This window comes from Ochrobactrum sp. SFR4, assembly GCF_019730395.1.
GTDB lineage: Bacteria > Pseudomonadota > Alphaproteobacteria > Rhizobiales > Rhizobiaceae > Pseudochrobactrum.
In genome coordinates this window covers 1-57671 of sequence record NZ_JAAPBB010000013.1, presented here as the reverse complement: position 1 = coordinate 57671, position 57671 = coordinate 1, and the positions used below count along the sequence as shown (strand labels likewise).

At 50.1% G+C, this 57671-nt stretch carries 51 protein-coding genes and 1 tRNA gene (1 of these 52 running past the window's edge); 24 read left to right on the top strand and 28 right to left on the bottom strand.

From position 1 onward, the window contains the following. Positions 1 to 713: the 5' portion of a LysR family transcriptional regulator gene (locus HBA93_RS14505; RefSeq protein WP_221723716.1), read on the bottom strand. The gene continues 184 nt to the left of window position 1, outside the view; only the first 713 of its 897 coding nucleotides appear in the window; the start codon lies at positions 711 to 713; its stop codon lies beyond the left edge, outside the window. Positions 714 to 851: 138 nt separating this feature from the next. Between HBA93_RS14505 and HBA93_RS14500 the strand changes: the two genes are divergently transcribed. Both HBA93_RS14500 and HBA93_RS14495 read left to right on the top strand, forming a co-directional pair. Then, positions 852 to 1625, top strand: coding sequence for an SDR family oxidoreductase (locus HBA93_RS14500; protein ID WP_221723715.1), 774 nt, complete (start codon positions 852 to 854; stop codon positions 1623 to 1625). Between the two features lie 280 nt (positions 1626 to 1905). Further along, entirely contained in the window at positions 1906 to 2253 is a 348-nt protein-coding gene (locus tag HBA93_RS14495; protein ID WP_121993442.1) for an RcnB family protein, read from the top strand. A gap of 256 nt (positions 2254 to 2509) precedes the next feature. Here the strand turns inward: HBA93_RS14495 and HBA93_RS24545 are convergent, their stop codons facing one another. Further along, positions 2510 to 4096 (bottom strand): sensor domain-containing diguanylate cyclase, encoded by a 1587-nt coding sequence (locus HBA93_RS24545; protein WP_221723714.1) that lies wholly within the window; start codon positions 4094 to 4096, stop codon positions 2510 to 2512. Between the two features lie 417 nt (positions 4097 to 4513). Continuing rightward, positions 4514 to 5116: a hypothetical protein gene (locus tag HBA93_RS14485; RefSeq protein ID WP_221723713.1), complete on the bottom strand. Its 603-nt coding sequence runs from the start codon at positions 5114 to 5116 to the stop codon at positions 4514 to 4516. Between the two features lie 167 nt (positions 5117 to 5283). Between HBA93_RS14485 and HBA93_RS14480 the strand changes: the two genes are divergently transcribed. Both HBA93_RS14480 and HBA93_RS14475 read left to right on the top strand, forming a co-directional pair. Continuing rightward, positions 5284 to 5499, top strand: coding sequence for a DUF4287 domain-containing protein (locus HBA93_RS14480; RefSeq protein WP_221723712.1), 216 nt, complete (start codon positions 5284 to 5286; stop codon positions 5497 to 5499). 463 nt (positions 5500 to 5962) lie between these two features. Further along, a complete protein-coding gene (locus HBA93_RS14475; protein WP_221723711.1) occupies positions 5963 to 6214 on the top strand; it encodes a hypothetical protein in 252 nt (83 codons plus the stop codon). Positions 6215 to 6509: 295 nt separating this feature from the next. On the opposite strand, the gene HBA93_RS14470 is transcribed toward HBA93_RS14475, so the two are convergent. From HBA93_RS14470 to HBA93_RS14460, 3 genes are all read right to left on the bottom strand, one after another. Beyond that, positions 6510 to 6665 (bottom strand): hypothetical protein, encoded by a 156-nt coding sequence (locus HBA93_RS14470; protein ID WP_163026087.1) that lies wholly within the window; start codon positions 6663 to 6665, stop codon positions 6510 to 6512. Between the two features lie 241 nt (positions 6666 to 6906). Then, positions 6907 to 7431, bottom strand: coding sequence for a P-loop NTPase family protein (locus HBA93_RS14465; RefSeq protein WP_122092566.1), 525 nt, complete (start codon positions 7429 to 7431; stop codon positions 6907 to 6909). A gap of 607 nt (positions 7432 to 8038) precedes the next feature. Further along, a tRNA-Thr gene (locus HBA93_RS14460) sits at positions 8039 to 8114 on the bottom strand. A gap of 141 nt (positions 8115 to 8255) precedes the next feature. Between HBA93_RS14460 and HBA93_RS14455 the strand changes: the two genes are divergently transcribed. After that, positions 8256 to 9029 carry an NAD kinase gene (locus tag HBA93_RS14455; RefSeq protein ID WP_121993437.1) on the top strand — a complete coding sequence of 258 codons (774 nt, stop codon included), beginning with the start codon at positions 8256 to 8258 and terminating at the stop codon, positions 9027 to 9029. A 333-nt stretch (positions 9030 to 9362) separates the two neighbouring features. Further along, the gene (locus HBA93_RS14450; RefSeq protein WP_221723710.1) at positions 9363 to 10898 is read left to right on the top strand and encodes a DEAD/DEAH box helicase; all 1536 of its coding nucleotides are present in this window, start codon (positions 9363 to 9365) and stop codon (positions 10896 to 10898) included. A gap of 56 nt (positions 10899 to 10954) precedes the next feature. Here the strand turns inward: HBA93_RS14450 and sufA are convergent, their stop codons facing one another. After that, the gene (gene sufA / locus HBA93_RS14445) at positions 10955 to 11335 is read right to left on the bottom strand and encodes a Fe-S cluster assembly scaffold SufA (protein ID WP_075654899.1); all 381 of its coding nucleotides are present in this window, start codon (positions 11333 to 11335) and stop codon (positions 10955 to 10957) included. Between the two features lie 309 nt (positions 11336 to 11644). Here sufA and HBA93_RS24765 point away from each other — a divergent pair, with 309 nt between their 5' ends. After that, positions 11645 to 12499 (top strand): hypothetical protein, encoded by an 855-nt coding sequence (locus HBA93_RS24765; protein ID WP_221723709.1) that lies wholly within the window; start codon positions 11645 to 11647, stop codon positions 12497 to 12499. 55 nt (positions 12500 to 12554) lie between these two features. On the opposite strand, the gene HBA93_RS14435 is transcribed toward HBA93_RS24765, so the two are convergent. Beyond that, positions 12555 to 13001: a carboxymuconolactone decarboxylase family protein gene (locus tag HBA93_RS14435; RefSeq protein ID WP_221723708.1), complete on the bottom strand. Its 447-nt coding sequence runs from the start codon at positions 12999 to 13001 to the stop codon at positions 12555 to 12557. An 87-nt stretch (positions 13002 to 13088) separates the two neighbouring features. On the opposite strand from HBA93_RS14435, the gene HBA93_RS14430 reads away from it, so the two are divergent. Continuing rightward, the gene (locus HBA93_RS14430) at positions 13089 to 13583 is read left to right on the top strand and encodes an RrF2 family transcriptional regulator (protein WP_221723707.1); all 495 of its coding nucleotides are present in this window, start codon (positions 13089 to 13091) and stop codon (positions 13581 to 13583) included. A gap of 143 nt (positions 13584 to 13726) precedes the next feature. Here HBA93_RS14430 and HBA93_RS14425 read toward each other — a convergent pair whose 3' ends face one another. The 6 genes from HBA93_RS14425 to HBA93_RS14400 all read right to left on the bottom strand — a co-directional run bounded on the left by HBA93_RS14425 (position 13727) and on the right by HBA93_RS14400 (position 20810). Next, positions 13727 to 14143 carry an SUF system Fe-S cluster assembly protein gene (locus tag HBA93_RS14425; RefSeq protein WP_502910120.1) on the bottom strand — a complete coding sequence of 139 codons (417 nt, stop codon included), beginning with the start codon at positions 14141 to 14143 and terminating at the stop codon, positions 13727 to 13729. Beyond that, positions 14140 to 15384, bottom strand: a complete 1245-nt coding sequence (locus HBA93_RS14420) for a cysteine desulfurase (RefSeq protein ID WP_221723705.1) — start codon at positions 15382 to 15384, stop codon at positions 14140 to 14142. Before HBA93_RS14420 ends, HBA93_RS14425 begins: the two co-directional genes overlap by 4 nt. A gap of 195 nt (positions 15385 to 15579) precedes the next feature. Then, positions 15580 to 16857 carry a Fe-S cluster assembly protein SufD gene (gene sufD, locus HBA93_RS14415; RefSeq protein ID WP_502910119.1) on the bottom strand — a complete coding sequence of 426 codons (1278 nt, stop codon included), beginning with the start codon at positions 16855 to 16857 and terminating at the stop codon, positions 15580 to 15582. An 8-nt stretch (positions 16858 to 16865) separates the two neighbouring features. Next, positions 16866 to 17621, bottom strand: coding sequence for a Fe-S cluster assembly ATPase SufC (gene sufC, locus HBA93_RS14410; protein WP_022711442.1), 756 nt, complete (start codon positions 17619 to 17621; stop codon positions 16866 to 16868). 228 nt (positions 17622 to 17849) lie between these two features. After that, complete coding sequence (sufB, locus tag HBA93_RS14405) at positions 17850 to 19373, bottom strand: Fe-S cluster assembly protein SufB (protein WP_221723703.1); 1524 nt, start codon at positions 19371 to 19373, stop codon at positions 17850 to 17852. A 222-nt stretch (positions 19374 to 19595) separates the two neighbouring features. Beyond that, complete coding sequence (locus HBA93_RS14400; RefSeq protein WP_221723702.1) at positions 19596 to 20810, bottom strand: cysteine desulfurase family protein; 1215 nt, start codon at positions 20808 to 20810, stop codon at positions 19596 to 19598. A 287-nt stretch (positions 20811 to 21097) separates the two neighbouring features. On the opposite strand from HBA93_RS14400, the gene HBA93_RS14395 reads away from it, so the two are divergent. Beyond that, the gene (locus tag HBA93_RS14395; protein ID WP_022711445.1) at positions 21098 to 21772 is read left to right on the top strand and encodes an alpha/beta hydrolase; all 675 of its coding nucleotides are present in this window, start codon (positions 21098 to 21100) and stop codon (positions 21770 to 21772) included. Between the two features lie 46 nt (positions 21773 to 21818). Here HBA93_RS14395 and HBA93_RS14390 read toward each other — a convergent pair whose 3' ends face one another. Then, the gene (locus HBA93_RS14390; RefSeq protein ID WP_221723701.1) at positions 21819 to 22940 is read right to left on the bottom strand and encodes an anhydro-N-acetylmuramic acid kinase; all 1122 of its coding nucleotides are present in this window, start codon (positions 22938 to 22940) and stop codon (positions 21819 to 21821) included. 250 nt (positions 22941 to 23190) lie between these two features. Between HBA93_RS14390 and tyrS the strand changes: the two genes are divergently transcribed. Beyond that, a complete protein-coding gene (gene tyrS, locus HBA93_RS14385) occupies positions 23191 to 24444 on the top strand; it encodes a tyrosine--tRNA ligase (RefSeq protein ID WP_116087502.1) in 1254 nt (417 codons plus the stop codon). 74 nt (positions 24445 to 24518) lie between these two features. Here the strand turns inward: tyrS and HBA93_RS14380 are convergent, their stop codons facing one another. Continuing rightward, a complete protein-coding gene (locus HBA93_RS14380) occupies positions 24519 to 28148 on the bottom strand; it encodes a YhdP family protein (RefSeq protein ID WP_286201947.1) in 3630 nt (1209 codons plus the stop codon). Positions 28149 to 28594: 446 nt separating this feature from the next. Between HBA93_RS14380 and bcp the strand changes: the two genes are divergently transcribed. Then, complete coding sequence (bcp, locus tag HBA93_RS14375) at positions 28595 to 29092, top strand: thioredoxin-dependent thiol peroxidase (RefSeq protein WP_221723700.1); 498 nt, start codon at positions 28595 to 28597, stop codon at positions 29090 to 29092. Between the two features lie 256 nt (positions 29093 to 29348). Next, positions 29349 to 29708, top strand: coding sequence for a hypothetical protein (locus HBA93_RS14370; RefSeq protein WP_121993424.1), 360 nt, complete (start codon positions 29349 to 29351; stop codon positions 29706 to 29708). 66 nt (positions 29709 to 29774) lie between these two features. On the opposite strand, the gene prfB is transcribed toward HBA93_RS14370, so the two are convergent. The 3 genes from prfB to HBA93_RS14355 form a co-directional block, all read right to left on the bottom strand. Next, positions 29775 to 30903 (bottom strand): peptide chain release factor 2 gene (gene prfB / locus HBA93_RS14365; RefSeq protein WP_116087919.1). Its coding sequence is split into 2 segments (ribosomal slippage): positions 29775 to 30833 and positions 30835 to 30903, totalling 1128 coding nucleotides; the frame shifts between segments, so codons are not numbered across the junction. Between the two features lie 134 nt (positions 30904 to 31037). Continuing rightward, positions 31038 to 33506: a penicillin-binding protein 1A gene (locus HBA93_RS14360; RefSeq protein ID WP_121993422.1), complete on the bottom strand. Its 2469-nt coding sequence runs from the start codon at positions 33504 to 33506 to the stop codon at positions 31038 to 31040. 279 nt (positions 33507 to 33785) lie between these two features. Continuing rightward, positions 33786 to 34961: an N-acetylmuramoyl-L-alanine amidase gene (locus HBA93_RS14355; RefSeq protein WP_121993458.1), complete on the bottom strand. Its 1176-nt coding sequence runs from the start codon at positions 34959 to 34961 to the stop codon at positions 33786 to 33788. Between HBA93_RS14355 and HBA93_RS14350 the strand changes: the two genes are divergently transcribed. Together HBA93_RS14350 and HBA93_RS14345 are read left to right on the top strand one after the other, a co-directional pair. Continuing rightward, positions 34943 to 35161, top strand: coding sequence for a hypothetical protein (locus HBA93_RS14350; RefSeq protein WP_221723699.1), 219 nt, complete (start codon positions 34943 to 34945; stop codon positions 35159 to 35161). The two genes, HBA93_RS14355 and HBA93_RS14350, sit on opposite strands and share 19 nt — an antisense overlap. Positions 35162 to 36223: 1062 nt before the next feature. After that, on the top strand, positions 36224 to 39202 hold the full coding sequence (locus tag HBA93_RS14345; RefSeq protein ID WP_221723698.1) for an Rne/Rng family ribonuclease: 2979 nt from the start codon (positions 36224 to 36226) through the stop codon (positions 39200 to 39202). A 171-nt stretch (positions 39203 to 39373) separates the two neighbouring features. Here HBA93_RS14345 and HBA93_RS14340 read toward each other — a convergent pair whose 3' ends face one another. Then, positions 39374 to 40477 (bottom strand): pyridoxal phosphate-dependent aminotransferase, encoded by a 1104-nt coding sequence (locus HBA93_RS14340; RefSeq protein ID WP_286201951.1) that lies wholly within the window; start codon positions 40475 to 40477, stop codon positions 39374 to 39376. 594 nt (positions 40478 to 41071) lie between these two features. On the opposite strand from HBA93_RS14340, the gene HBA93_RS14335 reads away from it, so the two are divergent. The 6 genes from HBA93_RS14335 (at position 41072) to aat (ending at position 46693) form a co-directional block, all read left to right on the top strand. Beyond that, positions 41072 to 42409 (top strand): M48 family metalloprotease, encoded by a 1338-nt coding sequence (locus HBA93_RS14335; RefSeq protein ID WP_121993456.1) that lies wholly within the window; start codon positions 41072 to 41074, stop codon positions 42407 to 42409. A 110-nt stretch (positions 42410 to 42519) separates the two neighbouring features. Further along, positions 42520 to 43293 carry a DsbA family protein gene (locus HBA93_RS14330; RefSeq protein WP_121993420.1) on the top strand — a complete coding sequence of 258 codons (774 nt, stop codon included), beginning with the start codon at positions 42520 to 42522 and terminating at the stop codon, positions 43291 to 43293. Between the two features lie 178 nt (positions 43294 to 43471). Next, positions 43472 to 43921, top strand: coding sequence for a type II 3-dehydroquinate dehydratase (gene aroQ, locus HBA93_RS14325; RefSeq protein WP_221723696.1), 450 nt, complete (start codon positions 43472 to 43474; stop codon positions 43919 to 43921). A 218-nt stretch (positions 43922 to 44139) separates the two neighbouring features. Continuing rightward, positions 44140 to 44613 carry an acetyl-CoA carboxylase biotin carboxyl carrier protein gene (accB, locus tag HBA93_RS14320; RefSeq protein WP_121993418.1) on the top strand — a complete coding sequence of 158 codons (474 nt, stop codon included), beginning with the start codon at positions 44140 to 44142 and terminating at the stop codon, positions 44611 to 44613. A 104-nt stretch (positions 44614 to 44717) separates the two neighbouring features. Beyond that, entirely contained in the window at positions 44718 to 46073 is a 1356-nt protein-coding gene (gene accC, locus HBA93_RS14315) for an acetyl-CoA carboxylase biotin carboxylase subunit (RefSeq protein ID WP_121993417.1), read from the top strand. 5 nt (positions 46074 to 46078) lie between these two features. Continuing rightward, positions 46079 to 46693, top strand: a complete 615-nt coding sequence (aat, locus tag HBA93_RS14310) for a leucyl/phenylalanyl-tRNA--protein transferase (protein WP_121993416.1) — start codon at positions 46079 to 46081, stop codon at positions 46691 to 46693. Positions 46694 to 46706: 13 nt separating this feature from the next. Here aat and HBA93_RS14305 read toward each other — a convergent pair whose 3' ends face one another. The 6 genes from HBA93_RS14305 to tig form a co-directional block, all read right to left on the bottom strand. Then, entirely contained in the window at positions 46707 to 47132 is a 426-nt protein-coding gene (locus tag HBA93_RS14305; protein ID WP_051139045.1) for a DUF2155 domain-containing protein, read from the bottom strand. 222 nt (positions 47133 to 47354) lie between these two features. Next, positions 47355 to 47750 (bottom strand): NADH:ubiquinone oxidoreductase subunit NDUFA12, encoded by a 396-nt coding sequence (locus HBA93_RS14300; RefSeq protein WP_022711464.1) that lies wholly within the window; start codon positions 47748 to 47750, stop codon positions 47355 to 47357. A gap of 215 nt (positions 47751 to 47965) precedes the next feature. Continuing rightward, positions 47966 to 48469 carry a GNAT family N-acetyltransferase gene (locus HBA93_RS14295; protein ID WP_221723695.1) on the bottom strand — a complete coding sequence of 168 codons (504 nt, stop codon included), beginning with the start codon at positions 48467 to 48469 and terminating at the stop codon, positions 47966 to 47968. Next, complete coding sequence (gene gatB / locus HBA93_RS14290) at positions 48469 to 49968, bottom strand: Asp-tRNA(Asn)/Glu-tRNA(Gln) amidotransferase subunit GatB (protein ID WP_221723694.1); 1500 nt, start codon at positions 49966 to 49968, stop codon at positions 48469 to 48471. Before gatB ends, HBA93_RS14295 begins: the two co-directional genes overlap by 1 nt. A 247-nt stretch (positions 49969 to 50215) precedes the next feature. Next, positions 50216 to 50722, bottom strand: a complete 507-nt coding sequence (locus HBA93_RS14285) for a GNAT family N-acetyltransferase (RefSeq protein WP_221723693.1) — start codon at positions 50720 to 50722, stop codon at positions 50216 to 50218. Between the two features lie 66 nt (positions 50723 to 50788). Continuing rightward, positions 50789 to 52204, bottom strand: a complete 1416-nt coding sequence (tig, locus tag HBA93_RS14280; protein WP_121993412.1) for a trigger factor — start codon at positions 52202 to 52204, stop codon at positions 50789 to 50791. 42 nt (positions 52205 to 52246) lie between these two features. Between tig and HBA93_RS14275 the strand changes: the two genes are divergently transcribed. Together HBA93_RS14275 and HBA93_RS14270 are read left to right on the top strand one after the other, a co-directional pair. Further along, a complete protein-coding gene (locus tag HBA93_RS14275) occupies positions 52247 to 52633 on the top strand; it encodes a hypothetical protein (protein WP_163026261.1) in 387 nt (128 codons plus the stop codon). A 247-nt stretch (positions 52634 to 52880) separates the two neighbouring features. Beyond that, positions 52881 to 53378 (top strand): hypothetical protein, encoded by a 498-nt coding sequence (locus HBA93_RS14270; protein ID WP_221723692.1) that lies wholly within the window; start codon positions 52881 to 52883, stop codon positions 53376 to 53378. Positions 53379 to 53449: 71 nt separating this feature from the next. Here HBA93_RS14270 and HBA93_RS14265 read toward each other — a convergent pair whose 3' ends face one another. Continuing rightward, entirely contained in the window at positions 53450 to 53887 is a 438-nt protein-coding gene (locus tag HBA93_RS14265) for a hypothetical protein (protein WP_286201944.1), read from the bottom strand. Between the two features lie 72 nt (positions 53888 to 53959). After that, a complete protein-coding gene (locus HBA93_RS14260; RefSeq protein ID WP_221723691.1) occupies positions 53960 to 55426 on the bottom strand; it encodes a metal-dependent hydrolase family protein in 1467 nt (488 codons plus the stop codon). 462 nt (positions 55427 to 55888) lie between these two features. On the opposite strand from HBA93_RS14260, the gene HBA93_RS14255 reads away from it, so the two are divergent. Continuing rightward, a complete protein-coding gene (locus tag HBA93_RS14255) occupies positions 55889 to 57082 on the top strand; it encodes a tyrosine-type recombinase/integrase (protein ID WP_221723690.1) in 1194 nt (397 codons plus the stop codon). Positions 57083 to 57084: 2 nt separating this feature from the next. Continuing rightward, positions 57085 to 57633, top strand: a complete 549-nt coding sequence (locus tag HBA93_RS14250; RefSeq protein WP_221723689.1) for a hypothetical protein — start codon at positions 57085 to 57087, stop codon at positions 57631 to 57633. Positions 57634 to 57671 lie beyond the last annotated feature (38 nt).

Genomic DNA, 57671 nt, shown 5'->3' with positions numbered 1-57671 from the left:
ATAAGGCCGTGCCCTGCGAGGCAGCAAGCAATATAAGTCTCGGCACTGTTGACAGTAACGCGGCTGCGCATTGGCAAAGTTTGCAAAGCATCACAATCTGTCCACTCCCAAGGTTCAACCCGTCCGGTAGAGGGTGAAGCGTAATTTACAGCCCAGTGTATTTTCAGCTCTTCGACAGTATGCGGTGTACCATGGCGGGCAAGATAATCAGGACTTGCAACATTGATAAGGGGTAACTTACCGATATTGCGCGCGATCAGACCGGAATCGGCAAGAGAACCAACACGCAGCACACAATCCACCCCCTCTCCGATGAGATCTACTGCACGGTCCGTTGCGCCGAGAGTTACATTAATCTCCGGATATTCATTAAGGAAAGCTGGCAGTGCCGGTGCAACAATCAGTCGTCCGATCCTGCCCGGCACATCTATGCGCAAGGTTCCCGCAGGTTTGATCCCCTGCCGAAACAGCCCCTCTGTTTCCTCAACATCGGCAATAACCCTGAGGCAGCGTTCGTAGAAAGCAAGACCATCATGCGTCGGTGAAACTCTTCTGGTCGTACGGTGCAGAAGGCGAGCGCCGACCCTGCCCTCCAACTCGGCTATTGCTGCAGACACCGAAGAGCGGGGCAAACCCAGCAAATCTGCAGCACGAGTGAAACTTGCCGCATCGACTACGCGGGTGAAAATTCGGAACAGATCAATACGGTCCAAGCTTAATTCAACCAATTGTTCGTTATTTCTGACATATGATGGCAGAATATCACTCTTTATAAGAGCATTCCAGACGGTAGATTGCTTGAAAGCAACAGTGGTGTGATGCCGCTGCAGCTTTCAAAGGAGAGCCGATCTATGACAAATCGTACAATCACCGGCAAAACTGTGCTCATCGCCGGCGGAGCAAAAAACCTGGGCGGACTGATCGCCCGCGATTTCGCAAACCAGGGTGCAAAGGCTATTGCTGTCCACTATAACAGCAGCGCTTCAAAGGCCGACGCGGATGCGACTGTCGCTGCCATCAAGGCCGCCGGTGCCGAAGCCGTCGCCTTTCAAGCCGATCTTACCACGGCCGGAGCAGTAGAAGGTCTGTTTGATAAAGCCGTTGCCACCATTGGCAAGCCGGATTTCGCCATTAATACCGTTGGCAAAGTACTTAAAAAACCAATCCTCGATATTTCTGAAACTGAATACGATGAGATGAGTGCGGTAAATGCAAAATCCGCCTTCTTCTTTCTGAAAGAAGCCGGTAAGCACCTGAATGATAATGGTGCAATTGTTACGCTCGTAACCTCGCTGCTCGGAGCATTTACGCCTTTCTACTCCAGCTATGCAGGAACCAAAGCGCCCGTCGAGCATTTTACCCGCGCAGCTTCAAAAGAGTTCGGCGATCGGGGCATTTCCGTGACAGCGATTGGCCCCGGCCCGATGGATACTCCATTTTTCTATGGTCAGGAATCCGAAGATGCACAGGCCTATCATAAGACTGCAGCAGCCCTGTCGAAGTTCTCTAAAACCGGACTGACCGATATTGAAGATATTGTACCCTATATCCGTTTTCTGGTGACTGAAGGCTGGTGGATGACTGGCCAGACAATTCTCGTAAACGGCGGCTACACCACAAAGTAACATGCTGGATGGCGGTGTCTTCGGATCGCCGCCATCCACCGGCATGCCCTGCGCAGCTAAAAAGCGCAGGATCAAATGTGCAATCAAGATAATACCGAGTTATATAATTCCTAGCTCAAGCAACCGGAATTGCGCGCAGATTTCATAGACTTCCGCTAAAAATAATTATGTAGCGGCAGAAGTTACAACATTAAAAATATGTAATCTAATACATTGGTTTCATTCATCTATGGTTCATCCGTCACCCCATAACCTGTGAGCAACAACACAGGAGAGCCGCATGTTTAAGAAATCTATTCTAGTAGCTGTAGCACTTACTTTTGTTGGTGCACCATTAGCCCAAGCTCGTGATTACCAACCGCTTCCAAAAGCTGAACAGCATCGCTATGAACCGGGCCGTCCGGGCTATGGAAAACAGTATAAGAAGCCAAATGATTATCGCTACAATAAACGATGGTCTAAAGGTCAGCGATATGGCGACTGGCGTCGTCAGCAGGAAATTCGTGACTACAAACGTTATGGTCTGCGCAAGCCGGGTCGTGGCCAGCATTGGGTGAAAGTCGACAATCAGTTTCTGCTGATTACGGCGGCAACGGGCTTAATCGCTGCAATGATCATGGCACGATAATACAGGGCAGATTTGCCGGTCAGGGTTCCTGACCGGCCAGATACATGGCACGGCCTGATCGCAAACCATCTTTAAGTGTTTCAATATCCCTCATATAGCCGAGATAAAAACCTCTGAGTTTTACGAAAGCTCAGCCGCATCAATGCGCAATGTTATGTAATTTCCTTGTAAAAAGAAAAAGCCCCGCATCAGCGAGGCTTTTGATGTTTTAATTCACAAATGAAAGCAGCCGTTATCCTCCTGTTTTCAGGATCGGCTATTTTCTGTATTTGGTACGCGATGTTTTTTGACGCAATTTTTTGTCGGCATACATAAGCTGATCAGCCTCTCTGAGTGCAGATTTCAATGAGCTGACGGACGGGTCAACACAGGCAATTCCAAAACTTGCGCCTGAATATTCAAAACTACAGTTTTCAAAGCGATAGATGCCAATCAATAATGGCGCTAACCGGTTACGGATTGCATCAATATTTTCCTCAGGATCATCAGAATTTGGAGGAGAAACTTGCCCGATTACAATAAACTCATCCCCGCCAAAGCGCCCCAACATATCACTCGCACGGAGCCCCTCAGACAAACGCCGGCCTGCTTCAATCAAAAACTTGTCGCCGACATCGTGTCCGTAGGTATCATTTATGGCTTTGAAACTATCCAGATCAATAAAAACAACCAGCACCCACTGACGTGTACGTTTTGCCAGAGTAAACAACCGGTCCAGCTCAACTAAAACAGCGCGTCTGTTTGGAAGATCCGTCAGCACATCATAATTTGCAGCATAAAGTTCGTCCTGACGACGCAACGCCGACTGCCTGACAACCTGAGCAGCCAGCAGAATAAATACAAGGCCAAGCAGACCAACGAAACCCGCCGTCCAAAAATGCTGTCTTTGCATAGGCGCGATTTGCTCAAGCGAAGCTAATGTGAACAGCTGATAATGTGTGCCGCTCAGTGGCCGGCCTATTACCAGATATGGTTTACCGTCAATAGCCCACAGATTTTCATGCATTTGGTGGGAAATGGTGCGCACATCCATTGTCTCCCCCAACTCTTCTTCACCGTCAGGCGGCAAAACAGTGCCCGCGGGCATGAGCTGAGCGACATTTCGCAGCATAAATTCCGGTGACGATGAAGTAATAACGCGCCCTTGACGGTTCACGATGAGTGCTATGTGACGCCCCGTCAAATAGGTGGCAACATCAGGAGCATCAAATTTGACAGTAACTGATCCATGCGACTCATTATTCGCATCATCTATACGACTGGTCACAAAATAAGACGGAGTTTTGTTCAGGCGGGCTATGCCGAATGAAGACCCCTTACCTGTTCGCAATGCATCAATCAGATAGGGTCTGCCCGTATAAATCATGCCTACAATGCTGTCATTCTCGGCCCAGTTACTGGCTGTCACAGTATCATCAGATAAGTTATTCATATAGATACGGGCATAGCGAAGATCCCCCGCCAATCCGTTCATTAAATCACCGACCTTGCGCACTAAAGGATCACGCGTAAGCTGAACTGCCCGCTCCTGACGGGTCAGGTTGGCAAAGCCCGGCGGGTCTGTACGATACCGGACTGCAACGCGGATAACATCAGCATGTCCGGATACCATATTGGCAATGCTGGACATTTCGGTAAATACGCGATCCATTACATGTGCTGTGGTTGTTGACTCATAGTCAGCACTCGCCGCCAGATTATTTAATTGTGATTTTAAAATAGTCTGCGATATCCACCAACCGATACCCGTTACTAAGAGTAGCCAAATCGCAGCTGATACTAACGTTATCTTGCTGAAAGCAGATAACGCGCTCTGACTTTGCGTTTTTTGATGGCGTAGCACTTCGTTCACACCGCCATAATTAAGTGACGGCAGATCACTTTCTTCCCGTAAAACAACGAATATCCCCCTGCTTGATGCGTTATTCAGAAACAGCAGATGCGGATGCCTATTCCGTGAATATAACCGGCGTTATTTATACTATAGCTGGTTCTTAAATACCCAGGCGTCATCAACATAATTTTTCAATTTTTATTAACGCTCATATATTGAATGTTTTTAGGCTCTGTACGTATTTTTATGTAAGTAAATATCTATTATGCGCATAAGTTAATGGTTGTACAAGCACGCTGCTCTTCCGTTCAAAGCCCCTTTCTTTACCGTCATTGCTTTCTCCAATAAAAAGCCTCGCAAAAGCGAGGCTGTAAGTAACACTAAGAAGGTGATTAGGGCATTTTCAGCCTCTTCAGACCAGTATTATCAATTGAGAGTAGCAAAATACCTCAAGGCAAATGTTATCTGATAAATCAAGGCGATCATGGCAAAAAAGGTATGAAACCTGAGATTGCTGGTTATAGCTCCGATTAAACCAAACACCATGAAGAATGCAGCCTGTATAGGATATTCAGGCCCGTATAGCTCGTAATGCCCCCGCCCCTTTAACAGCGTGTCAACAATATCCGCAGCATAGAGAACGATTAACAAGCCAAAGAACCATTTCCTGCGTGAGACAAAATAATCTCTATAACCACTATATTCCTCTATACTGTCGGGAAAGAGCAATGTGCACAGCAAGAAATATAATCCGGCATAGAATAATACAAATAAGTACTTTTCAAATGTCCAGACTTGTATTGAGCGCAACTCAAATTCCAGCCACCAAAAATGAACGACTGATAACAGAATAAATCCGACCCAGGCCAATTGTACCAAATAGATTTTTTGCTTAGCCGGATGCTGAATAAGACGGGCAACGCCGGTTAATACCCGGGAAATACACAGTCCGAGAATTATACCAATAATAATTCTCACATGCGTAAATGCCTCGGCTTGGGGAATATGATTTATTATGGGCTGATCCATCTAAAACCTACTAAAATTGCGCTTTGCAACACACCAATATTACACATATTAAATCTAAAGAAGATAATGAATGGTTTTCTTGAACCAAATAACAAAGAACCCGTCTGGCAATTTTTATTTTATCGCAATCTCAAATAAATAAAATCTAATCATATTAAGGGAACACTATGATTACAGATAAGAATGTAAAAGGCCCTGCTTCTTACTTCCCTTCAATTGAGAAAAAATACGGAAAGCCAATCAATCATTGGCCGGAAATTATCAGTGAAATGAACGGTAAAAAGCACATGGAGATGGTAGCAATACTCAAATCCGATCACGGACTTGGGCATGGCCATGCAAATGCTTTGGTCACCTATCATATGACCTCAGCAGCCAAATAATCCTCATCATCAAGACCGAAAGCAATATGCCGACTTCCCTAAAAATCCCTCTCAAAGCATCATTCGGAGGCTGGAAAGCACTTCCATGGTTCGCATGGGGCAGCAACAGTATTAAACCCGTGCTGACACTCCGCCCTGATATGATAGAGTATCGGTTATTTCGTCTCCGTCAGAAACCATATTCAGCTGTTTCACGTATTGATTACCGCTCAGCATGGCGCACTGAAAACATCGTAATAGAATTTAACGATAGTTTTAGCACGTTTATCGGGAACACAGGTGATCGCGACGTTACCCGCAAAGCTCTCATCTATCTGCAAAATATGGGCTGCCATCTTTCAGAAAGAGCTGCACATTTAATTACCACTGCAGCATAGCTTTATTAAAAAGGGGCAATATGCCTTCGTTACCCCCAAGCTTGCAACATGAGCGGACATCACTGCAATGATTGGGAAATGGACAGTTGATCACAGTTGCCGTGCAAATAGCTGTGAGTGCCAATCAAGAAGACTATGTACGGTACATTATTTTTAGTGGTTCAGCACCTGCCATCTCAGCCTGCAGGGCAGAAAAACTGCTTACACCATATCGCTTAGCGCCTCCCACGACAGAATTGCAAAACACAGGCCACACCGGCGCATTTGCTTTTGCACTCATCCGCGCCGTGATACGCTCACTCTTTCAATATGTGGAGAAGGCACATGAAACCGCATGAATTTCTCGAGTGTCTTGCTTACGTAAACTGGACACCGGAACAACTGGCGGACCTGCTTGGATGCGATATAGGCTTAGTCATGGCATGGGCTACAAGTCGGGAAGTTATTCCACCAACTCTGGCGGCATGGCTTAGGATGCTGGCAAAATGCCACGAGACTACAGGGATACCGACAATCTTGAAACGCAAGACATTTAAACAGATACCTGAATAGCGCACCACCAACCGTTACAGCCCGCTAAATGCGGGCTTTTTACTGTCTGTTTCTGCATAGTTGATGCGATGAGGCGGGCATTTACAGCCCGCTTGCCTCGCTATTCAACTGCGCTTCCTCTCTTTTTCTCTGCGCCTCTTCCTTATCTTTATCGTAATGCCACTTAATGGCGAAGAACATACAAATGCCTAATACGAGAAGCTTGAACGTACCGAAAACTATAGGAACCCAATCCATCTTTTGAATATTTCCATGCTGTTATCCATCGTGGAGAGCACTAGCAGAATAGTTCTGATTAAACAGCTCATTTTTACTTGATCGCACTTTAATAAATTTCTTCACCTCAGCTGCGTTGGTTACGCCTCTGGCAATCAAGATATTTGCCTTCATATGAAAAGCCGGCCCTTATCAGATCATCATATTCACGCAGGTTTTATTCTGCCTTGTTAACGGCCTCCGGCCAGCTTCGCACAAAATACTATGCGACGGACTTCTCAATCCGGGTCATGAAATCAGCTATGGAGCCTTTGTTACTCAGCCGGATAACCGGCACATGAGGAGCCTGCAATAACCGTTCACGCTCGATTTTCGGACGAACATCCCGATCAAAAGTCCAGACATATCGAAGGAAAGCAAAAAATTCCGCATCAATACGCTCTCTACACCCCACAGGCATATCCGCTCGCGGCTTATTCAAAAAGCTTCTGATAGCCACACGCTTCATACATACGGCACGCGCTGTATCCATCCAGATTACAAGGTCGGCTCTCGGCAAACGCAAATCAAAGCTATGTCGGTGATAATTTCCTTCACAAATCCAGCTTGTTCCGGAAATTGCACCCTCAACGCGCTGCCTGAAATCTTCTGGCACAGGTTTTGACCAGTTCGGGCCCCAATAAAGTTTATCAAGGTAGACAACAGGTATAGACAGATATTCCCCCAATATTCGTGAAAATGTTGACTTTCCGCTACCTGCATTGCCCAGGACGACAATCCGCTGCATTGAAATAAATACTCCGTTATCGCGCTAACCGCGACCTGCTACAGACATTTGTGACTTAACTTCAGGATTTCTGCGCCCGGTCAACCTCATGAGACCGCCACATGCCTGCCAAGTGTATGCCTGTCTGGCTACCATACAAATTGCACTTAACATCAATTCTTACGCTTATGCGCCAAATCCATCAGCAGAGTGAAGACAACCCAAAGCCTGATCCCTTATAATTTTCGCCAGCCAACCGGTCATAAACCTTCATTACAAATGAGTTCCCCTGCAAATGAGAGTGGCCGGTCATTTACCAGAGAAAGCTTCGGCAATTGGTTCAAAACCAGATGCACGGCAGCATATTGATAAAGCACACATGGAATCAGAAAACTATCTGCAGCACTGACAGCGAAGGTCAGGCACCTGCTCACGCGCGAATAGCGCAATATGGATGGAACAATATCGCGCAAGCAGAGACATATACCAAGCGAGCCAACAGAAAGAGCCGTGGTATCAAATTGTCTAATCGCGTAAGAGAAGGAATTATGAAACGTTTTTCCACGCCCAATCCCAGAATGAGAGATTAGTTGAAAAAGCACAACAATTACAATGAGAAGATTGTAAGTGGTGCCCCCAGAGAGACTCGAACTCCCGACCCCCTGATTACAAATCAGGTGCTCTACCAACTGAGCTATAAGGGCAACTGACGGCTAGATAGCATATTCTTTTTGTTTGTAAAACGGAAAATCGCTTAGACGCAGAAAAAATAACAATGTTTTGCCTCTTATCCACATTTAGGCTACAAATCCTCATCCAATCATGCAGCTTTTCGGCAGAAACTGATGAAATACCCGTATAAAAATTTCTTTTATATCACCTCAGGCACTCCGGAATCGGTCTCTGCCGCGGAATCATTACGTAAACGCTATGGTGAATCACCTGCGGATGAAGCAGATGCCCTCATTGTACTGGGTGGTGACGGTGTCATGCTGCAGGCTTTGCACGATCATATGAATCACGAGCGCCCTATTTACGGCATGAATCGTGGTTCAGTCGGCTTCCTTATGAATGAGTATCACGAGGAAGACTTACCCAGACGCGTTGCTGCCGCTCATGCCGAAACCATCCGCCCTTTGGAGATGATTGCAGAATCTCTCGAGTCCGGCACCGTCAAAGCGCTGGCTATCAATGAAGTGTCCGTTTTGCGCCAATCCTATCAGGCTGCCAAAATCCGTATCAGCATTGATGATAAGGTGCGGCTGGAAGAACTGATCTGCGACGGACTGATGGTGGCTACCCCTGCCGGATCCACCGCTTATAATCTTTCCGCTCAGGGACCGATCCTGCCACTCGACTCGCCGCTGCTGGCTCTGACCCCCGTCAGCCCTTTCCGGCCGCGCCGCTGGCGCGGTGCGCTGCTGCCAAAATCAGTAACCGTGCGCATGGACATTCTCGAAGTCGATAAACGGCCGGTCAATGCTGTGGCTGATCATACAGAAGTTAAATCCGTCACCTCTGTAACTGTACGTGAAGATACGCAAAACCGTGTCACCCTGCTTTTTGATGAAGAGCATACATGGGATGAACGCATCCTCAATGAGCAGTTCCGTTACTGATTACGCAAGCAAGAAAAATCAGGTCAAAACCATATGCATAATTATACACGGTTCTGCAAAATGCTGATAAAGCAGAGATAAACAGCATTGCACCATAACAATGCAATGCTTCTATTGGCAGATCATACAGTTGTGGACTGCCGGAACATTAATTAAATCAACCTAAATCGAAGCAAAAGCGGCATTTTTGTTGACTTTTTGGCCTGTTCCCCGTAACGGCTTTATTAATTTTAACGCAATGCGCAAACATAAGCGCTTTTCCTGTCCTGTTGTCATGCGGACATTACCGGTCGGGTCCAGTGCGCTTCTTCCAAAAAGAGAGCTACGCCTCCATTGACGACATTTGCAGAACTCGGTCTGTCACCGAAAATACTGGCAGCGGTAGAAGCCGCCGGTTACACCACCCCTACTCCTATTCAGGCTGGCGCCATTCCTCAGGCCTTGGAACGTAAAGACGTTCTCGGTATTGCCCAGACCGGCACCGGTAAAACAGCATCTTTCGTGCTGCCAATGCTGCACCTGCTTGAAAAAGGCCGCGCCCGCGCACGTATGCCACGCACACTTATTCTTGAACCAACCCGTGAGCTCGCAGCACAGGTTGAAGAGAATTTTGTAAAATACGGCGTTAATCACCGCATCAATGTAGCTCTGCTGATCGGCGGCGTTTCCTTTGACGAACAGGAACGCAAGCTGGAACGCGGTGCCGATGTGCTGATCGCTACTCCAGGCCGTCTGCTCGACCATTTTGAGCGCGGTAAACTGCTGTTGACCGGTGTAGAAATTCTGGTTATCGACGAAGCAGACCGTATGCTGGATATGGGCTTCATCCCTGATATCGAACGTATCTGCAAGCTGATCCCTTTCACGCGTCAGACTTTGTTTTTCTCGGCAACCATGCCTGCGGAAATCACCAAGCTGACCGAGCAGTTCCTGCATTCGCCAGCCCGCGTTGAGGTTGCCAAAGCATCAACAACTGCCAAAACTGTGACCCAGCGTCTGGTTAAATCGGCTAAAAAGCCTTGGGATAAGCGTGCAGTGCTGCGTGATCTTATTCAGGCCGAAGGCGATGAGCTGAAAAATGCGATCATTTTCTGCAACCGCAAAATGGATGTGTCAGAACTGTTCCGCTCGCTGGTAAAGCACGGTTTTAATGCCGGTGCGCTCCATGGCGATATGGATCAGCGTGCACGCATGACCATGCTGAGCAATTTTAAAGACGGCAATCTTCAGCTGCTGGTCGCATCCGATGTGGCTGCCCGCGGTCTGGATATTCCGGATGTCAGCCATGTGTTCAACTATGACATTCCGATCCATGCGGAAGATTATGTTCACCGCATCGGCCGCACCGGTCGTGCAGGCCGCTCAGGCAAGGCATTCTCGATCATCACCAGTGCAGATACCAAATATCTTGATGCTATCGAAAAAATGATCGGCGAAAAGGTTGAATGGCTTGATGGCGATCTCTCCACTCTGCCTGCACAGGAAGAGACCGAAGAGACCGGACGTCGCGGTCGTAACAACCGTGGTAAAAACGGCAAAAAGTCCCGCGATAAAGATCACAAGGAAAAACAGACACAGCCACGTGCAGCAGAAGAAAAACCTGTTGAAGCACCTCAGGCCGTGGCTGACATTTCTGCTCTCAACGCGCCGCAGCCAGTTCTGCCGGATAATGTTTCCATCGGAACGGTTGGAACACCGGAGCCGGTTCGCCCTGCTCCGTACAAAAACGGCAATGATGAGCGCCGCCAGAACCACAGTCAGAATGGCCAGCAGAATAAGCGCCATCGTCGTGATTTTGACGATGAGCCGTCACCGCTGGGCTTCGGCGATGATATTCCGGCCTTCATGCTGATACCGATTAATATTTAAAAAAGAAAAACCCGCCAATCGGCGGGTTTTTTATTATCTGTAAGTCAGATTTAAAATCAGGCGGCGCGATGCGCAGCATCCAGTGCTTCCTGAGTAACCGGCGCAAGCTCAACGGACTCACCGCAACCGCAGGCCGATGTCTGGTTCGGGTTGTTGAAAACAAAACCTGTACGCAGGGTTGTCACTTCAAAATCCATCTGTGTGCCCAGCAGGAATAATGCAGCTTCCGGTGCCACGTAGACTTTTGCACCTTCATGCTCGATCAGATCATCTCCGGCTTTGGCTTCTTCAGCCAATGCAATCGTATATTCCATACCGGCGCAGCCGCCCTTTTTCACTCCCACGCGGATACCCAAAGCATCCTCATGAGAGGCCTGAATTTCGCGCACGCGTTCCGCTGCTGCGTCCGTCAGGGTCATGATGGAAAAACGTCCCATAAAATTTCTCACTTGTATCTGTTACATGGTTCAAGGCCATGTAGTTTCAACTTGCAAGGCGAACCTGAAATCCTGCACTAAGCCCCGATTGTCCGGTTTACCTCTGATACTCTATCTAGTCTCACACAGTCCTTACTGCAAGTAAAGCAACGCTCTGATCCTGCATTTAAATCAAGATTTTCTGTTCTTTCAGCGCATAAGGATAAAATGAATAATTTGCAAAACGCGTAAAATTGCCATGATCTGTTTGCAGTCTTTTGCGTATAAAAAGCAACACAGTTTCTTTGCCTCAGCTAAGCGGAGATTTTAATGGGTATTCAGCAAAGCCGTCATAACCCCGCATCGCATCGCCCCGTTGCATTAGCCGTCACACAGGATCGTGCCCAGCAACAACGCCTGACAATCATAAGACTGCTTGGAACCACAATTATCGGTGCAGCTCTGCTCACCGGCAGTGCGATATATGCCAAGGCTGCAGGTACTGCTGAAACCAAAGACAAGGCAACGACCCAGCAGAAGGTAAAACCGGAGGCTTTGAAAAAAGCCGGTGAAGCGGCGACCAAAGATTCTGAGGAAGAAAAGGCTAAGGCCGAAAAAGCCAAAACTGATAAAACAGAATCTGAAAAGCCAAAGGAAGAAGCAGCACCTGCGGATAAACCGGATGCTAAAAAAACCACGGAAACCGCAGACAAGCCTGATACTCCGGCACCGGAAGCCACAAAAGAAGTTGCAGAAGGTCTGCTGCTGCCTGATTATCTGGACGATCGTAGCACGCCGCAAAAACTTCTCGAATCCTATTACAATGCGATTAACCGCAAGGAATATGCCCGCGCCTATAGCTATTATGCAGAAGGCCAGCAAGGCGATGATTTTGAGAAATATGCCAAAGGCTATGCCGGCACTGAATCTGTAAGCATTAAGCTCGGCAACAGCGAGCCTGATCCGGGTGCAGGACAAATCTACTGGTCAGTGCCGATCGCTATTGAATCCAAACTGGCTGAAGGCAAAGCGCAGGTTTATACCGGTTGTTATACGATCAGCATGAGCAACCCTGCCATGCAGGCAATGCCGCCATTCAAGCCAATGGCAATCATGGCTGGCACATTATCGAAATCACCGCTGCCGCTGGAGAAAAGCGTGCCCGAGGAATGCGGCGCCCCGTAATGCCACTTTCCATCACGTATAAAAAAGCCTGTCAGTGATGACAGGCTTTTTTGTTTTATGGCTTACGCGGATGAATAAGCTGCGTGCTGACACCAATCCGGTTCCACAAATTAATCATGCCGACCGCCACAATCAGCTTGGCAATTTCTTCTTCGGAGAACAGTGCCTTCACCCGTTCATAAAGATCATCCGGCACACCCAGCTCCGCAATCCGTGTCAGATTTTCAGTCCACTCCAGCACGGCGCGGTCACGCGCATCAAAGCACGGCGATTCACGCCAGGCGCTCGTCATATACAATGTCTGCATATCCATACCATCTTTATGAGCATCGCGGATGTGCAGGTCTGTGCAATAGGAACAGCCGTTAACCTGTGAAGCACGGATTTTCAAAAGATGAAGCAAACGCGGCTCCAGTCCCGCCGCATCAACCGCTGCGTCCAATGCTTGTATGGACTGATAGAGAGTCGGAGCGACTTTCGCGACATTCATTCTGTTTTTCATCACATATGCCTTGCAATAAGAGTTTGCCTCAGAATCATAGATATAATATATCCATGATTATAAAACAAGAAATCACAAGGTTGTAATATGCGCAGAATGAGCGACGGAGTTGAGGCAGCATTGCATTGCGCACTCGTATTGTCAGGACTACCAGAGGATAAGGTTCTGGCGGGCAAACATCTCGCAGAGCTGCACGGCGTATCAGAAAGCTATCTGCTCAAACATTTGCGTGCCCTCACCGCTGCTGATGTGATTATTGCAGTGCCGGGACCGCGCGGTGGCTATCACCTCGCGCATCCTCCACAGCAAATTACCTTGCTCAATATTGTGGAGGCAATTGACGGCAAAGAACCTGCTTTTATCTGTCGGGAAATCCGCCGCCGCGCACCGGGAAAATCGCAAGATCCCTGTAACTATAAGAGAGATTGTTTTATCAAATCGCGGATGCTGGCCGCTGAACAGCTCTGGCGCGATGCCTTGCGCAGCCAGACTGTTGCCGATCTCATGCAGGACGGCGAACAGCAAATCAGCCCTTCAAGCAAATTGCTCATATCGGATTATCTTAGCTTACATGCCCGCTAGAGCATTTCCAAATTATGATTAATCGATGGATTGGAAATGCTCTGTTTTTTTTGACGCATTATCCTACGCAAAACCGGTTCCCACTTTTGCTGGAAATGCTTTAAATAAAAAACGCTGCGTTTCCGCAGCGTTTTTTATTTAAATTAATACCAGCCCACAGCAACCTGAGCTTCTTCGGACATACGATCCGGCGACCATGGCGGATCAAAAGTCATCGACACTTCCACATGGGAAACGCCTTCCACCGTACCAACAGCATTTTCCACCCAGCCCGGCATTTCGCCCGCAACGGGACAACCAGGCGCAGTCAGCGTCATATCGATTTTGACTGTACGGTCATCCTCAATATCCACTTTATAGATCAGGCCGAGTTCATAAATATCCGCCGGAATTTCCGGATCATAGACAGTCTTCAGCGCGCTGATGATATCATCAGTCAGACGCAGCAATTCATCTTCCGGAATTGCGGAAGCGGAAAACACCTTCGAGGCGCCGCTTTCATTTTCTGAGGCTACGGCCTCTGCAGCCGGTACTTCCGGTTTCGTATCCATATTCGTCATCCAAAAAACTGTCTTGCTTTTTCAAGCGCTGCAACCAGAGCATCCACTTCCGCACGGGTATTATACATACCGAAGGAAGCACGGCAGGTCGATGTCACACCAAAGCGCTGCAACAGCGGCTGAGCGCAATGCGTGCCTGCCCGCACTGCAATACCGGCACGGTCAATCAGTGTTGAAACATCATGGGCATGAATGCCCTGCATTTCAAATGCGATGATCGCGCCTTTATCCGGTGCATTGCCGACAATACGCAGCGAGTTAATTTTCGCCAGAGCTTCATGCGCATAGAGACGCAAATCAGCTTCATGGGCAGAAATCGCCTCACGACCTACGCTCTCTATATAGTCAAGGGCTGCGCCCAATCCAATAGCCTGCACAATTGGCGGGGTTCCGGCCTCAAAACGATGCGGCGGATGATTATAGGTAACATTATCAACTGTCACCTCTTCAATCATTTCACCACCACCCATAAACGGGCGCATCTGCTCCAGCATTTCCATACGTCCATACAGCACGCCAATGCCGGACGGGCCATAGAGCTTATGGCCGGTCATAATATACCAGTCACAGCCGAGATCACGCACATCTACCGGCATATGCACGGCAGCCTGCGAACCATCCACCAGAACCGGAATGCCGCGTGCATGAGCAAGTTCCACGATTTTTTTAATCGGCAGAACCGTACCCGTCACATTGGACATGTGGGTCAGAGCAATCAGCTTAGTTTTTGGCGTAATGCATTTCTCGAATTCATCAAGGTGGAACACACCTTCATCATCCACCGGCGCAAAAACCAGCTTGGCACCCTGACGCTCACGAATGAAATGCCACGGCACAATATTGGAATGATGCTCAAGAATGGAGAGCAGGATTTCATCACCCTCACCGATCTTCGGCATACCATAGCCATAGGCAACTGTATTGATCGCCTCAGTCGCCGATTTGGTAAAGATGATCTCGTCTACAGAACCGGCATTGAGAAAGCTGCGTACTTTTTCACGCGAGCGCTCATAGGCATCGGTTGCGGCATTGGAGAGAAAATGCAGACCGCGATGCACATTGGCATATTCGTTGGAATACGCATGCGTTATCGCATCAATAACCGCCTGCGGTTTCTGTGCCGAAGCCCCATTATCGAGATAGATCAGCGGCTTGCCATAGACTTCACGCGACAGAATCGGGAAATCACGACGGATTGCTTCAACATCATAATTTTTCAGTACAGACGATGATTGCTTCATAACAGAATCCTTAAGCGGCCTTTAAAAGCGGGGTCAAATACCCCGCTTTTTAGTGTCTGCATCAAAAAGCGGTAGGCCGTCGCGAAAATGGTGATTTCGAGAACCGGAGCGCAGCGTACATTTAAGTACGTGAGCACCGGAAGCACAGAAATTGCTATTTGCAGCCAGGCATAGCGCCTTTTGGATCAGACATGCTTATGCGTGCTTTTCGAGCCATGCCTGCAAAATATCTTCAAGCTTTTCAACGAGGGTTTCGTTTTCCAGCTCTTCGATAACTTCTGCGATAAAGGCTTTAACCAGCAGACCGCGGGCTGCATTTTCAGGAACACCGCGCGCCATCAGATAGAAAAGGTGATCCTTTTCAATCTCACGCACAGTTGCACCGTGACCGCAGGCTACGTCATCAGCAAAAATTTCCAGCTCAGGTTTAGCCGCAAATTCCGCATCATCTGACAACAGCAATGTGTTGCAAGCCATTTTCGCGTCAGTTTTCTGAGCGATCTGCGCAACACGGATCATACCCTGAAAAATACCACGTGCTTTGTCTGTCACCACGTTACGCACAACCTCGGTTGAGGTGGTGTTTTCAACGAGATGACCAACATTCATGGTCACGTCAGTCACTGTTTCGCCGCCAAGCAGGTTGAGCGTGCGAAGCTGGAAGTCAGAGCCTTCGCCCTGCACATCCACATTGATTTCCTGACGTACCAGCTTGCCGCCGGCATTCATCACGAACAGGATCAGCTTGGAATTCTCACCAATTGTCACATTGATCTGCGACAGCTGCGTGGAAAGATCCGTATGCTCACGCACGATAACCCAGACGATTTCTGAATTATCAGCAATCGTCACATGGCCGATACTGGTTGCGAAAGTTTCTGCTTCACCGCCGATCTGACGCTCAATAAATGTCGCTTTGACATTGGAGCCGATCTTAACCGGAAAACGCACATGGGACTGACCGGATGGCTGCAAATTCTGCAGCTCAACGGCCTTCTCCAGTTCTGTACCGTCAGCAACGGACAGACCCCAGCCATCGCTGGCATAGGCTGCGTTGATCTGGCCGATTGCATCATCGTCACCACGGGTCTTCAGGGTATGGGCAGCAATGCCCTGTCCCAGAATATCGCGAAGCGCTTCAACACGTACGCCTTCGATCTGCACAGACTTCTGCGCAACACCATTGGCAACGGTCAGCACGGCAGAACCGTCGAGCAGCGGCACAACAGTCTTATGGCTCACATTCGCATCAAACGCTGCAACCGAACGCAACAATGTGCGCAGATCTGTATAGTGCCAGCTTTCAATACGACGGCTAGGCAGGCCGTTGATTTTCAAAGTTTCCAGTGCGTTATCACGGGCGCTCAGAACTTCTGTGTCGCCCGGCAGATCACCGACGCGGGCGGCGAATGCATCAAGCAATGCACTCTCAGCCGGCGTTCTGACCTTCTGAAGATGGACGTTCATATTCATCCCTCTCTTTAAGCAGCTGCGCCGATGATTTCAGCGTAACCGTTTTCTTCCAGATGCAGTGCGAGGCTCTTATCGCCGGATTTGATCACCTGTCCTTTGTAGAGAACATGCACGCTGTCCGGTACGATATATTCCAGCAGACGCTGATAGTGCGTAATCACGATCACTGCACGGTCAGGCGAACGCAGCGCATTCACACCATCGGAAACGATCTTCAGCGCATCGATGTCCAGACCGGAGTCGGTTTCATCAAGCACGCAGAGTGATGGTTCCAGAAGCTGCATCTGCAGAATCTCTGCACGCTTCTTTTCACCGCCGGAGAAACCGACATTGAGCGGACGCTTCAGCATGGCCATATCCATGTTCAGGCCGCCGGCAGCTTCCTTAACGCGACGCAGCAGTTCAGGAATTTTCAGCTCTTCTTCACCGCGTGCCTTACGCTGGGCATTCATCGCAACTTTGAGGAATTCCATTGTGGCAACGCCCGGAATTTCCAGCGGATACTGGAATGCAAGGAAGATACCCTTAGCAGCACGTTCCGCAGGATCCAGTTCCAGAATGCTTTCGCCGTTATACAGAATGTCACCGGAGGTAACTTCGTAGTCCGAACGACCGGCCAGAATGTAAGACAGGGTGGATTTACCCGAACCGTTCGGGCCCATGATTGCAGCCACTTCACCGGCTTTAACGGTGAGGTTCAGACCACGGATGATCTCTGTATCCGTGTCAGCGATTTTGGCGTGCAGATTAATGATCTCAAGCATACTATTATTCCCAATAAATCCAGATTAATCGACCGAGCACAATAAATGCAGCGATAGTGCAAATTCCGCCTATCAGAACCTGCCAAATGAAACTTTTCTCTGCAAAATTATTGTGCAGGAAGTCCATCCACATCGGCGCTATAAATAGTGCTCCCACTGCAATGCCAGCAGTGGAAAATTCAAACTCAACACTGCGTTTACGCAGTATGCGTCTTAGTTTTTGCGACATCAGCCGACACTGCCCTCAAGCGAGATGCCGATAAGCTTCTGAGCTTCCACGGCAAATTCCATTGGCAGCTCCTGAATAACTTCCTTGACGAAGCCGTTGACGATCAAAGCAATCGCCTCTTCTTCCGGAATACCGCGCTGCATCACATAGAACAGCTGGTCTTCAGAGATTTTCGAGGTTGTTGCTTCATGCTCGAACTGCGCAGTCGAGTTTTTCGCTTCGATGTAAGGTACCGTATGCGCACCGCAATCATTGCCGATCAGCAGTGAGTCACACTGGGTGAAGTTACGGGCATTGGTTGCTTTACGATGAGCAGAAACCTGACCGCGATAGGTATTGTTGGAATTACCCGCCGAAATACCCTTGGAGATGATGCGGCTCGACGTGTTCTTGCCGAGATGGATCATCTTGGTACCGCTGTCGATCTGCTGATAACCGTTGGATACCGCAATCGAGTAAAACTCACCACGGGAATCGTCGCCACGCAGAATGCAGGAAGGGTATTTCCATGTGACCGCAGAGCCGGTTTCGACCTGTGTCCATGAAATTTTCGAGCGGTCGCCACGGCAGTCGCCGCGCTTGGTCACGAAGTTATAGATACCGCCTTTGCCTTCCTTATCGCCCGGATACCAGTTCTGGACGGTGGAATATTTGATTTCGGCATCATCAAGCGCGATCAGTTCAACAACAGCTGCATGGAGCTGGTTTTCATCACGCTGCGGTGCTGTACAGCCTTCAAGATAGGACACATAAGAGCCTTCTTCAGCAATAATCAGCGTACGCTCGAACTGGCCAGTATCTTTTTCATTGATACGGAAATAGGTCGACAGTTCCATGGGGCAGCGAACGCCCTTAGGTACATAGACGAATGATCCGTCGGTAAAGACAGCCGAGTTGAGTGTGGCGTAATAATTGTCCGAAACCGGCACAACAGAAGCCAGATATTTCTTCACCAGTTCCGGATATTCGCGGATTGCTTCCGAAATCGAGCAGAAAATCACACCGGCTTTAGCAAGCTCAGCCTTAAAGGTGGTGACAACGGAAACACTGTCGAACACCGCATCAACAGCCACACGGCCTGATGCATAGACATTGTCTGCCGGATTACCGTCAATCTCGCTTGGTTCACCCTGTTTGCGCACACCGGCCAGAATTTCCTGCTCACGCAGCGGAATTCCGAGCTTTTCATAGGTACGCAGCAGTTCCGGATCAACTTCATCCAGAGACTTAGGGCCGGTTTGATTTTTTGGAGCCGCATAATAGCGGATATCCTGAAAATCAATGTCCGGATAATTGACGCGCGCCCATTTTGGCTCTTCCATAGTGAGCCAGCGGCGGTAAGCATCCAGACGCCATTCCAGCATCCATTCCGGCTCTTCTTTTTTAGCAGAAATGAAACGGATAATATCTTCGTTCAGCCCCTTCGGAGCCTTATCCATTTCGATGGTTGTTTCAAAACCATATTTATACTGATCCACGTCAAGCGTGGCGACCTGATCGATCGTTTCCTGCACTGCAGGCATCGCCGTTCTCCATCCTTGTCAGGGTCAAGGCCCGACAGTTAAAAACGTTATGGCAGCAATCATGTTGCTGTCATAAACATATAGTGCGCATTGGGGCGCTATAAAAGTCTGATTGCTGGCCATGTTAAAAACAGGCACTACTCCAGACTTCGAACTCCGGCCGGTTTTGCATCACATTACTGTGCGTAAAACCACAATGGCCATTCAGAAATACCTGCCCTTTCAGGCGGCATTGTTTTCCGATTCGCTCAAAAGCGATGCCTGAACCTGACTGCGAGTCTGATCCCGTCTGGCTACCAGTCTTTCGAAAATCGTCAGAAATGCTTCCGCGTCCTGCATTGTCGCCGACTTTTCTGTCGAGACGCGCAATGCACCGCATTCATCCTCATAGCCCATCGCCGCCAGCACATGGCTTGCGCCAACCTTGCCGGAAGAGCAGGCCGAACCGGCAGAAAGTGCAATACCGCCCAGATCAAAGGCGATCTGCATGGTCTCGGCCTTCATGCCGGGCAAAGAAATAAAACTCGTATTCGGCAGGCGCGGCACGGCATCTCCATGCACCAGCACATCATCTGCCAGTTTGCGCACACCATTCTCAATTGTTGTGCGAATTGTATCCGACCAGCGCGGCAGATTGCTGCCTTCTTGCTGTGCCGCCAGAGCCTCGCGCGCTGCGGCACCAAACCCTGCGATCAATGGCAGTGCTTCAGTACCGGCACGGTGTCCCTTCTCTTGCCCGCCACCGCGCACCAGCGCAGACGGCATAACCAGATCAGAGATAGCTACCACAGCACCAACGCCCTTTGGGCCGCCGATTTTGTGAGAAGAGAGGATAAGATAGTCGGCAGAAGCAGCAGCAATATCAAGCGCGATGCGCCCTGCAGCCTGCACGGCATCGACAATGAAGAAACCGCCCGCAGCTTTTACCAGCGCACCGATTTTTTCCACCGGCTGTATGACGCCGGTCTCATTATTCGCCCACTGTACTGCAACCAGCGGCAGGCCTTTGGATTTGTCATGCGCTTTTAACGCCTGTTCCAGCACATCAAGATCAACAATACCCTGATGATCAACCGGCAGCACAGCCATGTTTTCCGCAGCGAAACGCCCGCCGGACAACATGCAAGGATGCTCAGTTGCTGAAACATAAAGATGTGACAGGCGCAGTTCTGAGCGCCCCATCTTATAAAGCGGCGTCAGCAACGTGTTTGCTGCTTCGGTTGCACCGGAGGTGAAAAACACATGATCCGGCTTGGCATTGCAAAGGGCTGCCACGTCACGTCGCGCGGATTCAACCAGCGCGCGCGCCGCACGACCTTCCTGATGCACAGAGGAAGGATTACCTGCTACATTCAAAGCCGCGACCACAGCCTCACGCGCAGCTTCACTCAGCGGCGCACTGGCATTATAATCGAAATAGATACGCGGCTTTGGCATTGCAGACTCTTTCGCGAAGCACCATATTTGCGTTAAACGCGCAATTATCTTGAAATTTCAAACCAGAGCAGACTATTAAGCTGCATGAGTGTTTTTTTACACCCTCCAGTTTTGAAAGATTCTAAAGTCGGTTGTAAGATTTATGAGCGAAACAGTCAAGGATTTGCTCAGAATTTAAGCCGTAAAGTCGTGATTGGTAACAATCAGGCTTATAAATAACAAATACGACACTTGTGTTGCGAACCGGCCAAATGGTCACGCAACCCGGCGGTTATAGCGGAGTACATATGCCAGAAGTAATCTTTAATGGTCCTGCGGGTCGCCTTGAAGGACGTTATCAGCCTTCAAGCGAGAAGAATGCACCAATCGCCATCATCCTGCACCCGCATCCGCAATTCGGCGGCACCATGAATAACAAGATCGTTTATGATCTGTTTTACATGTTCCAGAGCCGCAATTTCACGACTCTGCGGTTTAACTTCCGCGGAATCGGACGCAGTCAGGGTGAGTTTGATCACGGCGCCGGTGAATTGTCCGATGCGGCAAGCGCACTGGACTGGGTGCAGTCGCTGCATCCTGATTCCAAAACCTGCTGGGTTGCCGGTTATTCCTTCGGTGCGTGGATCGGCATGCAGTTGCTGATGCGTCGCCCTGAGATCGAAGGTTTCATGTCGATTGCGCCACAGCCGAACACCTATGATTTCTCGTTCCTCGCACCTTGCCCTTCATCGGGCCTGATCATTCATGGCGATCAGGACAAGGTTGCACCACCGAAGGATGTGCAGGTTCTGGTTGATAAGCTGAAAACCCAAAAGGGTATCACCATCACGCAGAACACTATGGCCGGTGCCAATCACTTCTTCTCCGGTATGGGTGATGAGCTGATTGCGGAATGTTCGGAATATCTGGATCGCCGCCTGATGGGTGAGCTGACAGAGGTCCGCCAAAAGCGCTTGCGTTGATAGCTACGATAAAAACAAGAGACCGGCGATTAGCCGGTCTTTTTTGTTATGCCTTTACCAACACGCCGCCGCTCACAGGCGTATCGCAGCCGGTTGTTGAAGGATAAGTCAGCGGCAGGCCTTTCAGACTACGCACTGCCAGATAGCCCCACGCTTCAGCTTCCATGGAATCACCATCCAGCCCTGCTGTATCCGCATCAATCACCACTGCACCTTCAGCTTTCGCCAAGGCAGAAAGTTCAGACATTATCGCGGCATTCTTGCGCCCGCCACCACTCACAACATAGCTGCGGGGCTTTTGCGGCAGATGGGATGCCGATTGCAAAATTGATGCCGCCGCGACATAGGCCAATGTACGGGCACCATCCTCCAGTGATACAACACCTATCGAAGGCACGGCAAAATCTCCGCGATCCAGTGAGCGCCGTTGATTACCGGTGAAAAATGCATTGCCCAGATAATACGCGGCAAGTGCCGCATCTGTCTTACCACTCAGAGCCAGTGCACCACCGGCATCAAAGCTACCCTGCCCGTGCAGTTCCATCCACTGGTCGATCAGCATATTGCCGGGTCCGCTATCAAAAGCTGCCAGCCGCCCTGTCTCATCGACATAGGTCAGATTGGAAATCCCGCCAATATTGACGAAAACAACCGGCATATCCGGCTGCTGCTCCAGATTATGTGCCAAGGCCGCATGATAGGCGGGGATCAGAGGCGCGCCCTGCCCGCCATAGCGCATATCCTCAGCGCGCATATCATATACCACATCAATACCGGTTTCCCGTGCCAGCAATGCGCCGTCACCGATCTGCACGGTCAGCGCATCATCAGGGCGATGCAGCACCGTCTGCCCGTGAAAGCCGATTACATCAACATCATCCGCATTCAGACCATTGGCAAACAGAAAATCCTGCACCGATACCGCATGAAGCAATGTCAGATCATGCTCAAGTTTTTCAAGAATACCAATACGCTCATCACGCTGCGTCATGCTTCGGGCATCGACAAGCCCCTGTTTCAAACGGGCGCGGAAAGCATCGGAATAATTTATGCTGCCGGAAGCAATGCGCTCAACCACCTGCTCGCCGTCTGTCCGGATCAGCGCCAGATCAATACCGTCCATGGAAGTGCCGCTCATTAATCCGAGTGCGCGATAGAGTGCAGTCATCTTTGTCTTTCCGTTTCAATATTTCCGGTTTTGTACGGCTGGCAGGTACCCGCAGGTTACATAAACCACACAAACGGCACAAAACGACAGTAATTTGCGATAAAATCGCCTTTTACGGTGTCACACCTTTATTGTGATTTGCCCTGCAATAATGTTAAACGCTGGATTGTGTCAGTCACCGGAATAATATTCACGGCCTGCTCTCTGGGGTCTTCCCCTATCACAATCCTTTGTCAGACAGGAAAAATCAATGTCCGGCTTTAAGTCCGATTTTCTACGCACACTTTCCGAACGTGGCTTTATTCATCAGGTCTCCGATGAATCGGGTCTGGATGAGCTTTTCACCAAGGAAACTGTGACTGCGTATATTGGCTTCGACCCGACAGCATCCAGTCTGCATGCGGGCGGCCTCATTCAGATCATGATGCTGCACTGGATGCAGAAAACCGGCCATCGTCCGGTTGCGCTGATGGGCGGCGGCACCGGTATGGTCGGTGATCCGTCATTTAAAGAAGAAGCCCGCAAGCTGATGACGGTTGAAACCATTGCCGACAATATTGCCGGCATCAAAAAGGTTTTCACCAACTACCTCACTTTCGGCGAAGGCAAAACCGACGCGCTGATGGTCAATAATGCCGACTGGCTGGCAGGTCTCAACTACCTTGAGTTCCTGCGTGATGTCGGCCGTCATTTCTCCGTCAACCGCATGCTGTCCTTTGACTCGGTTAAAACCCGCCTTGATCGCGAACAGTCGCTGTCGTTCCTCGAATTCAACTACATGATCCTTCAGGCTTATGACTTTGTTGAGCTCAGCAAGCGCTACGATATGCGCCTGCAGATGGGCGGCTCCGATCAATGGGGCAATATCATCAATGGTATTGATCTCGGCCATCGCATGGGTACACCACAGCTCTACGCACTGACGTCACCGCTGCTGACCACCTCTTCCGGTGCCAAAATGGGCAAATCGCTCAATGGTGCAGTCTGGCTCAATGCTGACATGCTAAGCGCTTACGACTTCTGGCAGTACTGGCGTAATACCGAAGATGCTGACGTAGAACGCTTCCTCAAGCTCTACACCACCATGCCTATGGATGAGATTGCGCGTCTGGCAGCACTTGGCGGTTCGGAAATCAACGAGACCAAGAAGATTCTGGCCACCGAAATCACTGCCATGCTGCATGGTCGTGAAGCTGCGGAACAGGCTGCGGAAACTGCACGTAAAACTTTTGAAGAAGGTGCAATTTCTGACAATCTGCCAAGCCTGAGCATTGCCAAGGATGAACTGACCGCCGGTCTCGGCATTCAGGCTCTGCTGGTTAAAGCGGGTCTTGCATCGTCTAACGGTGAAGCACGCCGTCATATTCAGGGCGGTGCTGTGCGCATCAATGATGTGGCTGTTCAGGATGAACGCGCCGGTATCTCTGCCGGTGACGTTACCGAAGACGGTATCATCAAACTGTCGCTGGGTAAGAAAAAGCATATTCTGGTACGTCCGGAATAAGCTGTTCTCATCACGAGAAATCAAAAAAGCGCGGAGTAATCCGCGCTTTTTTATTATCAAATTTCAAAACCCGATTAGAATTCGAAGATCGAGCGGAAAATCCCCGGCGCAATCGCAGAAATCGGATTGACGATAATATTCGGCTGCTTGGCATTGCCTGCCAGCTTATAGGTAATCCCGATCAGACCACGGTCGCGGCCATTGCCGAGAATTGCTCCCAGCACCGGCACTTCACCAAACAAACGATTCAGACCATAGGCAGGCATGAATGTACCGGTAACGGACATATTGCCGTTGCGGTCGTAGAGAATGCCCTGAAAAGTAGCACCGATCAGCGGGCCGCGAAGGACGCCGTTCTTCAGCGTCAGATAACCGGAGCCCTTTTCAATCTGCGAATAGCCACGTTCAAAATCGACCCGCGTCACATCAATATTACCGCGCACTGCCTGATTGAGGCTCTTGCCGCCATTGGAACTGCTGGAGACCAGCTTATCCAGACGCGGCTCATTAATGACCGAGAAATCACGGGCATCAATTGCGCCATAAAGCGGCCCCGTGCCCTGCGAGGTCAGATTAACGGTAATTCTGCCGCCGCGCATCTTGTCGTAAAAATCAAAGAAGCGCAGCACCGCTCCGGCATTGGCCGAGCTCAGCGCCACAGAACTGGCGCCTTTCTGGTTGCTGGACGTTGCGCTGACCTGTGCACCATTTCCCGTCACCGCATTCAGCGACACGCCGGAGACTTTTGCCCCTGCGGTTTCATAAGACACGGTAACATTACGCAGGCTCTCATCATAAAAACCCTTCACATCGTCAATCTGTGCATTAACAACAATGCGCGGCATTACCCCGCTTTTGCTTTGGCCGGCTTTCTTGTCGTCCGTATTGCTTGAAACGGCCTGCTGGATCAGTGCCCGTGCATCAAAAGCAGTGCCACGGACATCTGCGCGGAAACCATTGCCTGATTTGCGCACTTCAAGGCTGAGATTATCATTGCGCGTCAGATTGAGTTTGCGGATATTTGCACTCTGTAATTCATTATTCTCAAGTGTCAGATCACCGCTGACATAGAAACCGGTACCGTCAAAGACGAAGTTACGAACCAGTACCGGTCCTTTGCCTTCCTTCGGCAGTTTCATATCCATTGTCAGTTTTGCAGGAATGCCTGTGCCTTTTTTCCAGCCAAGCCATGGCAAATTGACCTGTGTTTTTCCGAGATCAGCGGAGATTTTGCGCATCTCGCCCTGTTCCTCGCCCAGATCCAGCGTCAGCGGGCCTTTAAAAATATCATTCAGCCCCGGATAATAGGTTTCACGCGTTTTATCATCCAGTTCCAGCCGGATATTTTGCTGGCGCTTGATACTCGTATCCGCCAAAGGCTCAACCAGCGCCAGTCTGGCCGGAATATTATTCAGCCGTGCAGTCGCATCGATTTTGGCCACATCATCATTAACGCTCAGATTACCTTTGGCTTGCGTCACGTTCTGGCCGTTAAACGGCTTTTTCAAAGTCACATCGCTGAAAGCCAGATCAGCCTGCCATTTCAGACTATCCTTTGGCGCATCTTTGGTAACCGAAAACGCCACTTTTACTTTCGCATTCACATTGCCGCTGAGATCCTCAGCGCTGAAAGGCAATTTGCGCAAGGCATTGATCGGCTTATAGCCAACAAGCTCTGTTATCGCCTGCGCCTCACCGCTGAGATCCAGATCAAGATCTGCAATCACCGGACGCTGACGCCCCCAAGGCACAAACAATGTTCCGCCATCCACGTTGATCTGACGGTTAACCGGTGTAAAGGCCGTGCCTTTTTCAAGCTTAATGGTTGTATGCGCTCCGCGCACCGCAATCGCGCCTGTGGCATCGCGTACCGGCGGTATCTCACCGATCACGTCAAACCGGGTGCCTTCAACTCTGAAATCAGCCTTGATATCGGATTCCGTTAAATCCGGTGGTAAACCCGGCCCGTTGAAGTGCCCCGCAGGCAGTGCAATATCAATCCGGCCTTCGGTCATCTGACCACCAAACAGGTTTTTCAGCACCCAGTCGCGCGCACCGTCAGCCACATTGAGTGGCCAGAGCTGCTTGGCCTGTGCGACCGGCATACCCGGTATGCGCAGCATAAAAATCATGGCCGGAGAGCCGTGACCAAAGATCATCCGTCCCTGTCCATACAACTCGCCGGAATCTGTTTTGACATTCAGATCATTGAAATCAACGCGACTGACATTCTGCATCAACCGGCCGGCAATCTTCACACCAAATGGCAAAGGCGCTTCAGCAGAATTTTCCGGTGCGCTGATGGCTTCTCGGGATACCAATTCAAAACGGTAAGCCGGTTTTTCCGCAATATCAGCCTCCGTTTGTGCCGTAGCAGATCCTGTGCTTTTCAAAACAGGCAGAGTATCTGTCTGCTGCCCTGCGGCAGGTGTTTCACCATTCGTAATGCGCTCTGCCTGCTCGCGGATTTTCTGCGCTGCACTTTCCGTCTCAGAAACCGGCTCTACACCAAATGCCCCCTCAAGCACCGTGGACAAGCCGCCAAGATTGAGGTCAAGCGCCTTGATTTCAAGCTTTTCACCACCAGCAATATGCTCAAAGGAGAGTGCTATATTGCCTTTGATGCCGCGCTCACGCCCCATATCCACAACAGCATTATCAAGGGTCAGCTTGCCGGAGAGGACTTCCTTTTGCACCTCGGTAGAGGCCTGTCCGGTTAAAGCCAGTGATGCTGTGCTGTTCACATGGAAATAAGCCGGATTGGGCCGGTCATTACCCATTTGCGGCATGACCTCTTCCGGTGAACCAAGACTGACCGGAATATTATCCAGCGTCAGAGAGAAGTTAGAGGCATGTGCGGGATCATCGGAACGGATCATTTCCGCCTGCAATGAGGTACTTTTGCCTTGCCAGACAAATTCGGCATCCAGCGTTACTTTCTGCCCGTTCTGCCTGACCTGCGCATTACGGATCAGTATCTCCTGATCTTTCTCCATCGCGCGAAAAGCAAATGTCACATCATGCAATGCAATTGCTTTTGTACCGCGCATATCCAGCAGCGCCAGTGTCTGATCGATACCGGCAAAGACTTCACGCGACAACTGATCAAAATCGACCAGTCCTCTGTTATTAAACGGTAAACGGATAAAAGGTTTCGGCTTGGCTTCTCCCTCTTGCAGACGGATCAAAGCATCGCCGATTTCAATCTGGGCAACCTGAACAGAGCCGGTCAGCAGTGGCAAAGGTGCCAGCCCCAACCTGACAACACCCAGTTTTTCCACCGAAACATCCTGAATACGGCTATTCAGGGCAACATCACGTGCTTCAATCGCCAGATGCCTGTTTCCGTCCAGAGAAACCTGCGCTTTACTGATCGACACACCGGCATCAGGCCCTAAAATTTCCTGTAGCCGCTGCTGCGCCTCATCACGCAGCATATCGCTGCTGATACCGGAGCGCAGTACAAGAAAACCGATACCGGCCAGCACAATCAATGCAAAACTGACAGAAATAAAAGCACGCCAGCATTTCGCAACAAAGCTTTTGCGCTTTCTGCGCGCAGTTTTGCTGTGTAACCCGGTCTTATAATCAGGGCAGTCTTTCAGCACAGCCTTATTCTCAGGCCCCGCACCGGATGACGGATACTGATCAAGATGCTGTATGTCACGCTTGTTAAAGCGGATTTTTTTGGGCTTTTCTTTCAAAAACTTAAATCACTATCCGGATTGGCTGCACCTGAACTGCATAATTTTCAAAAGAAACTCTGTCATTTCTCATCAATATAAAACAGGTCAGACTGTTGCCACTGATGAATCGTTATTTCAAAACTCTGATTAACTGACAAAATTTCAGAAACAACACATGATTACAAGTCGCGGAAATAAATCAAATCATCTGCCCCCGGGAAAATACCCCGGCTGCTTTGAGATTTTCTATTATCCGGCACAACATTAATCCTCATGCAGAATCATTGTAGAACACATTCTGAACTATTCACATGCTGATACAGTTTGAAGCATGTCTCTCCCCAAATACATGCGGTTTGGGCATATAAACATGCTTTTGAAAACTGATAGAGCGAATGCAGCGGATCAGATGAAACGCAACACGCTCTGTCTCTGCCCCCATAAGGATGAAGAAAGGCGCACTTATGACCAACCCGACAGATAATGTTGCCGCAATTGCTTTGCAGGCAGGTGATCCGGCTCCGGCATTTTCTCTGCCTAAAAACAGTGACGATACGCTTTCATCTGCCGCTCTTCAGGGCAAAGCCTATGTGCTGTATTTTTATCCGAAGGACGATACCAGCGGATGCACCCGCGAGGCAATTGACTTCAGCGCATTGAAACCGGAATTTAATGCCATCAATGTCAGCATTATCGGCGTATCCCCTGACAGCGTGCGCAAGCATGACAAGTTCATCGATAAACATGATCTCACCATCGATCTTCTTGCTGATGAAGAAAAAGCCCTGAGCAATGCCTATGGTGTCTGGGTAGAAAAGAGCATGTATGGCCGCAAATATATGGGCATTGAGCGCTCTACCTTTCTCATCGGTAAAGACGGAAAAATCGCGCAGGTGTGGCGCAAAGTAAAAGTTGCCGGTCACGCAGAGGCTGTGCTTGAAGCCGCACGCAAACTCGGCTGAATATCGAAAATATCCGGCACGGAAACCCTTTATTAACCCTGTTACGGTGTATGATCTGCGCAACAGTCCAGAACAGTTTTACCCGTCCGCACAGTTTGTTATAGTTAAGAAGTGATCCGCTCAGACGGTAATTGCGGGGCAGTAAAGTTCACTCTCACTGCCATATAAAACCCGCAAATCTGTCTGAGATAATATCACAAAGCTGTTTTTCTTTAATGAAAAGCAGAACGAACAGCAGGCATTACGGGATAAGACGATGTCAGTTACAGGTAAGATCATGGCCCGATACGGTTCATATATATCCGCCTCTGTTACACTGCTGCGCTTACCACGCCGCGCGGGGCGTTTTCTGCTCGCCAGCCTGCTTGGTTATAGTGTGAGTGCAGGTGTGCTGATTGCCGGTGCTTTGGCTGCCTCTGTTCTGCCGGCTCAGGCTCCGCTGCCTGACACATCCCTGACCATGCTGAAATCTGAAAAGAGTGTCGCGACCCAGCCGATGCCGCCACTGCCGGATCAGATCTATGATGCCAGATTCCACGAAGGCGCTGTTGATCTGAACACCGCTGCCAGTTTTGCCGGAATTGATCCTTTCATCACCGGCCCTGTGCCTAAATAACAGATCATAAAAAAGCCGCCGGTAAGATCATCTCACCGGCGGCTTTTTTCATTTAATCAACTCAGATCAGTCAATATCCTGTACATCAGCATCCTTGCCGTGTACGCGCTGCGCCAGAGCAGCTTCCATAAACTCATCCAGATCACCATCCAGAACATCGTCCGGGCTTGTGCTTTCAACACCGGTGCGCAGGTCTTTGACCAGCTGATAAGGCTGCATGACATAAGAGCGGATCTGGTGCCCCCAGCCAATATCAGTCTTGGAAGAATTCACCTCATTGGCGGCTTCTTCACGCTTCTTCAGCTCTTCTTCATAAAGACGCGCACGGAGCATCGACCAGGCCTGTTCACGGTTTTTATGCTGCGAACGCTGGGTCTGACACTGCACCACAATACCGGTGGCAATATGCGTAATACGAACCGCCGAATCTGTGGTGTTAACGTGCTGACCACCGGCGCCGGAGGCGCGGTAAGTATCAATACGTACATCGGATTCCGATACTTCGACTTCAATATTGTCGTCGATCACCGGATAGACCCAGATACTGGCAAAGGATGTGTGGCGGCGGGCATTGGAGTCAAATGGCGAAATACGCACCAGACGATGCACACCTGATTCCGTTTTCAGCATACCGTAGCTGTTATGGCCTTTCACGAGGATGGTTGCGGATTTAATACCCGCTTCTTCCCCTGCCTGAACTTCCAGAACTTCCACCTTACGGCCGTCGCGCTCACCCCAGCGCGAATACATGCGCAGCAGAATGGACGCCCAGTCCTGACTTTCCGTACCACCGGCACCGGCATGAACTTCCAGATAAGCATCATTGCCGTCAGCTTCACCGCTGAGCAGCATTTCAATCTGACGCTTGTCGAGTTCCGCCTTGATCTCGCGAATACCGTTTTCCGCATCGGTGATGATGGACTTATCGCCCTCTTCTTCACCCATAGCGATCAGCTCAATATTGTCATCGAGCGAACGGGTCAGCGCCAGAATACTGTTAATGCTGTCATCCAGCTGCTGGCGTTCACGCATCAGCTTCTGTGCTTCCTGCGGATCATTCCACAGTGTAGGGTCTTCAGCGCGGCTGTTCAGATACTCGAGTTTTTTCAGTGACTGATCCCAGTCAAAGATGCCTCCTCAGCAGGCTTATGGCCTGCTTGATTTCATCAACCAAGTTCTCAATCTCGGCACGCATAGCTGCGGCTCCTTTGTCAGTCTTACAAAATTCGTGTCAGCACGGCGCTCTAATAAAAAAGCATACAGGCATGTTTAGAAAGCCTGTATGCTGATTGTGTTTAAGCCTGTCAATATTTCAGGCTCCGGGCAGGCTTAATAAAGACCGCCTGATCCTGAATTAATTGCCTTATTCGCCTGCGGCGATTGCGGTTGCACCGGTGAACCTTCCTGGAAGCTGTCGGCACCAATAACAGAATAGCTGTCAGCAGGACCTGTTCCCGGTTTAAAGGCTTCCATAATCACATCCGGGCCACCCGGCGTTGCACGCATACCGGTACGACGGTTGATCGCAATCATGGTCATGCCTTCAGGCACACGGAAATCAACTTTCGGCGCTCCCTGCATTGCCACAGTCATGAAGTCTTTGAACACCGGCACTGCAAGACCGGAACCTGTACCACCGCGACCAAGCGGTGCCGGCTGGTCCATACCAAGGTAAAGACCAACAACCATATCCGGCGTAAATCCGACAAACCACGCATCTTTTTCGTCATTTGTCGTACCGGTTTTACCGGCAAGCGGACGGTTCAGGCTGAGCAGCATACGCGCAGTACCACGCTGAACAACGCCTTCCATCATAGAAGTAATCTGATAAGCAGTCATCGGATCAAGCACCTGATCACGATCATCAACCAGCTCCGGCTCTTCCTGATTGCTCCATTCTTCAGCATTACAATTCTGGCACTGACGCATGTCATGTTTGAAAATAGTCTTGCCGTAACGATCCTGCACGCGGTCAATCATCGAAGGTGTGATCGAGCGCCCGCCATTCGCCATAATCGAATAACCGGTGACCATGCGCAATACGGTAGTTTCACCAGCACCAAGTGACATGGAAAGCACCGGCATCATCTTGTCATAAATGCCGAAGCGCTCTGCATATTCCGCAACGGTTTTCATGCCCATATCCTGTGCCAGACGCACAGTCATCAGGTTGCGCGATTGTTCAATACCATAACGCAGGGTAGAAGGGCCCGAGAATTTGCCGGAATAGTTTTTCGGGCTCCAGACACCAAGCGAACCACCCTGATTGACAGAGATCGGACCGTCGAGCACCACGGATGCCGGTGTATAGCCATTATCCAGCGCCGCCGCATAAACAAATGGTTTGAAAGCTGAGCCCGGTTGGCGATAAGCCTGTGTTGCGCGGTTAAATTCCGACTGCGCATAGGAGAAACCACCAACCATTGACAGCACACGTCCGGTATGCGGATCCATGGCAACCAGCGCGCCGGAGATTTTAGGCACCTGGCGCAGGCGATAAGCATCGCTGCCTTCGCCTTTTTTCTCAACGTAAATCACATCACCGACCTCAAGCACACCTGCCGGTGATTTCGCTGTCGAGCGCTTACCGCCGATATTCATGCGCATCGCCCATTTCATATCTGCTGCGGCAACACGGCCGGTCGCACGTTCTTCACTGATTTTACCGGACGGATCACGGGCTGGCTGCAATCCGATTTCCAGTGCATCCGGAGTAGCATCAAGCACAACGGCCAGATGCCATTCAGGCACATCGGTCAGACCGGCAACTTCACCCAGTTCCTGACCCCAGTCTGTACTCAGATTGAGATGCTTGACAGGGCCGCGATAGCCTTGCGCCTCATCATAACGGATAAACCCGTTATGCAGTGTCTTACGCGCTTTAATCTGCAATTGCGGATCAAGCGTTGTACGCACAGAAAGCCCGCCTTCAAGCAGAGAGGCATTGCCGTAACGGGCTACAATCTGGCGGCGGACTTCTTCGGCAAAATATTCGCTGGCGAACAAGCGGCCATCCGCATTATGCGGTTTCACACCAAGCGGTGTTTCTTTGGCTTCTTTTGCATCTTCAACTGAAATATAGCCGTTTTCCTGCATACGGTCGATCACCCAGTTGCGGCGCTCGAGCGCGCGCTGGGTATAGCGATAAGGATGATAATTCGCAGGACCTTTGAGAAGTGCTGCAAGATAAGCAGATTCGCTGATGGTCAGTTCATTGACGGACTTGTCAAAATAGGTCAGCGCGGCACCGGCAATACCATAAGCGCCCAAACCGAAGAACATTTCATTGAGATACAGCTCAAGAATCTGATCTTTGGTGAAAGTACGCTCCATACGCAGCGCAACAATCGCTTCTTTGATTTTACGATCATAGGTCTGCTCGGAAGAGAGCAGCATGTTTTTGGCAACCTGCTGCGTAATGGTCGACGCACCCACAGGGCGACGGTCATTACCGGTCAGCTTATTGACAATATTGGTGGACATCGCACGGGTAAGACCGAGATAATCCAGCCCGTGATGCTGATAAAAACTCTTGTCTTCTGCTGAAACAAACGCTGCTTTCACGCGATCTGGAACAGCCTGAATCGGCAGGAACATGCGGCGTTCTTTATAGTATTCTGCCATCAGACTACCGTCTGCGGCATGCACGCGCGTTGTCACCGGCGGCTCATATTTGGCCAGCACTTCATAATCCGGCAAGTCTTTGCTTATGCTGCCGACATAGAAGGCAACGCCTCCCGCAACGATCAGCATCAGCACCGTTCCGATGCCGAAAAAATATCCGATGAGCCGTACCATATTTTATCCGGTGTCCGTTTCAGATTATCTGCATTACATATCATTAACTTAGTAAAAATTCACAGGCAATTTTAGCAGGCTTTGCAGCGTAAAATTATTTTCAACCTGATGAATCGTTCCAAGCCATTCATCTCTGAGCCCTGACCTGAACCCTGATCCGGTGTTTAACCAGACCAACAGCGTGGTAGTGAACAGCAAATACGTCAAAGACAAGATGAATTTACTGTTTTTAACTCTTTATTCATTTCTGTGACGCTTTTGACGCAGCTCTCACAGAGTTTACGGCTGCGCCTGAACATTGTTGCGCAACGTATAATATTTATCCACTGCATGGGAAATCCGCTCCACCGCACGCTTGCGCCATGAAGCATCTTTCAGCAGTTTTTCATCATCTTTATTCGACAAATATCCGATTTCGACGAGAACCGAAGGAACATCCGGTGCACGCAACACCTGAAATCCGGCAAAACGATGAGGATTATTAATCAGATTAACCTGCCCTTGCAGAGATTTGACCAGCCCGTCGGCAAAATTCAGCGAAAAAGAATGGGTTTCACGCTGAGTCAGCTCCATGAGGATATCATGAACAACCGGTGCTTCTTCGCTGTAAATACCCGCGCTGGCATCAGAATTATTCTCACGCTCCGCCATGGCTCTGGCCACATCATCCGACGCCTTGTCAGACAATGTATAAACCGTCGCACCACGGATATCCTTATGGCGGATCGTATCAGCATGAAGTGAGATAAACAGATCCGCTTCATGCTGGCGCGCCAGACGCACCCGCTCCCCGAGCCGCAGAAAAGTATCATCCTCGCGGGTCAGGAGAACATTGATATTCTTGTTCTTCATGAGTTCATCACGAAGTTCGCGCCCGAAAGCAAGCGTCACATTTTTTTCCAGTGTACCGCTCACACTTTCTGCGCCACTGTCGATGCCGCCGTGTCCCGGATCGATCATTACCGTAAACTGGTGGCTTGAGCCGAGCGTATCACTGATGGCAGGAGACGCCCCGCCTGTATCAGCATTTAATGAGGCCGTGGTCACTTTCTGATCGGCAAGAGCCTGTGCAAACTCGCGGTCAGAACTGGCAACAATATCCGCAACCATACGATAACCGGATGAAGATTCGTTTTTTACAACTTCCAGCTTTTCAACTTTGAAAGGCCCTTTGGCATTGAGAATCAACCGCGACCGCGTCTGCGCAATCAGTCCGTAGCGCACCTCGGAAATCAGGCCGCGCGGTGTCAGTGATTCTTTATCAAAACCGAAACTGGTTTCCGGCAGGTCGATCACAAGACGATGCGGACGCTCCAGAAGATGCGTCTCCACATTCGGCTCATTGTCAAACATAACAACGATACGGCTGCGCAGATCATCGCCGGCCATTTTAAAGGTCAGCGCAGAGAGTTCAGACTTACCGCCCTGTGCTGCAAATGCAGAATACAGCGGCATTATTGTCAAAAAAGCCGAAAGCAATGCCTGCTGCCGCAAAAATTTGCGAAAAGCCGGTTTTAAAGAAAAAAGATTGGCTGTCAGAATTCGTAAAAACATCGTCTCGATCAAATTATTACAAAGCTGAGATTCGTTCAGATCCTGCACATCGTTTGCAACCCCCTGCCCGTAAATCAGCATTTACGAACACCCGCCCGTGATCGGGCATTATGATTGCCTTTGCGGCAGTTCGGTGACGTCTGAGCAGTTTCATTTCTCCTGTTTCAGAAAAACCACACTGCCTCACCCGCTCCTGCCGGATGCTGCAACCGCCCGTAACACAGATATGCTAGAGCTTTATCGTTAATGAAGCCTTTGCAAGTTTCATCAAATCTGTCTCTGCATCCGGCTTTTATGATCACAAGATTTCAATGCCATTTCCCGTCGCAACCGGCAACTGACAAAGCTGCACACACAAATCGCACATGAAATAAAGCCGGCTTAGATTCCGCGCGCCGCATCTTCACGTAAATCCCGCGTCAACGACATCAGAAAATCATTCTAAAACATTGAGATAAATGTCGAAATTATAAAATTTATGCCTGATTAGTTTGAACGGAGTGTGACGCATTATTATATTCTGCTTGTCAGAGGGGCGATCAGGTCCTAAAAGCATTATCAGGTTACAGATCCGCCATCGGAATCATTCTCTGTCCAGCGTCCGGTTAACACCCGCGGACAGGCTCTTATCGTGGCAGATCAGCTCAGAACCTGACGTTACAACCGTCAGAAAACTGCAGAACGGCCGTTTGTGATAATTCTGGTTTGAAAGATTATCCGGCGGCTCAGCGTAACTGAACAAGGATTCAGCACTGGTACGGTTCCCCCGGCCACTGCTCATAAAGACTGCGGACTATGTGAGAAATCATAATCGGCAATCTGTTATCTGCGGCATCACGCGTTGTAAGAAACGCAGTTTAAAATGCCGTAACACTTTTGAATTGCTGCATATTTTATCCTTTTGGATTTGTGCGGCACTATAATCGGCCTGTTTATCAGGTCTTTCGAGGTCGTTTCGATCGGAACCGCTATGGGTCACGCAGACTTGACCATTGCCAGCCTGAAAATCGCGATTGCCGCAAGGCATCAGCGCGTGAAGACTGTACTCTGCGTTCCGGCGAACCTTAATTTATCCGGCAACCGCGAATATATACGAACCGGCGCTCCCGAAGCGTCTCCGGTTCCTCTTGATTTGCGTTTTTCCGCCGGAAGGAAAAACACTTATGTCGAACAAAATGCTTATCGATGCCTCCCACCCGGAGGAAACGCGCGTCGTAGTGGTGCGCGGTAACAAGATCGAAGAATTCGATTTTGAATCTGAGCATAAGAAGCAGTTAAAAGGCAATGTATATCTGGCACGCGTAACCCGCGTTGAGCCGTCATTGCAGGCTGCTTTTGTGGAATATGGCGGCAACCGCCATGGCTTCCTCGCCTTTTCCGAAATTCATCCGGACTATTACCAGATTCCGGAAGCTGACCGTAAAGCGCTTCTGGAAGCAGAAGCCCGCGCAGCACGTGATGAAGATGATGAAGAGCGTGAAGAAGCACCACGCCGCAATCGCCGCGGTCACAACGACCGTCGCGGCTCGGGCCGTCACCGTCATCACAACAACAGCAAAGATCATGCTGCGGCACCTGCTCTGTCGGCACCTGAATTTGTCGGCGACTTCGCCGTTGAAGCGCAGGAAGCCTATGCACAGGCATTGCTCAATGCCGCTCAGGAACAGGCAAATGACGATGCGGATGATAACACATCCGTCATGGCTGCCTCTTCTGATCAGCCGGTGATCCGCGAGAAAGCACCGCGCAAACAGCACGCGTCAGACAGTGACGATGATGAAGATCACGATGATGAAGACGATCAGGTTGAATCGGTCGGCGCTGAAGATGCGATGGAAGAACTGCCGGGCAGTAGCCGTGCGCATCGCAAGCACTACAAGATTCAGGAAGTTATCAAGCGCCGCCAGATTATTCTGGTGCAGGTGGTTAAAGAAGAGCGCGGCAATAAAGGCGCAGCTCTCACAACCTATCTGTCGCTGGCAGGCCGTTATTCCGTACTGATGCCAAACACCGCACGCGGTGGCGGTATTTCTCGCAAGATCACCAATATTCAGGATCGCAAACGCCTGAAAGATATCGTCAAGGAACTCGAAGTGCCGCAGGGCATGGGTGTGATCCTGCGTACTGCCGGTGCCAACCGCACCAAGGCAGAAGTGCGCCGTGACTATGAATATCTGATGCGTATGTGGGATAATGTCCGCCAGCTGACCATGCAGTCACAGGCGCCTGCCCTCGTTTATGAAGAAGGCAATCTCATCAAGCGTTCGATCCGCGACCTTTATAACAAAGATATCACGGACATTCTGGTTGCCGGTGAAGCCGGTTACCGCGAAGCCAAAGATTTCATGCGGATGCTGATGCCGACCCATGCGCGCGTCGTCCAGCCTTACCGTGAAATCACGCCGATCTTTGCCCGCAACGGCATTGAAGCCCAACTCGACCGGATGCTGCATCCGCAGGTCACGCTGAAATCCGGCGGTTATATCATCATCAACCAGACCGAAGCTCTGGTAGCGGTTGACGTCAACTCCGGCCGTTCAACCCGTGAAAATTCGATTGAAGAAACTGCATTGCAGACCAATCTGGAAGCCGCGGAAGAAGTTGCGCGCCAGCTGCGTTTGCGCGACCTTGCCGGTCTGGTTGTGGTTGACTTCATTGATATGGAAGAAAAGCGCAACAATCGTGCCGTTGAAAAACGCATGAAAGATTGCCTGAAAGATGACCGTGCCCGTATTCAGGTTGGCCGTATTTCGCATTTCGGTCTTCTCGAAATGTCGCGTCAGCGTATCCGTGCATCGGTTCTCGAAAGCACCATGCAGCCTTGCCCGCATTGCGCAGGTACTGGTCTGATCCGCTCGGATTCCTCGACGGCGCTTTTTGTCATCCGCTCGATTGAAGAATTCCTGCAGCGCAATTCGCAGAACAATATTACTGTTCGTGCACCACAGGCCACAGCGCTGTACGTATTGAATCATAAGCGCCATCTGCTTGCAGAAATGGAAAGCCGTTTCGGCCTGACGATTGAATTGCAGATCGATGAAACCGTTGGTCATCAGCATCTGGCGATTGATAAGGGCACACCGGCTGCCGGTCCTGTTAATCCGGTTCCGCAGACAATCCAGTTCATGCCTTATGACGAGGAAAATGATCCGGAAATCATCGATGTGGAAGATGATGCGGAAACCGAAGCAACATCAGGCGATGAAGATAACGCACGCGACGATAATAATGACGACCGCAAACGCAGCCGTCGTCGTCGTCGTCGTCGCGGTGCCCGTGATCGCGATAATTCGGAAACACAGGGTGAAGCCTCTGCTGATGAAGATGAAGGCGATGATACAGACGCAGATGACGCACCTTCCCAGTCGGAAGAAGACCGTCGTAAGAAGCGTCGTCGCGGCCGTCGTGGCGGACGCAAGAACCGTCGCGGTGAATATGACAATGACAACCGTATGCCTGCAGTGGAATTTGTCGGCTTCAGCCGTGATGAAGCTGTCACCCGCCTGACTGCCTATAAACAGGCTGCGAAAAAAGCATCGGCACCTCTGCCTTCACCGGAATTTGTGGGCTTTAACCCGCAGGTGAAATCAGTATCTCCCGCTACTGCCCTGACACAGGATGCTCCGTTCAAGACTGAAGCAGACCCGCAGGCTGAGGCAAAATCTGAAAAGAAAACTGCAAAACCTGCCCGTAAACGGCCTGCAAAACCACGCGGTGCAAAAGCAACGGCCGAAACCGTTGCGGAAACTGTGGTTGAAGTGGCTGAACCGGTTGTTACAGAAGCAGTGGTTACGGAAGCTGAAATTGTGAGTGATGAGGCTCCGGCCAAAACCACACGCAAAAAAGCTGCGGAAAAACCAGCCAAGCCTGCCCGCAAGCCGCGCGCTAAAAAAGCAGCCGAGCCGGTCGCAGAAACACAGGCTGAAGTTGCTGAAGCAGCTGTTGTGACAGAGGTGGCAGAACCTGCTGCGGAACAGCAACCAGAAAAGCCTGCACGTAAACGCAGCAGCACACAGGAAGCATCCAAACCGGTTGTGACCTCGCAGATCAGTCAGGCTGACAAGCAGGAAGAACTTGCAGATCAGCCTAAGTCTGATCAGCCTAAACGTGGTGGCTGGTGGCAGAAAAAGGGCTTCTTTTAAGCCCTGCCAATAAAGTCCGTAGAGCGTATCCCGCTTCGATCGGATAAGATGCGCGTTATAATAAAAAGTTAGAGCGGTTCTGCCGGTTCAATATTAACCGGAACCGCTCCAGAATAAAAAAAGCCGCCGGAATTTCCGGCGGCTTTTTGTTTATAATTGTGTTTCAAAAACTCAGAGCCAGCCTTCCAGCCGGCGCATTGCTTCACGCATTTCATCGGCTGTACCCGCATAGGAGAAGCGCATTGTGCGATGGCCTTCCAGCGGGTCAAAATCCAGCCCCGGTGTAGTCGCCACATTAATCTCGGCAATCATCTTGCGGGCAAAGGCCATGCTGTCATTGGTAAAGCGGGACACATCGCAATAGGCATAGAATGCACCATCCATTGGTGCAGCCAGTGTCAGCCCCATTTTCGGCAAATGCTCGCCGAGGATAGAGCGGTTCAGCGCATAACGCTGCTTGATGATATCCAGCTCATCCGTTGCCTTAAAGGCTTCAATCGCCGCAATCTGTGACAGTTCCGGTGCGGAAATATACAGGCTTTGCGCAATACGTTCATTCGGGCGCACTGCCTCTTCCGGCAGCACCATCCAGCCGATACGCCAGCCGGTCATGCAATAATATTTGGAAAAGGAATTGATGACCGTCACAGTATTATCAAAAGCCAGTGCAGTCTGGTCAGGACGGTCATAGGTCAGGCGATGATAAATCTCATCGGAGATCACACGGATATTGCGTTCGCGCGCCGCCTCCAGAATGGCTTTTAACTCATCATCTTCAATGATTGCGCCGGTCGGATTGGCAGGGCTGGCGAAAAGCACACCTTTGAGCGGTTTTTCTGCATGGGCAGCAATCAGGCTTTCAGCTGTCAGATTGGCGCTTGCACCGTCACCGGTGCCGATTTCAACAACTTCAACGCCAAGGGCTTTCAGAATATTGCGATAGGCCGGATAACCCGGACGGGTAATCGCCACACGGTCACCGGCATCAAAATAAGTCAGAAAGGCGAGATTGAAAGCAGCCGATGAGCCGGTCGTCACGGCAATGCGCTGCGGGCTGACTTCAACGCCGTATTGCTCGGCATAATGGGCCGCAATCGCTTCACGCAAACCAATCAGGCCCAGCGCATCCGTATAACCGATTTTACCATCAATCAGAGCTTTTTGCGCAGCTTCACGCACGCGGAGCGGTGCCGGATCAGCAGGCTGACCAACCGCCATGGAGATCATCGGCGCGCCTTCTGCGCGGCGCCGGTTCGCTTCAGCGAGCACATCCATGGCATGAAACGGATCAACTTCGCTCCGGTAGGAAAAAACTCTCACTTCTCTGCCCTCAAAAAACACCTGCCCTGCCGCTTGTATGAAACAACAGCCTGCAGAACCGGTTAAGCTTTAAACACCGGATGTTCCATAGCCCGAACTGCACAGTGCAACAACCGCATAACAATCACAAAATATTAGCTATAAAACAGCAAAACGAACCGAAACTTTAAACTTCTTAAGCCTGACTTCAGTTCAGGTCATAAAAAAGGCCTGAAATATCATGAAATAAACTGTGGTTCACAACTGCGGATTCCTGGCGGAATATATCATTCTGTTTTTCGCATTCTGTAAGCTAAAACAGCATTATAATTATTGCAGCTGATTCACACCTGATGCATGTCCCTGTTCAAACTGACCTGTTTGGATACATCATGCGGTAAATGAAAGTGTCCGGAGCGAGTGCGATACCGTGCTACCGCTCTTGATCGTTTTTAAAACAGGATTTTATTGATGGCCGAAACCGCTCTTCTTTATACAGCCCCTGCGCCGCAACCGGCAGCACCGGCAACGGTTCCCGCCCGCCACAGGCTGCGCCGTCCGCTTTCCCTGATGATTTCCGCCGCTATTCTGGCCGGCTCCGCAGTCACTGCCTCAGCGCAGTCGCGCTCAGTACCGGTCGTGCGTGATGCAGAAATTGAAGCCCTCGTTACCGATTACACAACCCCAATTCTCAATGCCGCAGGTCTTGGTAAAAAGCGTATCGGTACAATTCTGGTCAACAGCCCGAGCTTCAATGCTTTTGTCGACGGACGACGCATCTTTATCAATACCGGTGCCCTGCTCCAGTCTGAAACCCCGAATGAGATTATCGGTGTTATCGCCCACGAGACCGGCCACCTTGCCGGCGGCCATCAGGATCGCCTGCGTGAACAGCTGAAACAGGCCAAAACCATGGCTGTTATCGGCACATTGCTCGGCCTTGGTGCGGGGATTGCCGGTGCGGCGACCCGCAACAGTGCCATTGCCGGTGCCGGTGGCGGTATTGCAGCCGGTGGCGGTGAAATTGCCATGCGCAGCCTGCTGTCCTATCAGCGCTCGGAAGAAGCCGCAGCCGACCGCTCGGCAATCAATTATCTGAATAAAACCGGCCAGTCCGCCAAAGGCATGCTGACAACATTCGAGCGCTTTGCCAGCGCCTTATCGATCAGCGGCACACAGGTTGATGCCTATCGTATCAGCCACCCGCTGCCGCGTGACCGTATTGCCAATCTGACGACACTGGCTCATCAAAGCCCGTATTTTGAGAAAAAAGACCCGGAAGCCCTGCAGCTTCGTCATGATATGGCGCGGGCAAAAATCGCAGCCTATTCCGGCGGCCTCGGCTCTCTGCAACGCATGTTCCGCAACAATCCGCGCGGCGTAGGCGCCCGTTACGGCGATGCGATTTATACTTTTCTCAATGGCAATCCCCGCAATGCCATTCCAAAAATCGATGCATTAATCAAAGAGCAACCGAAAAACCCTTATTTCCGTGAAATAAAGGGGGAAATGCTGCTGAAAGCCAATAATCCGACTGGTGCTGCCGCCGAGTTCAAACAGGCTGCCGCGCTTGATCCGCGCAAATCCAGCCTGATCCGTATGAGCTATGGCCGCGCTTTGATGCTGACCGGCAATAAAGCCAATATGGAAGCGGCTATCCGCGAGCTGAAAGCAGGTATGGTTCGTGATCCGGAATTTTCGGAAGGTTACGGCTATCTGGCACAGGCCTATGGCCAGTCCGGCCAGATGGGACTTTCAGACCTCGCAACGGCGGATCAGCATTATTATGCAGGCCGTATCAATGAGGCCAGGATTTTCGCAACCCGTGCGCAGACACGCCTGAAATCAGGCTCGCCGGACTGGCTGCGGGCACAGGACATCATCAATACCAAGACCAAAAAGAAATAAACCACGGGAAACCAATACCGGTTTGCCGTAACAGAACTTCACATTTCGCCAGTGTGGCGGACTACCACCTTTAACCCGAACGACAAGGCCGGTTTATCCGGAGTGATCCTATGACCATTCATTTCAAGCGCCGTTTAGCTACCACTGTTTTCGGCGCAGCTGCTCTGGTTTCAGCCGTTGCAGCTTCCCATGCACAAGAAGCAAAACCGCTCGATAAAGCTGCCGTTGAGAAAATCGTCCGCGAATATCTGATCGCCAATCCGGAAGTTATGCTTGAAGTGCAGGACGCTCTGGAGGTGAAACAGGCCGCATCAGCCCGTGACAGCCAATCCAAAATCATTACAGAAAATCATGATTCGATTTTCAACGACGCCAATGATGCCGTTTACGGTAATCCGAAAGGCGATGTGACCATCGTTGAATTCTATGATTACAATTGCGGTTATTGCAAACGCGCAATGCCGGATATGCAGGCGCTGCTCAAAGCCGACCCGAATATCCGCTTTGTCCTGAAAGAATTCCCGATTCTCGGACCGGATTCCATGCGTACCCATCTGGTTGCACAGGCATTCAAGCGCCTGATGCCTGAAAAATACATGGAATTGCACGAAGCGCTGATGAAAGAGCCGAAAAGCTCTACCGAAGAGAGCGCAATGAAGATTGCTACCTCTTTGGGTGCGGACGAAGCAAAGCTGCGTGAACTAATGAAAAGCAAAGAGGTCGTGACCTCCTTCCAGAGCGCTTATAATGTTGCTCAGGCGCTGAATATTTCCGGCACACCGTCTTATATTATCGGCAATGAGCTGGTTCCGGGTGCTGTCGGTCTGGAAACATTGTCTGAAAAAATTGCTGAACAGCGTCAATCAAACACCGGCAACAAATAAAATTCATAATTTTATCTATAAAATTTGAATTTAGTGCCGGAAAATGCAGTTAAAGCCTGTACGGATACAATTTACAGGCTTTAACAGCAAAGCATTCCCCATTATATGGGAAGAGTTAAAGACTTCAGACAAGCTGAATTCATACGAATAACGGAATCGTAAAGCGACACCACACCCGATGGCACAAGTGATTTTCATTCTGAACGGCCCGAACCTGAATATGCTGGGTAAAAGAGAACCGGCAATTTACGGTTCGACGACCCTTGATGATATTCACGTAAACTGCCGCAAAGAAGCTGAAAAGCTGGGCGTGGAAATTGACTTCCGTCAGTCTAATCACGAAGGCGATCTGGTCTCATGGATTCAGGAAGCCGGTGAGAAAGGCGCGCAGGTTCTGATTAACCCTGCAGCATATACACACACATCTATTGCGCTGCTTGATGCCATTCGCGCAGCTCAGGTGACAGTGGTTGAGGTTCACCTCTCAAATATTCATGCCCGTGAAGAGTTCCGCCACAAATCCTTCGTTTCTCCGGTTGCCAAAGCTGTACTGTGCGGCTTCGGTGCGGAAGGTTATTTGATGGGTCTGCGGGCTCTCGCCGGCTATCAGCATAATCCTGAAAGTTGACCGGATTTTCAGAGTGGATTATGCCACGCATACCTAACCAGCATAATGTACCCTGACCGTCAGGCATATGCTAAAAGCAGTTAAGGCAAAAACGGGAACCGGTTTTCCGTTCAAAACTGCGAAAATAAAAATGGGAGCCTATTCCGATCTGCTTTAACCGGATCGGAATAGGCTCTGAAGAAACAACAATATATATCAGCGGTAAAGGGGCCAGACCCATGACGAACAAAAGCTCCGGTATCGATCAGACGATCATTCGCGATCTCGCGAACATCCTCAAAGATACCGATCTGACAGAAATTGAAGTTGAACAGGACGATCTGCGCATTCGCGTATCACGCAATATCACTGTTCAGGCTGCAGCACCTCAGCAATATTTTGCACCTGCTGCCGCAGCACCGGTTGCCGCCGCTGCGCCTGCTCCGGCTGCAGAAGCACCGAAAGCTGCTGACAAATCCAAAAACGCCGTGCCTTCGCCAATGGTTGGTACAGCCTATCTCGCACCGGCACCGGGTGCCAAGCAGTTCGTGGAAGTCGGCCAGAGCGTTAAAGAAGGCCAGACAGTTCTCATCATCGAAGCGATGAAAACCATGAACCAGATTGCTGCTCCGCGTGCAGGTACAGTGACTGCTATTCTAGTCAGCGACAGCCAGCCAGTTGAATTCGGCGAACCTCTTATCGTCATCGAATAAGATCTTTCACAGATCACGGCTGTATTTTCAAACATACAGCCATCGCTGACCAATTTGAATTAATGCATAGTCTGTCTCAGATTATGCCTGAGGCAGGAGCTCCGATGTTTCAAAAAATCCTCATAGCCAATCGCGGCGAAATTGCCCTGCGGGTGCTGCGCGCCTGTAAGGAGCTTGGCATCAAGACTGTTGCCGTTCACTCCACTGCCGATGCCGATGCCATGCATGTGCGCCTCGCAGATGAAAGCGTATGTATCGGACCACCATCATCGCGCGACAGCTATCTGAATATTCACCAGATCGTTGCTGCCTGCGAAATCACCGGTGCTGATGCAATCCATCCGGGTTACGGCTTCCTCTCCGAGAATGCCAAATTCGCTGAAATTCTTGAAGCGCATGATATTACCTTCATCGGCCCTACCGCTGCGCATATCCGCATCATGGGCGATAAGATCGAAGCGAAGAAGACTGCAAAACGCCTCGGCATTCCGGTTGTTCCGGGGTCTGACGGCGGGGTTGCCAGTGAACAGGATGCAATTCGTATTGCTTCAGAAATCGGCTATCCGGTCATCATCAAGGCTTCTTCCGGTGGCGGCGGCCGCGGGATGAAAGTTGCCAAATCGGCAGAAGATATCTCTGTTGCCTATAATACTGCACGCTCGGAAGCTGCAGCTGCATTCGGTGATGACGCTGTTTACATCGAGAAATATCTCGAAAAGCCGCGTCACATTGAAGTTCAGATCGTTGGCGACGGTGCAGGCAAAGCTGTGCATCTGGGCGAACGTGACTGCTCACTGCAGCGCCGCCACCAGAAGGTCTGGGAAGAAGCCAACTCCCCTGCCCTGAATTCCGAAGCCCGTGACAAGATCGGCATGATCTGCGCCAATGCGGTTGCAGAACTGGGTTATCGTGGTGCCGGTACAATCGAATTTCTCTATGAAAACGGCGAGTTCTATTTCATCGAAATGAACACCCGTCTTCAGGTGGAACATACGATTACCGAAGCGATCACCGGTATTGATCTGGTTCATGAACAGATCCGTATTGCCGCCGGTCTTGGTCTGTCGATCAAGCAGGACGATGTACGCTTCTCCGGTCATGCGATTGAATGCCGTATCAATGCGGAAAACGCACGCACATTCACACCGTCACCGGGCACGATTAAGCATTATCACACACCGGGTGGTCTGGGCATTCGTGTCGATTCCGGCGTCTATAGCGGCTATAAAATCCCGCCATATTACGACAGCATGATCGGCAAGCTGATTGTGCATGGCCGTAACCGCGTGGAATGCCTGATGCGTCTGCGTCGTGCGCTGGATGAATTCGTCGTTGACGGCGTTGATACAACCCTGCCGCTTTTCCAGGATTTGATTGCCAATCCGGATATCGCCAATGGCGATTATGATATCCACTGGCTTGAAAAATATCTGGAAAAGAAAAACGCATCGGGTCAGTAACTCCGGTGGCGGGACGCAAATCCCCTCCGCCTCAAAATTTAAGCCCGGAGCTTTTGCTCCGGGCTTACGCCTCCGGCATTTTCCCTATGTCAGAAAGTGCTGATGATCCGGAAATATTCTGGGTACGACCGGAACAACGCGGCATTATCCCGCTCGATAAGTTCCACATTTCCCGCAGTCTGCAAAAAACACTGAAGCGCTCGCCATTCGAGATCAGCTATGACACCGCTTTTGAACAGGTGCTGGAAGGCTGTGCGATCAGGCGGGATCCCAATGCCGGTACATGGATCAATCAGACGATCCGTGACGGCTATATTGCCCTGCACAAAGCCGGACACTGCCATTCTGTTGAAGCATGGCAGGACGGACAGCTTGTCGGCGGTCTTTATGGTGTGTCGCTGGGTGGCGCATTCTTTGGTGAAAGCATGTTCAGCCATGTCACCGATGCTTCCAAGGTCTGCCTCGTGCATCTGGTAGAGCGGTTGCGTGCACATGGTTTCAAACTGCTGGATACGCAGTTTACCACGGAGCATTTACAGCGTTTTGGCGCTGTTGAAATTCCTGCGAAGGATTATGAAGATATGTTGCTGCCGGCGATTTTAACACCGGCGCAATTCTGAAGCTGCCAAGCTTTTATTGCGGCGCAGGAATATCGGACGTCTGCTTGCAGTCTTTCAGCCAGATATCATAAACCGGATGATCTACCGCATTCAGACCCGGACTATCAGCAAACATCCAGCCGGAGAAAATACGGCGGATTTTACGATCCAGTGTGATTTCATCCACCTGCACAAAACTGTCGGTACGCGGCGCTTCATTATCCGAGCGGCTGTAGCAAACCTTCGGCGTTACCTGTAACGCACCGAATTGCACTGTCTCATTAATATAAACGTCAAAAGTTGTGATCCGGCCGGTGATCTTGTCCAGACCGGAAAATTCCGCAACTTTATTGGAAATACGCTCGGCACGTGCCTCAGATGCTACGCCCAGACCGGCAAGTGCCAGCCCTGCAACCAGCAGAAATGTTGTTCCAAAAGATCGTCCGGAAGAAACATTCATACACATTCTGCCTTTGGTACTGGTTGCATAAACGGATGCGGAGAAAACACCCGCCGGAAAATTAGCCTGTTCTTTGCGGCATTTGTGAGAAAAAAACTCGCCGGACAGGGTTTTCCCCAATCCAGAGCGGCAGACCACTGCACCGGACGTAAATTTAGGGGAAAGATAAAGGCGGCACAGCTGAAAAACCATGCCGCCTGTCAAATCTATCAGGACTGAATCTTAATTCGGTGTCCATGCATCATAGTCGCCGCCCACTTTAGGGCGCTGACCGGATGCGGAGATCGCACCCTGCGGGCGATAAGCATAAGGCGTACCGGTCAGGTTCTGCTGATGCGGCTTTTGCCATTCGCGCGGCTGATAGTTTTCTTCAGTCGGCGGCGTGTCGGTGCGGTGATGCATCCAGCCATGCCAGCCGGCAGGAATTGCACTGGCTTCGCTATAGCCGTTGAAGATAACCCAACGACGGGTGCGGCCTTCAGAATCCTTACCACCGGTATAATAAACATTACCGAACTCATCTTCACCGACGCGCTTACCTTTGCGCCATGTATGAAGACGGGTGCCGATAGTCTGGCTGTTCCACCAGGTAAAGACCTGAATAATAAATTTTTTCATAGCACTTCCGGATCCTGAACTATCCTGACCATAAAGGCGCAGGATCATGCAGATTATTCCCTGCTTATGCCCTTATCTGAGGCGTGTCGCAAGGGTCAAGTTGCCGCTGTTTTAAGCATTTCGCAGTTAAGTGGCGCCATTTAACACCGGAGAACACTTAACTCACAAAACTTTGTACGGGCGCAACAGGCACAATTAAATGCGGGATGCTCCGGTTACATAGACCAGCCTGTCAAAGACTTTTCCATTTTAATAACCGGAATATCCAGATTGAGCGTACCCCAATCATTTGCCTCGCCGGTCTTTTCAAAACCTTTGCGGGTGTAGAAGTCCAGAGCTTTCTGATTCTTAGCAATCACTTCGAGAGCAAGCTTCTCCACATCAGGAAAAGCCATTTCAATCTCCGCCAGCAACATGGTGCCGATACCCTGAACCTGCTGTTCAGGATCAACATAAAGCTGGTGCAGCTCCGCAATACCGTCTTTGCTCTGGCTGGCATAAGCCATGCCGACGAGGTTGCCCTCGCCGTCATCGGCCACAACAAATTCCGAATAAGGCTTGGCCAAATTGCGTGTCAGCGCAGCAACAGAATGATATTCACCTGTCACCTTATTGACGGTCTCAATACCCAGCACATCATCAAATGTGGCGTGCCAGGTTTTGACCAGCAACTGGTGCACAGCCTTCAGATCATTCTTATTTGCAGAGCGCAGCCACATTATTCGATGCCCAGTTTCGCTTTAACCAGATCATTCACAGCCTGCGGATTTGCTTTACCGCCGGTCGACTTCATCACCTGACCAACAAACCAGCCTGCCAGTGTCGGTTTTTCTTTTGCCTGAGCCACTTTTTCAGGGTTGGCAGCGATGATTTCATCAACGGCCTTTTCAATCGCGCCGGTATCAGTCACCTGCTTCATGCCGCGGGATTCGACGATCTCTTTCGGATCACCGCCCTCGTTCCAGACGATTTCAAACAGGTCTTTTGCGATTTTACCGGAGATTGTGCCTTCCTTGATCAGATCAAGAATAGCGCCCAGCTGTTCCGGAGAAACCGGAGCATCTTCAATATCTTTACCGGCCTTGTTCAAAGCGCCGAGCAGATCATTGATGACCCAGTTTGCAGCAACTTTACCGTCACGGCCTTCTGCAACCGATTCGAAATAGTCAGCAATGGCTTTTTCAGTGATCAGAATGGATGCGTCATAGACAGACAGACCCATGGTTTCAACCAGACGGGTTTTCTTGTCATCCGGCAGTTCCGGCAGAACTGATGCCAATTCATCCACATAAGCCTGTGTGAATTCCAGCGGCAGCAGATCAGGATCAGGGAAATAGCGATAATCATGCGCTTCTTCTTTGGAGCGCATCGAGCGGGTTTCACCCTTTACCGGATCATAAAGACGGGTTTCCTGATCAATCTTCCCGCCATCTTCGAGAATACCGATCTGGCGGCGCGCTTCATATTCAATCGCCTGACCAATGAAGCGGATCGAGTTCATATTCTTGATTTCGCAACGGGTGCCGAATTCGCCGCCAGGACGACGCACAGAAACGTTCACATCTGCGCGCATTGAGCCCTGATCCATATTACCGTCACAGGTACCAAGATAACGCAAAATGCTGCGCAGCTTAGTCATATAAGCGCGTGCTTCATCCGATGAGCGGATATCCGGCTTGGAAACGATTTCCATCAGCGCCACACCGGAACGGTTCAGATCGACATAAGACATGCTCGGATGCTGATCGTGCAGGGATTTACCGGCATCCTGTTCCAGATGCACACGCTCAATACCAACTTCAACATCTTCAAACTGGCCTTTGGAATCAGGGCCGACAGACACAGTCACAGTGCCCTCACCTACAATCGGCTGCTTGAACTGAGAAATCTGATAGCCCTGCGGCAGATCCGGATAGAAATAGTTTTTGCGGTCAAAAACCGATTTCAGATTGATCTGCGCTTTCAGCCCGAGACCGGTACGAATAGCCTGCGCCACACATTCCGCATTGATAACCGGCAGCATACCCGGCATCGCGGCATCCACCAGCGAAACATTGGCATTTGGCTCGGCACCGAACTCGGTGGAAGCACCGGAGAACAATTTGGAATTGGAAGTCACCTGCGCATGAACTTCCATCCCGATCACGATTTCCCAGTCACCGGTGGCACCGGAGATCAGGCGTTTCGGGTCTGGCGTGCGTGTATCGATAAGGGACATGGGCTCTTAAATCTCTGTTTTGCGGCGCGAGCTAAACTCCGCCGTTTTCTCATGCTTCTGGCTAAAACAAACCGGCCTGACTGGCAAGTGTTCTGTGCATCACAACAGCACTGTTTCAGCATCAATAAACGATCATGGCGCGGACTATAAACATTATGGTGCAACAGTGCACCCTGCATTGACGGAAAAAGTACAAATTCCCGTAACAAAGCATGGGCTTGTAAAGATAAATGACCTCACAGCACGGTCATACATCCGCCATACCAACCCGGCGGTAGAGCCGCCCTGCTCCAAAGGGGTTATTACTCTCTACTTTGAGACAAACATTCTCCGCACCGCGCAACTGGAAAACCTGAAAACAATGCAGCAATAAAGCTTCACCGATGCCCTGTCTGCGCCAGTCGGGATGCACAACAATATCCTTGATAAAAGCACTGCTCCAGCATTGCGCAAAAGCGATGAGTTGTCCTTGGGTATCTGTCACCGGAAAAATCAGACCAGCATCATATTCCTCATCCGCAGACAATGCCTGCCACCAGTCACGTAATGGCGGCACTGTATTACCAACAGCTTCATAGGAGGCTGTCAGCAAAGCATGGAGTTCTGCAATCATATCCGGCCGGAAGGCGGATAAAATCACATTCTTTGACCAGACAGGTTGCGGCAGCTCGTCGCTCAGTAATTTACATAAATGATAATAAGGTCTTGGTTGCATCGCATCACAATAGCGAAACACGACCAGCAGTAAAGCCATCACTGACAGCCCAACAAAAAAGCCGCGTTTTGCAACGCGGCTTTCTCGTAACTTTATGCGGTCTGATTATTCAGCTGCATCGTCAGCTTTTTTAGCTGCTTTTTTCTTTGGAGCAGCTTTTTTAGCTGGCTTTGCTTCTTCTGCGCCTTCTTCGTCAGCTGTCAGCTCTTCTTTAGTCACTTTTTTATCGGTGACGGAGATTGTGCCGAGCAGGTGATCAACAACCTTTTCTTCAAAGATTGGTGCGCGCAGGTTAGCAACTGCATCAGGAGTTTTACGCAGGAATTCATAAACCTGCTGTTCCTGACCCGGGTAGCGGCGAACCTGATCGTAAACAGCGCGCTGCAGTTCTTCTTCGGTTACTTCTACGCCGGCTTTTTCGCCGATTTCGGAAAGAACCAGACCAAGGCGCACACGGCGTTCAGCCAGCTTGCGATATTCTTCGCGCGCAGCTTCTTCAGTGGTTTCTTCGTCTTCAAAAGTTTTGCCAGCCTGCTGCAGGTCGAAATTGATCTGCTGCCAGATGTTGTTGAACTCAGCATTGACCAGACGTTCTGGTGTTTCGAACTGATATTCTGCATCCAGACCGTCGAGGATCTGACGCTTAACTTTCTGGCGGGTGATCTGGCCGTACTGACCTTCGATCTGTTCACGAACAACAGTGCGCAGACGATCAAGACTTTCAATACCCAGCTTCTTAGCAACTTCGTCGTTCAGTTCCAGCTCAGCAGCTTTAGCAACTTCCTTCACAGTGATGTCGAAGGTTGCTTCTTTGCCGGCCAGATGAGCAGCGCCGTAATTTTCAGGGAAAGTAACTTTGATCTGCTTTTCATCACCGGCTTTTACACCGATCAGCTGATCTTCAAAGCCCGGAATGAACTGACCGGAACCGAGAACCAGCTGTGCATCCTGATCTGCGCCACCTTCAAACGGTTCATCACCGAGCTTACCAAGGTAATCCATGGTAACGCGGTCGCCGTCTTCAGCTTTGCCTTTTTTCGCTTCGAAAGTACGAGCGGAAGAAGCAATCTTCTTAACCTGCTCTTCAACTTCTTCGTCCGAAATATCAACAACTTCACGGGTCACTTTGAGACCGGAAACGTCTTTGATTTCGATTGCCGGCAGAACTTCGTAATTCATGGTGAATTCGAAATCAGCTTTACCGGCCAGAACCTTTTCAGCTTCTGCTTCGTCTTCGCTCATTGCAACTTCAGGCTGGGTTGCAGCTTTTTCGTTGCGGTCAGCAAGGATCGAACGGGTTGAATCGTTCAGAATTTCATTCACGATTTCAGCCATGAAAGACTTGCCGTACATCTTACGCAGATGTGCTGCAGGAACTTTACCAGGACGGAAACCATCGATCTTAGCGCGACCGCGAGCGGTTTCGAGGCGCTCAGCAAGCTTTGCTTCAAGATCCTGTGCCGGAACCACGACTTTGATCTCGCGCTTCAGCCCTTCATTGAGCGTTTCGGTAACCTGCATGTCAAAACCTTCACTTTGTCTTCGTTTCGCATGACCGGCCACATGACCGTAGCCGCCGTGGCTAGCGAAATTTCTTGTTTTTCTGTTTGTCACATACCGCGCACAAATATGCGCAAAGGCTATGAGACATCCCGGAACGGATATAAAGCCTGCCGGATTATGACAGTGACTCTACATATAAATGGTACGGATTTTAAGCAGCCATACCTGATTTCTGCTATTGAATTTCCTGCACAATATCTGCTCATTCACCGGCATAAAGTCACATTTCGTAACAGAGCCCGTGCGACAGCATTGCGCCAGAATCCCATTTATCGCAAACCCATTACAATCAGCGCCCGCAAAATACAAGATGCGATTGAATGTTCACCCTGCAATCCATCGGATTTTATCAGCCTGATCTCCTTAATTACTGCCGTTTCAGGATAAAACCGGCAAAACCATGCCGCAGAAAAGCGGGCACCGGTTTTCTGATAACGACATACGTAAAACAAAGAGACAGAGCGGCCGTAATGGATACAATCAAATATGACACGCTCCTGCGGGCACATCACAGCGGCCATTCCCCGATCTGCAATAATAAAGTAGCTGATCCGGCTGCTAAAAACCGGCCCTTTTACGGGAAAGACACTTCTGATACAGGCCCTGCTTTATGCTCTGTTTCAAGGATTACAGAATGAAATTTCGTTTGATTGCTTTGTTATCACTGCTTTTACCGTTTGTACCTGTTGCTTCCCATGCACAGGAAGCAGGTCTTGCGGAACGCCGCGCCATTGCAGCCTATGCCAAAGATGTCTGGCCGCAATATGAAAAATCCATTCAGGATGCAGCAGGCTTTCCGGTTGCGATTGAACTGAACCTCAACAGCCTCGCTTTGCCGGGCTATGCGGATTCCTATGCCAATCCGGATTATTTGCAAAATATTGTGATTGAGCCGGTTATCCGCTCATTCAAAGCCATTGCAGCGGATGATATGGGCAAAACAGCCCTGAAAGAGAAGCTCAAATCCGTTGTCATTCTCTATGACGAGAAAACTGCTCCGGCATCAAACTATGCTGACGGCCTGACTTTTGAAGACGGCAAGCTGACAATCAACTGGAAGCCTTTCTCCAATACCGGTGATATCGAGCCGCGTACAAAAGCGCTAACCACACTGCTGGAAAGCAAGCTGTAAGACAGCTGACTGTTGCAAACATCAAAGCCGCTCCGATAGCCGGAGCGGCTTTGATACGTGATCATGCAACCTCAACGGTTCTTGTAAATATATGCCTTGCAGCGTTCCGTATCATTGCGGGGTGCTTTATCGCCGGTAAAAACGCCGATCGTGACCTGCTCCGGCACCGCCATCCAATAGACCATATAAGAGACGTCACCATTACCGCATAAGTGCTGTCCGTCCTTCAAGGCCGGATCAGCAGGCTGAGCAACACGATACACAGAAGCAGGCAGCTCCTTCCCGTCAACTTCAAATGTCTCTGCAACCAACTCAGCGAATTTCATCGTCGCTCCGGTTTCAAAACGAATACTGAAATCATCAATCTGAATATCGCCGGTAATGGCCTTAGCCTCTGCGCTAACCGGCAGGTAATAATCCCCTGCTGTAAAGGCATGAGCAGCTGAGCCTGAAAACAACGCAATCATCGTGACAGCCGATGCGATCAGTTTCATTTTACCGGTACGCATTCCAGTTCCCTCAACTTCATACAAATACGGCCGGAATATCCGGCCGCAGAAATATTTCATCACATCAAAAGTTCATGCAGCTAGTGTGTTCTTATGAATTACACCATCCTTAATGATCAGCTTCATATTTTTATCTGGATCAGCAATCAGTGAAATATCTTCCAGCGGATTACCGTCAATCAGCAGCATATCCGCCATTGCGCCCTTTTCAATCACGCCGATAGCGCCAGCATACGGATTGCGATTTCCGGACATTGCCAGCAGTTCTGCATTGGTGCCGGTCGCCATTTTCAGCACATCGCCATTGTCAAACCAGCGCGCCAGTTTCGTCAATTGACGCCCCTGCGAGGCCGTACCTTTCGGATTAAACAGGATATCCGTCCCCCATGCCATTTTGGCATTATATTTAGGCCCCAGTTCAAATGCACGGATCGTGCCTTCCGCAATCAGTTTCTGCTGATCACTCTGTATCTGCGAGGCATAAACATTGGCGTCTTCATCCGCCAGAAACGGCTGAATGCTCCACCATGCACCGGCATCAGCCATTTGCTTAACGGTTTCCTCATCGGCCAGCTGACCATGCTCAATTGACTGCACACCGCAAGCCAGCGCCCGCTGAATACCGGCGGAGGTATAGACATGTGCACAGACATAAGTGCCCCAGTCTTTGGCAGCCATGACAGCCGCACGGATTTCAGTTTCAGTAAATTGCAGTGAATCCAGCGGATCATAGGCTGAAGCCACACCACCGCCGACCATAATCTTGATCTGGCTGGCACCCAGCATCAGCTGTTCACGCACACGACGCAGCACTTCGGCCTCACCATCCGCAATCGCAGCAATACCTGCCGATTCCGCAAGGCTCAGATCATTCGCACTATGGCGGGGAATATCACTGCGCTGGCGAAAATCGCCATGACCGGAGGTTTGTGACACCATCGCGCCGGACGGATAAATACGAGGCCCCGGAATGCGCTTTTCATCAATCGCACGTTTCAGCGCAAATGAAGGCCCGCCAAGATCACGCACTGTCGTAAATCCACGCATCAGCGTGCGCTGTGCTTCCTGCGCCGCAACAAGATGCACATAGGCAATATCAGATGTCATCGCCACCATTTGCGGAATAGCCGCCAGAATACTATGCCAATGGGCATCAATCAGACCCGGCATCAGCACGCGGTTGCCACAATCAATCACCTGCGCATCAGCAACATTCTCTGAAGCCTTGAGAATATCCGTAATCTTTCCGCCGCTCACCAGAACATTATGCCCTTCAAGCAGCTTTGAGGATTTTCCGTCGAAAATGCGCAGATTTTTCAGCAAAACAGGTTGGCCTGCGACAGAAACGGGTGTCTGAGCCAGTGCCTGAACCGGATCAGCAACCACGGCGCCCGCCATCACAGCCGCAAGGCCGCTCAGGACAGAACGGCGGCTTAGTCCGCGACCAATACGTTCATTCAGCTGTGTGATTGCCGGACTATGGCACAAGCATCCAAACCCATGAGCATATTGCCCGTAACGCGCACCATAGTTTCCCATAGTCTCAAACCTTTCTAAAGCTTTGATAAGACTGCATCAGCATAAATATATTATGCGGAAACTTCGGTCATAAAGTTTTAGAATTGATGAAATTCAGCACTATCCGGCAGGATATATTTGCTGCGGAGACTATAAACAGCAGGCAATGAGAAAAGAGGACATCTCAAACTGCATTATAACGCAATTTGTATCACGCTTTGTATCACAAAACCGGCCAAAAATGCAGTTTGATCCAAATTACAGCTTCAAACATGCTGCAATTACAAAGACCTACAAAAAACAGAGAATAAAAGTGGTGCGGATAGAGGGCATCTTATTGTAATATCAGGGAAAATCACGCTGTATCGCCTACTATCAAACTCCATACAACTCAAAACTGTTCTTGTTTCGTACGCAATCATACTCTATCATTTAGTCTCATACAATCGCACACTCAAAGGTGGATTGAGAGGTGGATAAAAATTGAGTCGCGGACTGAATAAATTGAGCGCCCTTGCGGTAAAGAATGCCCCTGCTGGCAAATATGCTGACGGGGGCGGTCTGTGGCTTCACAAGCGAGATGATGGTGGGGCGCAATGGGTGCTGCGTATCACTGTTCATGGCAGGCGCAGAGAAATGGGGCTTGGCTCCGTTTCCAGCGTTTCTCTGAAAGAAGCCAGAGAAGCCGCTGACAGATACAGGGCGATGGTACGCGAGAATATTGACCCTATTAAAGAACGAGAACGCAACAAGCGCGAAGCAGCCCGCAATCTCCACTTACTCAAGGATATAGCGCTTGATGCCTTCGAAAGCCGTAAAGCAGAGTTGAAAGGCGATGGGGACGCTGGGCGCTGGTTCAGCCCGCTTGAGCATCATATCTTGCCTAAGCTTGGCAAAGTTCCAGTAGCAGACATTAACCAGACGGATATTCGGGACACCCTCGCCCCTATCTGGCACTCAAAAGCGGCCACGGCAGAGAAGGCATTAGGGCGACTTCGCATCTGCATGAAACATGCTGCTGCTCTCGGCCTCGATGTGGATATGCAGGCAACGGACAAAGCCCGCGCCCTTCTCGGCAAACAACGGCATAAAGTTAAAAACATACCGGCAATGCCTTGGGTTGAGGTTCCGGCCTTTTATTCAGGATTATCTGACGGCTCAGTTACGCACCTTGCTTTGCGCTTGCTCATACTGACCGGTGTTCGTTCGGGGCCTCTCCGCCATATATGTGAGGAGCAAATAGACGGCGATATCTGGACAATCCCCGCTGAGGATATGAAAGGCCGCAAAGATGCCACGAGTGATTTCCGTGTCCCATTATCGCCGGAAGCATTGGAAGTCATAGCACAGGCTCGAAGCCATGCCCGTAACGGCTATTTATTTCCGAGTATTCGAAAGGGCGTGATTTCAGACATGACAATGGGAATGTTTATGGCACGGGCAGGATTAGAAGCCCGCCCGCACGGCTTCCGCTCAAGCCTTCGGGACTGGATCGCAGAAACAACCGAAACGCCTCACGACATTGCAGAAACGGTTTTGGGGCATATCGTCGGCGGCTCTGTAGAGCGTGCCTATCGCAGAACAGATTTTATTGAACAACGGCGCAATCTGATGGTGCGCTGGTCACAACATGTCACCGGCCGGAATGGACAGGTCGTAAAGATGGTGAAGGGATAAGAATGTTCGCTCCCATTGGTTATATCAGCGTTCATAAATTAATTTATGAGAAACTGAATATTAGATGGCCTGATATATTTAAACGCGAAATAAATGAGCGCAAAGTGCTCTACGGCGGTGATCTATCACGGGTCATGAGGTCTATTGTTCTTTTCAGCCCTGTTGATTGTTGTGAAAATCGCATAATGAATAGCATAAGAGGGAATCTGTGTATCGCCTCTCCATTAGGAACTATTCTTGATTTTCATCCCCCGTCTGAAATCGCCTCTGGCTTTCTTTTTGAATCAATAAGTCCGCTATTGTATTGTTGCGAAGAATTTAATTTTGACGATGCTGAACCATTCCCGGAGGGATTAGGGTGTCCGGCTTATGTCAATTTTAATGCTATGCGTCAGCGGTTTATTGAAATAATTCAAAACAAAACTCCTTTAAAGATGCGCGAGTTTAGAGATTTTACCCGTAGCCTGCCTACAGGATTTACAAGTATCCCGACATGGTACAACCGCAACGGCTTGTCCGACATCAGCGCCCTTGAGACAAAACAGTGTTAATTGAGAAGAGAGGATTTTCGGCTCATGATAGCTCTATC

Bases quoted from the DNA above. Each gene is read 5' to 3' on its own strand.
- HBA93_RS14500 (WP_221723715.1), top strand. From the start codon at position 852: ATGACAAATCGTACAATCACCGGCAAAACTGTGCTCATCGCCGGCGGA.
- HBA93_RS14495 (WP_121993442.1), top strand. From the start codon at position 1,906: ATGTTTAAGAAATCTATTCTAGTAGCTGTAGCACTTACTTTTGTTGGT.
- HBA93_RS14485 (WP_221723713.1), bottom strand. From the start codon at position 5,116: ATGGATCAGCCCATAATAAATCATATTCCCCAAGCCGAGGCATTTACG.
- HBA93_RS14480 (WP_221723712.1), top strand. From the start codon at position 5,284: ATGATTACAGATAAGAATGTAAAAGGCCCTGCTTCTTACTTCCCTTCA.
- HBA93_RS14470 (WP_163026087.1), bottom strand. From the start codon at position 6,665: ATGGATTGGGTTCCTATAGTTTTCGGTACGTTCAAGCTTCTCGTATTA.
- HBA93_RS14465 (WP_122092566.1), bottom strand. From the start codon at position 7,431: ATGCAGCGGATTGTCGTCCTGGGCAATGCAGGTAGCGGAAAGTCAACA.
- HBA93_RS14455 (WP_121993437.1), top strand. From the start codon at position 8,256: ATGAAATACCCGTATAAAAATTTCTTTTATATCACCTCAGGCACTCCG.
- sufA (WP_075654899.1), bottom strand. From the start codon at position 11,335: ATGGGACGTTTTTCCATCATGACCCTGACGGACGCAGCAGCGGAACGC.
- HBA93_RS24765 (WP_221723709.1), top strand. From the start codon at position 11,645: ATGGGTATTCAGCAAAGCCGTCATAACCCCGCATCGCATCGCCCCGTT.
- HBA93_RS14435 (WP_221723708.1), bottom strand. From the start codon at position 13,001: ATGAAAAACAGAATGAATGTCGCGAAAGTCGCTCCGACTCTCTATCAG.
- HBA93_RS14430 (WP_221723707.1), top strand. From the start codon at position 13,089: ATGCGCAGAATGAGCGACGGAGTTGAGGCAGCATTGCATTGCGCACTC.
- HBA93_RS14425 (WP_502910120.1), bottom strand. From the start codon at position 14,143: ATGACGAATATGGATACGAAACCGGAAGTACCGGCTGCAGAGGCCGTA.
- HBA93_RS14420 (WP_221723705.1), bottom strand. From the start codon at position 15,384: ATGAAGCAATCATCGTCTGTACTGAAAAATTATGATGTTGAAGCAATC.
- sufD (WP_502910119.1), bottom strand. From the start codon at position 16,857: ATGAATATGAACGTCCATCTTCAGAAGGTCAGAACGCCGGCTGAGAGT.
- sufC (WP_022711442.1), bottom strand. From the start codon at position 17,621: ATGCTTGAGATCATTAATCTGCACGCCAAAATCGCTGACACGGATACA.
- sufB (WP_221723703.1), bottom strand. From the start codon at position 19,373: ATGCCTGCAGTGCAGGAAACGATCGATCAGGTCGCCACGCTTGACGTG.
- HBA93_RS14400 (WP_221723702.1), bottom strand. From the start codon at position 20,810: ATGCCAAAGCCGCGTATCTATTTCGATTATAATGCCAGTGCGCCGCTG.
- HBA93_RS14395 (WP_022711445.1), top strand. From the start codon at position 21,098: ATGCCAGAAGTAATCTTTAATGGTCCTGCGGGTCGCCTTGAAGGACGT.
- HBA93_RS14390 (WP_221723701.1), bottom strand. From the start codon at position 22,940: ATGACTGCACTCTATCGCGCACTCGGATTAATGAGCGGCACTTCCATG.
- tyrS (WP_116087502.1), top strand. From the start codon at position 23,191: ATGTCCGGCTTTAAGTCCGATTTTCTACGCACACTTTCCGAACGTGGC.
- bcp (WP_221723700.1), top strand. From the start codon at position 28,595: ATGACCAACCCGACAGATAATGTTGCCGCAATTGCTTTGCAGGCAGGT.
- HBA93_RS14370 (WP_121993424.1), top strand. From the start codon at position 29,349: ATGTCAGTTACAGGTAAGATCATGGCCCGATACGGTTCATATATATCC.
- HBA93_RS14360 (WP_121993422.1), bottom strand. From the start codon at position 33,506: ATGGTACGGCTCATCGGATATTTTTTCGGCATCGGAACGGTGCTGATG.
- HBA93_RS14350 (WP_221723699.1), top strand. From the start codon at position 34,943: ATGCAGAATACAGCGGCATTATTGTCAAAAAAGCCGAAAGCAATGCCT.
- HBA93_RS14355 (WP_121993458.1), bottom strand. From the start codon at position 34,961: ATGCCGCTGTATTCTGCATTTGCAGCACAGGGCGGTAAGTCTGAACTC.
- HBA93_RS14345 (WP_221723698.1), top strand. From the start codon at position 36,224: ATGTCGAACAAAATGCTTATCGATGCCTCCCACCCGGAGGAAACGCGC.
- HBA93_RS14340 (WP_286201951.1), bottom strand. From the start codon at position 40,477: ATGGATGTGCTCGCTGAAGCGAACCGGCGCCGCGCAGAAGGCGCGCCG.
- HBA93_RS14335 (WP_121993456.1), top strand. From the start codon at position 41,072: ATGATTTCCGCCGCTATTCTGGCCGGCTCCGCAGTCACTGCCTCAGCG.
- HBA93_RS14330 (WP_121993420.1), top strand. From the start codon at position 42,520: ATGACCATTCATTTCAAGCGCCGTTTAGCTACCACTGTTTTCGGCGCA.
- aroQ (WP_221723696.1), top strand. From the start codon at position 43,472: ATGGCACAAGTGATTTTCATTCTGAACGGCCCGAACCTGAATATGCTG.
- accB (WP_121993418.1), top strand. From the start codon at position 44,140: ATGACGAACAAAAGCTCCGGTATCGATCAGACGATCATTCGCGATCTC.
- accC (WP_121993417.1), top strand. From the start codon at position 44,718: ATGTTTCAAAAAATCCTCATAGCCAATCGCGGCGAAATTGCCCTGCGG.
- HBA93_RS14305 (WP_051139045.1), bottom strand. From the start codon at position 47,132: ATGAATGTTTCTTCCGGACGATCTTTTGGAACAACATTTCTGCTGGTT.
- HBA93_RS14300 (WP_022711464.1), bottom strand. From the start codon at position 47,750: ATGAAAAAATTTATTATTCAGGTCTTTACCTGGTGGAACAGCCAGACT.
- HBA93_RS14295 (WP_221723695.1), bottom strand. From the start codon at position 48,469: ATGTGGCTGCGCTCTGCAAATAAGAATGATCTGAAGGCTGTGCACCAG.
- gatB (WP_221723694.1), bottom strand. From the start codon at position 49,968: ATGTCCCTTATCGATACACGCACGCCAGACCCGAAACGCCTGATCTCC.
- HBA93_RS14285 (WP_221723693.1), bottom strand. From the start codon at position 50,722: ATGGCTTTACTGCTGGTCGTGTTTCGCTATTGTGATGCGATGCAACCA.
- tig (WP_121993412.1), bottom strand. From the start codon at position 52,204: ATGCAGGTTACCGAAACGCTCAATGAAGGGCTGAAGCGCGAGATCAAA.
- HBA93_RS14275 (WP_163026261.1), top strand. From the start codon at position 52,247: ATGACCGTAGCCGCCGTGGCTAGCGAAATTTCTTGTTTTTCTGTTTGT.
- HBA93_RS14270 (WP_221723692.1), top strand. From the start codon at position 52,881: ATGAAATTTCGTTTGATTGCTTTGTTATCACTGCTTTTACCGTTTGTA.
- HBA93_RS14265 (WP_286201944.1), bottom strand. From the start codon at position 53,887: ATGCGTACCGGTAAAATGAAACTGATCGCATCGGCTGTCACGATGATT.
- HBA93_RS14260 (WP_221723691.1), bottom strand. From the start codon at position 55,426: ATGGGAAACTATGGTGCGCGTTACGGGCAATATGCTCATGGGTTTGGA.
- HBA93_RS14250 (WP_221723689.1), top strand. From the start codon at position 57,085: ATGTTCGCTCCCATTGGTTATATCAGCGTTCATAAATTAATTTATGAG.